Raw genomic sequence first — 57,671 nt, 5'->3', positions numbered from 1 at the left:
TGGGCGAACCGCCGCTCCGCCGACGATCCGCCGATCTTGTTGGAGCGCTTCCAGAACCCCAGGGCCTCGGCGCCCTGGAACAGTCTTTCCCGGAAGTCGGGATGGGCGATGCCGATGATGCGCTCGGCGCGTTCCCAGACGGACCGCCCGGCCAGCTCGGCCACGCCCCATTCCGTGACCAGGCAGTGCACTTCCGAGCGCGGGTCCGTGACCACGGCGCTCTGCGGCAGGGCCAGCCTGATGCGGGAATGGACCTGGCCCCTGCCGTCCTTGTAGGCGGACGGGCAGCACACGAAGCTCTGGCCCCCGGGCGAGAGGAACCCGCCGCTCACGAAGTCCAGCTGTCCGCCCGTGCCGCTGATCTGGCGGCTGCCCGAGGTCTCGGCCGTGACTTGGCCCAGCACATCGCATTCCACGCAGGAGTTGATGCTCACCATGTGGGGGTGGCGGCCGATGACCAGCGGGTCGTTGGTGTAGTCCACGGGGTGGCTGGCCAGGGTGTCGTTGTCCCGCACCCAGTCGTAGAGCTCCCGGCTGCCCGCGCAGAAGGTGAACACGCCGAGGCCCCTGTCCACGGCCTTGCGGGAGTTGTTCAGCTTGCCCGCCCGGGCCATGGCCAGGTAGCCGTCCACCAGCATCTCCGTGTGCATGCCCAGGTTGCGCAGGTCCGAGTCCGCGATGAGCCCGCCCACGGCGTTGGGCAGGGCGCCCACGCCCAGCTGGATGGTGGCGCCGTCGCGGATGCGCTCCAGGATTTGCAGGGCGATCTTCTCGTCCAGCAAGGTGGGGCGGGCGGGCAGGACCTCGGGCAGCTCGTCGTCCGGGCCCTCGACCACGTGGGTCACCTCGCTGATGTGCACGCGGTGGGCGCTGCCCCGGACCACGGGGGGCAGGTTTTCGTTGACCTCCACGATGACGGTCCCGGCCCGCTCCACCACGGCCCGCGCGGCCGAGTTGGTCAGGGACAGGTTGAAGTAGCCGTCGTCGTCCATGGGGCTGGCGCGGAACATGGCCACGTCCACGTGCAGGTGCCCCCGGTAGAGCCGGGGCATGTTGCGGTAGACCATGGGGATGTGGGTGATGAGCCCCTGGTCGCAGAGCCGGCGCTCCAGGGCCGAGAGGTGCCAGCTGGCGTAGGAGAAATGCGACCCCGCGCCTCTGTCCGCCTCGATGACCTTCAGGGGCGCGAGGCGCATGCCCCCGCGGATGGCCACGGAATGCAGCTCGTCCCTGCGCGCGGCCAGGGCTTCGTCCAGGGCCACGGGCTGCGCGTGGCAGAACCCGTAGTCCACCCAGTGGCCCGACTTCACGGCCTGCACGGCCCTGTTCGCCGAGGTCAGCTTGCCCGCATACATGCTTCGAATGCTCATGGTCCGCCTCCTGTGAGAGTGCATGGTGCACCAGGAGGCGGGGCGGCGCATCCGCACGATTGACGGAAAACGCCCAGGATATTGCGCGGATGCGGGGAAGGCGGGGCGCGAGGGAAGAAATCTTGCGCCGGGGTATGGAAATCTTGCGCGGACGCCGGGGCCTAGCCGCCCGGGAGCAGGCTCTTGCGGAACTGCGAGGGGGACGCTCCCGTGAGCTTCTTGAAGCTCTCGCTGAAGTAGGCGGCGCTTTCGAAGCCCGTGTTCACGGCCACCTCGGTGATGGACAGGGATGCGTCGGCGAGCAGTTCCTTGGCCCTGGCGATGCGCCGCTCGCGCACGTAGCTCATGAGCGGCCTGCCCGTGTGGCGGGTGAACAGGCGGCTGAGGTGGTAGGGGCTGCAGCAGGCCGCCTCGGCCAGGGCCTCCAGAGTCAGCTTCTCGTCCAGGTGCCCGGCCGCGTATTCGGCCGCGGCCCGCACGGGCTGCGGCCAGGAACGTCTGGCCGCGTCCGGGGCCTCCCCGGGCTCCGGGGCCCGGGCGGCCTCGCGCCCGGCCTCGTACACCTCGCGGATATGTTTGGCCACGTCCGCCGGGCGCACGGGCTTGAGCAGGTAGTCCGTGGCCCCCGCGCGCAGGGCTTTGCGCGCGTATTCGAAGTCGTCGTAGGCCGAGAGGATCACGATGCGCGCCCGGGGCGCGCAGCCCCTGATGCGTTCGGCGGCCTCCAGCCCGTTCAGGCCGGGCATGCGGATGTCCAGGAGCACGAGGTCCGGCTGGTGGGCGCGGGCCGCCTCCACCGCCTCCAGCCCGTTGCGGGCCTGGAGCAGGGGGGACACGGGCAGGCCTTCCTCCTCCACCAGTTGCCGGATGAAGGAGCGGACGATGATTTCGTCGTCGGCCACGAGCAGGGTGATGGTCTCCATGGCGCGTTCTCCTAGCCTTGCGGCGAATCCGCCTGATGCTCGTCTGCGGGCAGGACGATGACGATGCGCGTGCCCGCTCCGGGGCTGGACCGGATGTCCATGCTCCCCGCGTCGCCGAAATAGTGCTCCAGCCGGGACTGGGTGCTGCGCAGGCCGATCCTCCTGGGGCCGTCCCCCAGGCCGAGGGGCTCGAATCCGGCCCCGTCGTCCTCCAGCACGGCGCACAGCCCGCCCCCGTGGCGCGAGATGGACAGGGACACGGAGCCCGTGGAGTTCAGCTCCCCGAATCCGTGGACGATGGCGTTCTCCACCAGGGGCTGGAAGAGCAGGCTGGGCACCAGGGCCTGCATGCAGTCCTCGTCCGCGTCGATGGCGAACGCGATCCGGTCGCCGAAGCGTTCCTTCTGGATATGGATATAGCAGCGCACCAGGTTGATCTCCTCGTGCAGGGGGATGAGCTCCTCGGTCTTGCGCAGGGTGGCGCGCAACAGGTCCGCGAGGCTCCAGGTCAGCTTGGTGGCGCGCTTGGCCCCCTCGGCGTAGGCCGCCAGGGCGATGGTGTTCAGGGTGTTGAACAGGAAATGCGGGGCGACCTGGGACTGCAGCAGCTTGAGGTCCGCCTCGCGCAGGGATTTCTCCAGGCGCGTCGTGGCCAGCTGCTCCTGGGCCAGGGACAGGCGGCTGGTGTCCAGCTCTTTCTGGCGGCGGGCCGAGACGGCCATGACGGCCACGGCGCTGGTCATGGCGAAGGTGGCCTCGGCCGCGGAATACAGGCGGCTCTTGGGCTCCACCGGGATGGCCCCGGCGGCGCGGAGCAGGGCCTCGCGGTCCATACAGTAGGCGTCCGCCGTTCCCGGGATGTCCGCCAACAGCGCCTCCTTGTCCTCGTTGCCCAGGAATATCTCGCCGCATTTGATGTAGGCCTGCACGCGGCCCGCGATGACCACCGGGAAGATGGTGCTGGCGATGGAGTGGCAGCAGCTGAACACGTGGGGCTTGCCCAGTTCCTCCCGGGTCAGGCCGTCCAGGGAGCGGAAGACCTTTTTCAGGTGGAAGCTGCAATGCTCCCCCCCGGTCTGGTCGGCCAGGAGGCGGCACAGGGTGGGGTGGTTCTGCGAGCGCACGATGCGCCTGCCATCGGTGTCCACCATGCACAGGGACAGGCCCAGCGCGCGGGACAGGCGCTCCATGGCCGCCAGGATGACGTCCTTGGTGTCCTCGTCGAACAGGGCTCGCTGGCCGAGGTCCGTTTCGTCGTCCAGGGACGGCGGCCCGGCCGTGCCCACGGGGGTGAGGGGCTCGTCGGGCAGGGTGGGCGGAAAGGGCGTCTTGCCCAGGTTGCCCTGCAACAGCGATTGCAGGCGCGACGGGCTGTAGACCAGGAGCAGGCGCAGCTCCTCCTTGTCGGATTCGTTGCTGATGCCGTGTTCGGTGTAGGGGGGCAGGGCGAAGGAGTCGCCGGGGCGCATGCGCGTGGTGCGGCCGTCGACCGTGTGCAGGCCCGTGCCCGAGAGCACGTGCATGACCTGCTCCTCCCGGTAATGGGAATGCATGTCCTGCTTCTTTCCGGGAAAGAAGGTGATTTCCGCGACACTCAGGCGCTGCGATTCCAGGTCGTTGGGCTCGATGGTCCAGCGGATGACGCCCCAGTCGAAGGTCTGAACGTTGGTGCCGCGAGTCGTGTCCGTCATGTGTCACCCTGTGTTCGGCATATCCCTTCGGGCGGTGCGAATGTACCAAAAAAGATTCCGGCGCGCAGCAGCCATTTGCCCCCCGGTTTCCCCGCCCGGGCGGGTGCGGGGCATTCCGGTTTTACGAAAAATCGTATCATATTGTTTTTCTGGAGATTGTTTTTTGCCGTCGCCACGGCCCCGGCCCTGGCGGCGCAAGATATCCGGTTTTTTGCGCAAGGGATCCCAAAACTGAAATCGCATCCGCACATTGCACAAGAAAACAAGAAAATCGTGCAACGCATCGCTAACGCATGCACGCAATGGCCGCATACCGTGCCGCTAACTCAGACAATGCACTCTTTTGACTGGGTTCGACAGACCAACAACCAACCCAAGTTCCGTCAGGAGGACCACATGTTCAGCGACAAGGTTGCAAAAGGCTCCAAACGAGCCGGGCATCGTTCCCTGCTTTTCGCCCTCGGCTTCACTCCCGAAGACATGGAGCGGCCGGTCATCGGGATCGTGAACGCCTTCAGCGAGATAAATCCCGGGCACGCGCACCTGAACGAGATCTGCCAGGCCGCCAAGCTGGGGGTCTCGGCCGCCGGCGGCACGCCCGTGGAGTTCCCGGCCATCGGCGTCTGCGACGGCATAGCCATGGGCCACGCGGGCATGCGCTATTCCCTGCCCAGCCGCGAACTGGTGGCGGACTCCGTGGAGGCCATGGCCGTGGGCCACGGCTTCGACGGCATGGTGTTGGTGCCCAACTGCGACAAGATCGTGCCCGGCATGCTCATGGCCGCTGCGCGCATCAACATCCCCGCCATCGTGGTCAGCGGCGGGGCCATGCTGGCCGGCCGCTACCAGGGCCGGGACATCAGCCTGAGCACCATGTTCGAGGGCTCGGGCGCCTATGAGGCGGGCAGGATCAGCGCCGAGGAGCTGCGCGAGATGGAGATGGCGGCCTGCCCGGGCTGCGGCTCCTGTTCCGGGCTGTTCACGGCCAACTCCATGAACTGCCTGACCGAGGCCCTGGGCATGGGCCTGCCGGGCAACGGCACCATCCCCGCCGCGCTGAGCGGCAAGCGCAAGATGCTGGCCAAGCAGGCCGGACGCATCATCATGGAACTGGTGAAGAAGGACGTCAGGCCCCGCGACATCATGACCCTGGACGCCTTCAGGAACGCCATCGCCGTGGACATGGCCATCGGCGGTTCCTCCAACACCGTGCTGCATCTGCCCGCCATCGCCCACGAGGCCGGGGTGGAGCTGCCCCTGGAGCTGTTCGACGCCATCAGCGCCAAGACCCCCTACCTGACCAAGCTCAGCCCCGGCGGCACCCTGCACATGCAGGACCTCAACGAGGCGGGCGGCATCTCCGCCGTGATGCACGAACTGGCGGGCATCGGGACCATCGACCCGGACCTGCCCACCGTCAGCGGCACCGTGGGCGAGCGCATCGCGGGCGCGTCCATCAAGGTGCCGGAGGTCATCCGCACCGCCGCGAACCCGCACCGGCCCACGGGCGGCATCGCCATCCTCACGGGCAACCTCGCCCCGGACGGCGGGGTGGTGAAGGAGAGCGCGGTCAACCCGGAGATGCGCGTGTTCAAGGGCCCGGCCGTGGTGCGCGACTCCGAGGAGCAGGCCGTGGAGGCCATTTCCTCCGGCCAGGTCAAGGACGGCGACGTGCTCGTGATCCGCTGCGAAGGCCCCCAGGGCGGCCCGGGCATGCGCGAGATGCTCGCCCCCACGTCGCTGATCACCGGCATGGGCCTGCGCGTGGCGCTGATCACCGATGGCCGCTTCAGCGGGGCCACCCAGGGCGCGTGCATCGGCCACGTGGGCCCCGAGGCCATGAAGGGCGGGCCCATCGGGCTCATCCGGGACGGGGACGTCATCGAGATTGACATTCCCGCCCGGAAGTTGAACGTGGTGCTTTCCGAGGACGAACTCGCCGCGCGCAAAGCCGCCTGGAAAGCCCCCGAGCCCAAAGTGACCCAAGGGTACCTCGCCCGCTACGCCAGACTCGTCTCAGACGCCAAATACGGCGCCGTACTTCGATAACAGGAGGTCCTCATGCAGTCGTTCGTCAAGCTGGTCAACAAGCTGTTCCCCGTTCTCGTGCTCGTGGCCGCGGCCATCGCCTACCTGATGCCCGAGCCCATCAAGCCCGCGGGCAAGTACATCGCCTATCTGCTGGGCATCGTGATGATGGGCATGGGCCTGACCATGACCCCCGGGGACTTCAAGCTCATCGTCAAGCGCCCCAAGGACGTGCTCCTGGGCGTGGTGCTGCGCACGGTGATCATGCCCACGGTGGCCTTCTGCATCGCCAAGCTGCTCAGTCTGCCCCCGTACCTGGCGGCGGGCCTGATCCTGGTGGGCTGTTGCCCCAGCGGCACCTCGTCCAACGTGATGACCTTCATCTCCAAGGGCGATACGCCTCTGTCCATTACCCTCACGGCCGTGATCACGCTGCTCGCGCCCATCACCACACCGTACATCTTCCTGCTCCTGGCGGGGACCTTCATTCCCATCAACGCCTACGCCATGTTCAAGAGCATCCTCATCGTGGTGCTCTTTCCCGTGGCCGCGGGCATCTTCATCCGGGTGGTGGCCGCCAGGTTCGTGGAGAAGGTCATGCCCATCGTGCCGCTGATCTCCATCACGGCCATCATCATCATCGTGGCCGCCGTGGTGGCGGGCAGCGCCAACCGTCTGGCCTCCGTGGCCCTGGTGGCCTTCGTGGCCGTGGCCCTGCACAACGGCCTGGGCTACTTCCTGGGCTACATGGTCAGCCGGTTCGTGAAGCTGTCCCCCAGGAAGGCCAAGGCCATCACCTTCGAGGTGGGCATGGAGAACTCCGGCCTGGCCGTGGCCCTGGCCATGGCGCACCTGAACCCCATGGCCGCCATCCCCGGGGCCATCTTCAGCGTCTGGCACAACTTCACGGGCTCCGTGCTGGCCGGGTACTGGAGCAACAGGGAGGACGCCGAGGAAGCCGCACCCGAGCAGGCGGTCGGAGCCGAAGCCAGCTGATCCTTCCGGGAACCAGCGGAGCATCGACGAGCCCCGGTCCGGCCCCCGCCGGGCCGGGGCCTTTTTCGAAGCGCCGCCCGCCGGGGAAACGCGCCGCGCCGCGGAACAGGCCGCCGGGCTTGCGGTTTTGGCCCAAACGCGGCTATATGTACCCGCAGCCGTGCGGGGGCCAAGCCCCGCGCAGGCCACGCAGGAACCGATGCCGCACGTACGCCCCACAGCCTCCCCCCGCCTTCTGGCCGTCCTTCTCGCGGTCCTTGTTCTGGCGCTGACCCCGGCCTCCCCGGCCCGGGCGGGGCAGCAGGCCCTCTTCGACAAGGCCCTGGAGGGCTTTTCCTTTGTCCAGGCCAAGGAGAGCCGCTCGGGCCGCCGCGACCTCTGGCTGCAGGTCCACGACCGCTTCGAGGCCGTGCTCAAGGCCGGGCCGGACACGGGCTACGCGCCCAAGGCCCTGTACTACATGGGCCGCTGCTACGAGGAGCTGGCCGAGCGCTCCTATCTGCGCAGCGACGCCCACCGGGCCGCGGACTATTTCCAGCGCGCGGTGGCGCGTTTCGCCCCCGGGCATTCCTGGATCGACGACTGCCTGTACCGCAAGGCCGAGATCACCCTCACGCGCCTGAACGACGCCGGGAGCGCGGCCGCGGACCTGCGCACCATCCGCAGCCTGTATTCCAGGGGCGACCAGGCCGCCAAGGCCGCCAAGCTCCTGGCCCGCATAGAGGGCCGCAGGGACGAGGCCGCCGCGCCCGCCCCCAAGGCTTCGCGGGCCCCGGCCGCCAAGGCCGCGGCGCCGGAACGGTCCGCCGACCCGGGCTACGGGGCCACGGTGCGCGCCTTCAAGGCCCTGCGCGCCGACTCCGGGGCCACTCGCGAACAGTTCCAGAGGATCGCCCGGCGCTTCGAGGACCTCTCCAAGACCACCTCCGACGGCACCTACGCCGCGCGCGCCGCCTATTTCGCGGGCTTCGCCTGGGACGAGCTGGGCCGCCGCTCCGGGCGCGAGGAGGACTTCCGGGCCGCCGCCGGTCAGTACGAGCGCGCCGTGGAGATGTTCAAGGATTCCGACTCCTGGCGGGACGACGCTCTGTTCCGCAAGGGCTACGTGGAATACAAGTATCTCGAGGACGAGGACCAGGCCTACGCGGACCTGCTCCTGGTGGTGCGCGACTACGCGGGCGGGGACCAGGCCGTCGAGGCCAAGGCCCTGCTCAGGGCCATGGACGAGGCCCGCGCGGGCCAGATGCCCGACACGGCTGGCCCGGCCGACGCCCCCGCGCCCATCGCCCCGGAAGTGCGCCCGGCCTCGGCGGGGTCGGCGGCCTCGGCCTCCTTCGGCGGCGGCACGGGCTCCGCGACCCTCTCGGACATCCGCCACTTCACGGGCGACGACTTCACCCGCGTGGTCCTGGACCTGGACAATGCCGTGAAGTTCAAGGAGCGCTCCCTCCCGGCCGCTCCCGGCCAGGGCAAGCCGCCGCGCATGTTCGTGGACCTGGAGAAGACCCGCATCGGCCCGCAGGTCCGGGGCAGCACCGATGTGGGGGGCGGGTTCCTGCGCTGCGTGCGCGCCGCCCAGAACACCCCGGACACAGTGCGCGTGGTCCTGGATTTCAAGGACGAGCAGGAATACCACATCCTGACCCTGGAGAATCCCTACCGCATCGTCATCGACGTCTTCGCCCAGGACACCGTGGAGGCCAAGGCGCCCGTGGCCGCCGCCCCGCTGTCCGCCCCGGCCGCCCCGCGCAAGCCGGGCAAGGCCCAGCGCGACACGGCCAAGGACGTGCTGGCCCAGCTGGGCATGACCATCGGCACGGTGATGATCGACGCCGGGCACGGGGGGCGCGACCCCGGGGCCCTGGAGTACGTGCGCGACAAGAAGGGCCGCAGGAAGATCCGCACCAAGGAAAAGGACGTGACCCTGCGCCTGTCCAGGATCCTGGGCGACCAGCTGGAGGCCAAGGGCTACCGGGTGCTCTATTCGCGGCCCGAGGACAAGAAGGTGGCCCTGGAGGACCGGGTGCTCAAGGCCAACATGCAGAAGGCCGACCTGTTCATCTCCCTGCACTGCAACGCCAACCGCTCCGGCAAGGTGCGCGGCTTCGAGACGTATTTCCTGGGCAAGGCCAAGAACAACATCGTGCTGCGTCTGGCGGCCAAGGAAAACGACGTCGACCCCGTGAAGATCAGCGACACCCAGAAGATCGTCCTCGACCTGGTGCACAGCTTCAAGATCGAGGAGTCCAAGGTCCTGGCCCGCCACGTGCAGGACAACTGCGTGGGCGCCCTGCGGGGCAAGTTCAAGGGCATCAAGGACCACGGGGCCCGTTCCGCGCCGTTCTTCGTGCTCATCGGGGCCAAGATGCCCGCCGTGCTCGTGGAGGCGGGCTATCTCAGCAACTCCACCGAGGCCAAGCTGTTGCGCAACGACGTCTATCTCGAATCCGTGGCCCGGGGCATCGTCGCTGGCATCGAGGCCTACAAGAAGGAGTTGCGCACGGCCGCGCTTTAGCCCGGTCCCGGGACGGCTGGCGGGCGATGGGGCACATTTCCCTTCACTTCGTTTCACGAACATGCCATAAAACAGGCAGCGTCCCGCAATATTTCCCAGGCAAAACAGAGCCGTACGTGACGGCGGGCCGCGCAGGGCCCGTGTTCGCCAAGGAGCCGCACGCAATGGTAGAATCAAGCGCAGCAAGAATCCTGATAATCGAAGACAGCCACGTCCAGGCCAAGATCATCTGCCGTCATATCGAAGGACTCTCCAACTTCCAGACGGTGAGCGCCCATACCATGGAGGAGGCCCGCGAGGTCCTGGAGACCCGGCGCGACGAGCTGCTCGCCGCCGTGGTGGACCTGAACCTGCCCGACGCGCCGGACGGGGAGGCCGTGGATCTGGTGCAGGGCTTCGGGCTGGCGGCCATCGTGCTCACGGCCACCTTCCACGACGAGGTGCGCGACACCCTGCTGCGCAAGAACGTGGCCGACTACGTGCTCAAGTCCAGCATGATCGTGCTCGACGACGTGGTCACCGTGGTCTCCCGGCTGTACAAGAACCAGTTCGTCAAGGCCCTGGTGGTGGACGACTCCCGCGCCGCCCGCACCCTGGTACGTTCGCTCCTGGAGTTGCAGAACTACACGGTGCTGGAGGCCGAGGACGGGCGCCAGGCCCTGGACGTCCTGGAGTCCGAGCCCGACATTTCCCTGGTGGTCACGGATTACGAGATGCCGGTCATGGACGGGTTCGAGTTCTGCGCCGAGGCGCGCAAGACCCGCAAGAAGGATTCCCTGGCCATCGTGGGCGTGTCCGGCGCCAACGAACCGTCCATGACGGCCAAGTTCCTCAAGAACGGGGCCAACGATTTCCTGACCAAGCCCTTCGAGCCCGAGGCCTTCTGCTGGCGCGTGAACCAGACCATGGAGATGCTGGAGATCGCCCGCGACCTCAACGAGTGCCTGGGCAGCCTGAATCAGGACTGAGACGGGGTGCGTCGGCCCGCTTTCGGCGGGCCCTGAAGCCGGTCGCCGCCGCGCGGGGCGGATTCGTTCTTTACCTGACCGCGATTTCCGATTAACAGACCTGTCTTTCGTGATATCCCGCGCCGCGTGGAGAGCCGGGCCAGCATCCCTCCGCGAGGCTCCGGCCGTGCCTTCCCGGCGCCAAGGCCCGGAAATCCGGGCGCGGCCTTGCCCGCGGCCACGCGGTTTGGTAGGAAGGACGGGCTCCACCACGGAGCCGCAAGCGAACGATCCGGAGGCGGTCTTGATCACGTTTCGCCGCGTCAACAAATGGTATGGCGACCTGCACGTGCTGCAGGACATCAATCTGGAGATCACCGAGGGCGAGGTGGTGGTGGTCTGCGGCCCTTCGGGCTCGGGAAAAAGCACCCTGATCCGCTGCATCAACCGCCTGGAGCCCATTCAGAAGGGCTCGATCATCGTGGACGGCCACGACATCAACGACGCCAAAACCAATCTCACCCTGCTGCGGGCCGAGGTTGGTTTTGTTTTTCAGCAGTTCAACCTCTACCCGCACATGACCGTGTTGGAGAACATCACCCTGGCTCCGGTGCTGGTGCGGGGCATGGACAAGGGCGAGGCCGAGGACCTGGGCATGGAGCTGTTGGCCAAGGTCGATATCCCGGACCAGGCGGGCAAGTATCCCTGCCAGCTCTCGGGCGGCCAGCAGCAGCGCGTGGCCATCGCGCGCGGCCTGGCCATGCGCCCCAAGATCATGCTTTTCGACGAACCCACCTCCGCCCTGGACCCCGAGATGATCAACGAGGTCCTGGACGTGATGAAGAACCTGGCCCGCGAAGGCATGACCATGGTCTGCGTGACCCACGAGATGGGCTTCGCCCGCGAGGTGGCGGACCGCATCATTTTCATGGACGGGGGGCAGATGATCGAGGAGAACACTCCCCACGAGTTCTTCCAGAACCCCAAGAGCGAGCGGACCAAGGATTTCCTCAGCAAGATTCTGACCCACTAGCCCCTGCGGGCTGCCCGGGTGGGCGGGTCGGATTTGCGATTTGTTTGACACACCCAAGCATTTCAGGAGGATGGCTATGAAACTTTGGAAGATCGCTGCCGCGGCCTGCGCGGTCGTGATGGTGATGGCCACCGTGGCCATGGCCGGCCCGGCCTACGACAACGTCATGAAAACCAAGGTGCTGCGCGCCGGCATCATGACCGACTCCATTCCCGGAGCCTTCTACAACGCGAAGAACGAGTGGGTCGGCATGGACGTGGACGTCGCCGAGGAGATCGCCAAGCGCATGGGCTGCACCCTGGAGCGCGTGGCCGTGAACAACAAGACCCGCATCGCCTTCGTGCAGCAGGGCCGCATCGACATTTCCGTGGCCAACATGACCCACAAGCGTGAGCGCGACAAGTCCATCGACTTCTCCATCACCTATTTCTTCGACGGCCAGAAGCTGCTCGCCAAGAAGGGCGAATACAAGGTCGCCAAGGACTTCGTGGGCAAGAAGATCGCCACCATGCAGGGCACCACCTCCGAGATCAACATCAAGAACCTGCTCAAGGATCTGGGCGATCCCGACTTCGAGAAGAACGTCATCTCCTTCCAGAAGGAATCCGAGTGCTACCAGGCCCTGAAGATGGGCCGCGTGGCCGCCTGGAGCACCGACTCCACCATCCTCCTCGGCTACGCCGCCAAGGATCCGGGCAAGTTCGAGCTGGTGGGCGACTTCATCTCCGACGAGCCCTACGGCATCGGCCTGCCCGAGGACGATTCCAAGCTGCGCGACGCCGTGAACTTCGCCCTGCAGGACATGTGGAAGGACGGCGCCTACATGAAGATCTACAACAAGTGGTACGGCCCCGACACCCCGTACTACTTCCCCATGACCGAAAAGATCGAGATGTGGCCGTAGGCCCCACGCCGATCCAGACATAAACCTCAAACGCATGAGCCCGGAACCCTCCGGGCTCATGCTTATACCACCCTGGCGCGATGATCAGATTCTGGATGGAAAAGAAGTGGGTACAGCTCTCCACGCTGGCGGCCCTGTTGGTCCTGGCCGTGTACTATTGGGGCTGGGCCTTCGACTTCGGCTACAAGTTCGACTGGAGCGTGCTGTTCACGGTCAACGAGACCTACGGCGAGCACTACGGCCTGCTCATGCTCAAGGGCGTGTGCTGGACCGTGGTCCTGTCCCTGGTCAGCGCCTTCCTGTCCCTGGGCCTGGGCGTGATGGCGGGGCTGGGCCGGGTCTCCGTGTTCAAGCCCGTGTACTGGCTGTCCACGGCCTACGTGGAGCTGTTCCGCAACACGCCGCTCTTGGTGCAACTCCTGTTCTGGTATTTCGCCTTCCCCCAGGCCCTGCCCGAGGCGGGCCGGGAGTGGATATTCGGCCTGGGCTTCGGGTTCCAGGACCTGATGCCCGGGTGGATGGCCTTCATGCTGCCGCCCTGGCTGAAGGAGATGAACTTCGGCTTCGAGTTCCTGACTGCGGTCATCAGCCTGTCCACCTACACGGGCTCCTTCATGGCCGAGGTCATCCGCGCGGGCCTGCAGTCCATCCCCAAGGGCCTCCTGGAGGCCGCGTATTCCAGCGGCCTGACCTACGCCCAGGTGCTCTCGCGCATCATCCTGCCCATTTCCTTCAGGGCCATCATCCCGCCGCTGGGCAGCGAGTTCCTGAACAACATGAAGAACTCGTCCCTGGCCATATTCGTGGGCGTGGCCGAGCTGACCTGGTCCTCCCAGCAGGTGGAGTCCATGACCTTCCGGGGCTTCGAGGCCGCCACCGCCGCCTCGGTCCTGTACCTGACCCTGTCCCTGGGCATCTCGGCGCTCCTGAACACCGTGAACATCCGCCTGCGCATCGGCGGGGGCAACCGGGGCCTGGGCGAACGCATGGTCAACGGGGTGCTGGACCCCGTGAGCCGCACCTGCCGCACGGCCACGCGCCCGGCCCGCCGCGCCCTGCGCCGCGCCTCGGCCCGACGCCGCCAGCGCCGGGCCATGAGCTATTCCCCGGCCCGGGCCGCCTTGAACAAGGCCGTGGCCCTGGCCGTGAAGTCCGTGATCCTGGGGATCAAGGCCCTGTTCGTGCTCAGCCTGGCCTACGTGGCCTACCGGGCCGTGATGGGCGTCATCGGCTTCAACTGGGACGTGATCCTCGACAATTTCAAGCTCATGCTCTACTGGCGCTTCCCGTCCGACGACCCCAGCGACGTGCTGGCCGGCGTGGGCGGGCTGTCAATGGCCGTGCTCATGGCGGTCATCGCCATCACCTGCAGCTTTCCCCTGGGCCTGCTCGCCGGCCTGGGCCGCACCTCCCGCAACCTACTCTGGAAGGTGCCCAGCGTGGTCTACATCGAGGTCATCCGCGGCAACCCGCTGATCATGGTCATCTTCTGGGTCTACTTCTTCATTCCCGTGCTCACGGGTGCCTATCTGCACGTGTTCTGGAGCGCCACCATCGCGCTGACCGTGTTCACGGGCGCGTACCTGGGAGAGATCGTGCGCGCGGGCATCGAGAACCTGCCCCCGGGCCAGTTCGAGGCCGCCTATTCCACGGGCCTGTCCTACTGCCAGACCATGCGCCGCGTGATCCTGCCCCAGGCGCTGAAGCAGATGATCCCGCCCATCGTGGGGCAGTTCATCGCCATCTTCAAGGACACCTCCCTGGCCTACGTGCTGGGCGTCATGGAGCTGACCAACGTGACCATGGTCCTCAACAACCGGATCATGATCTATCCCATCGAGCTCTACACGGCCGCGGCCTTCCTGTACTTCGTGTGCTGCTACGCCATGAGCGGCTACGCCAGGCATCTGGAAAACCGCCTGTCGCCGGAAAAAGCCCGGCTGGCCATGTAAGGAGGGCCCATGCCCGCGATCCGCATTCTCGTCACCGGCGGCACCCTGGACAAGGAATACAACCAGCTGGACGGCGAACTGGTCTTCACCGAGACGCATCTGGCGGAAATCCTGGCCCAGGCCAAGTGCACCGTGCCCGTGGAGATCGAGACCGTGATGCTCAAGGACAGCCTGCACTTCGTGGAGGAGGACCGGCGGCTGGTGCTCGAACGCTGCCGGGCCGCGTCCGAGGAGCGCATCGTCGTCACCCACGGCACGGACACCATGGACCGCACCGCGCACCTCCTGGGCCGCGAGCTCGCGGGCAAGACCGCGGTGCTTCTCGGGGCCATGGTCCCGTACTCCTTCGTCAAGTCCGACGCCCTGTTCAACCTGGGCTGCGCCTTCAGCGCGGTGCAGCTCCTGCCCCCGGGCGTGTACATCACCATGAACGGCAAGATCTTCGCCTGGGACAACGTGCGCAAGAACAAGGCCAAGGGCGAGTTCGAGACCCTGGGCTGAGCCCCGTGGCGGGCGCGTTTTCCCACGGATGAATCCCGCATAGGTCCGCGCCCCAATCCGGGCTCGGCCGGGGCTGTCTTCGCGGCCGCGTCCGCTCCGGTGTTACGGGATCGTTTCGCGACCGCCATATTATTCTGTAAAATCTCCTGCCATTTCAGCGTTCTGAATCCTGTCCTGCAAATGTCACCCATTCTCATTCCCCCTGTCACCGACCTGTAACAGGGCGTTTCTATACCCCTCGTCAGCGCCGCTTGAGCGTCGCAGATTTCCGAAACCCATTTGGAGGAAGATGATGAGGATCAAAAACGTATTTCTGGCCGCCGTCATGGTTCTGGCCTTCGCCCTGACCGCCCAGGCCTCTAGCCTGACCGTCAAGGGTTCCACCACCGTGCTGCCCATCATGCAGAAGGCCGTGGAGGCCTACATGAAGGCCAACCCCGACATGTCCATCTCCGTGTCCGGCGGCGGTTCCGGCAACGGCATCAAGGCCATCATCGACGGCTCCACCGACATTGCCATGGCCTCCCGCTTCATGAAGGACAAGGAAGTGAAGCTGGCCATGGAGCGCGGCGTGTACCCCGTGCCCTTCGCCGTGGGCATCGACGCCCTGGTGCCCATCGTGCATCCTTCCAACTCCGTGTCCGGCCTGACCAGCGCCCAGCTCAAGGACATCTACATGGGCAAGGTCACCAACTGGAAGGAAGTGGGCGGCCCCGACAAGCAGATCGTCGTGGTCTCCCGCGACACCTCCTCGGGCACCTACGAGACCTGGGAAGGCAAGATCATGAAGAAGGAGCGCGTGTACGCCGGCGCCCTGCTGCAGGCCTCCAACGGCGCCGTGGTGCAGGTCGTGTCCAAGAACAAGTACGCCATCGGCTACATCGGCTACGGCTATCTGGACGCCAGCACCAAGGCCCTGAGCGTGGACGGCATCGAGGGCAACCCCGACACCGCCGCCTCCGGCAAGTACCCCATTTCCCGCTTCCTCTACATCTTCACCAACGGCTGGCCCAAGGGCGACCTAGCCAAGTTCGTGATGTACCTGATCAACCCCAAGCAGGGCCAGGTGCACGCCAAGGAAGCCGGCTACGTGCCGCTGTACTAGGCTGACGGCTGCGACCGCCCACGCGGCGGATGACTGAAGCGACCCCGCCGTCCGCCCCGCGCGGGCGGCGGGTCCAACGCGTCTTTCGCGGCCCCAGGGGCCGCAACGGAGAAACCATCCACATGCTCGACAGAAAAAACAAGGAACGGTTGATCAAGACGGCATTCCTGGTCACGGCCGGGACGTCCATCCTGATTCTCTTCCTGATCATGGTCTTCCTGTTCATGGAGGGCCTGCCCATCTTCGAGAAGTACCCGGTGCTGCGCTTTTTGTTCGGCAACGACTGGTACCCCACGGCCGAGCCGCCGGATTTCGGCATCTTCCCCCTGCTTATGGGCTCGGTGGCCGTCACGGCCCTGTCATCGTTCATCGCCATCCCCCTGGGCGTGATGACGGCCATCTACCTGGCCGAGATAGCCAAGCCCCGCGTGCGCAGCTGGGTCAAGCCCGTGGTCGAGCTGCTGGCGGCCCTGCCCTCGGTGGTCATCGGCTTCTTCGGCATGGTGGTGGTGGCCCCGTTCCTCCAGGAGACCTTCGACCTGGCCACGGGCCTGAACCTCTTGAACGCCTCGCTGATGCTGGCCTTCATGTCCGTGCCCACCATCTGCTCCATCTCCGAGGACGCCATCTTCAGCGTGCCCGGCGAGCTCAAGGAGGCCTCCCTGGCCCTGGGCGCCACCCACTGGGAGACCATCTTCAAGGTCATCCTGCCGGCCAGTCTGTCGGGCATCTCCACGGGCGTGATCCTGGGCATGTCCCGGGCCATCGGCGAGACCATGGTGGTGCTCATGGTGGCGGGCGGCGCGGCCATGATTCCGGGGTCCATCTTCGCCCCGGTGCGGCCCATGCCCGCGTCCATCGCAGCGGAGATGGCCGAGGCCCCGTTCAGGGGCGACCATTACTACGCCCTGTTCGCCACGGGCATGGTCCTGTTCGTCTTCACCATGCTCTTCAACATCCTGGCCGACCACGTGGCCGAGAAGCACAAGCAGGTGGGCGCGGCCACCCTGTAGCCGCACCGCCTGGAGCGTCACCATGAACACCATCGGAGAAACCACCATGGACGGGGCTCAAGCCACCATGAGCATAGTCGAGGACACGCGCACCCAGAGCACTCTGGGCAACCGGGGCGCCGTGGAAAAGGTCATGTTCGGCCTGTTCCGGGCGGCCTCGGGCGTCAACGGCCTGGCCCTGGCCGTGATCTGCATCTTCCTGTTCTACAACGGCCTGCCCGCCATCAGCTGGGAATTCCTGACCCAGGCCCCGCGCGACTCCATGACCGCGGGCGGCATCTGGCCCTGCATCGCGGGCACTTTCCTCTTGTCCTTCGGGGCCATGCTCGTGGCCTTCCCTTTGGGCGTGGCCTCGGCCATCTACCTCAACGAATACGCCACCAACCCCAAGCTCGTGCGCATCATCCGCCTGGGCATCAACAACCTGGCGGGCGTGCCCTCGGTGGTCTTCGGCCTGTTCGGCCTGGCCTTTTTCGTGACCTTCCTGCACATGGGCGTGTCCATCCTGGCGGGCATCCTGACCCTGGGGGCCCTGACCCTGCCGGTGATCATCGGCACGGCCGAGGAGGCCCTCAGAAGCGTCCCGGACACCTACCGCGAGGCTTCCCTGGGCCTGGGGGCCACCAAGTGGCAGACCGTGCAGCGCGTGGTCCTGCCCGCTGCCATGCCCGGCATGCTCACCGGCGCCATCCTGGGCCTGTCCCGGGCCGCCGGGGAGACCGCGGCCATCATGTTCACGGCCGCCGTGTTCTTCACGCCCAAGATGCCCGACTCCATCTTCAGCGACGTCATGGCCCTGCCGTACCACATCTACGTGCTGGCCACGGCGGGCACGGAAATCGAGGCCACTAGGCCCCTGCAGTACGGCACCGCCCTGGTGCTCATCGCCCTGGTCCTGGGCATGAACATCGTGGCCATCTGGCTGCGCGCCAGGCTCCAGAAGAAGCTCTAGCCGCTTCGAAAACATGGATTTTGTTCCGGCCCGGGACGCGCAGCGCGTCCCGGGCCGCGTTGCGTCCGGGGGAGGGCGTGACGGCCAGGTTACGGCTCTATAGATTTTCTAGAAAAAATCATCGCATTCGTTTACAGGCAGGGGGATTTTACCTATGCTTCGGACGAACCCTGGGCCAGATCACCCCCCGGGCACGCTCCAGGTTGGAGCCGGCAGTTCCCAGTCCCCGCCAACGTCCAATACAAGGGAAGCCGCCAATCGATGACCCAGATACGCAAGAATTATGTCGTCGATACCAATGTCCTCATCGAAAACCCCAACAGCATCCTGAGTCTCAAGAACGGCAACGACAACAACATCTACATCCCCTACCACGTCCTCATCGAACTCAATACGCTGAAGACGAACCCGCGCCTGAGGCACATCGTGGCCAAGGTCATCGACGTGCTCCTGGAGAACCGGGAAAACATCCATTTCATCCGCAACGATTCCAGCATCTCCAAGTTCACCGAGGAGATAGTCGACAACTTCATCCTCAAGGAAATCCAGGCCAGCGCGGACATCAGCGACCCCATCCTGGTGACCAACGACCGCATCCTGCAGCTGCAGGCGTCCCTGGCCAACATCTCCAGCGAGGAGTTCAAGGACTCCAGGCCCTTCGAGTCCGAATCCCAGCAGTACACGGGGTTCTGCGAGAACGGTGCCGAGCCCATGCCCAACAGCTTCGCCTGGCTGGACGGCAAGCCCGTGATCCACGGGCCGGACGGGCCGCGAATGGTCTCCTACACCCATACCCCCTGGGGCATCCGGCCCCGCACCGTATACCAGAACCTGGCCCTGGAGCTGATGAACAGCCCGGGGGTGGACATCGTGTCCGTGCAGAGCGAGGCCGGGTTCGGCAAGACCTTCCTGGCCCTGGCCACGGCCTTCTACCAGACCCTGGAGAAGCACAACTTCCAGAAGATCTACGTGGTCAAGCCGACCATCGAGCTGGGCGCCAAGATGGGCTACCTGCCCGGGGCCATCGAGGAGAAGATGGAGCCCTACGTGCGCTACATCCTGGACCTGGTGCTCAAACTGCATTCCCAGCGCCCGGCCAACAAGCTCTTCGTGGACCCCGAGGCCCACGCGCCCAAGTACAACAACAAGAAGCTGGAGATCCTGCCCCTGGCCTTCATCCGGGGCATGAACATCGAGAACGCCTTCGTCATCGTGGACGAATGCCAGAACCTTTCGCGCAACGAGGTGCGCAGCCTGCTCACGCGCATGGGCGAGGGGGTCAAGTGCGTCTGCCTGGGCGACACCAGGCAGGTGGACAACCCCTATCTCAACGAATCCAACAACGGGTTGAACTGGATCGTGCGCAAGTTCAAGGGCCAGTCCAACTACGCCCACATCGTGCTCAAGGGCGACCGTTCGCGCGGGCCCATCACCGACCTGGTGTTGAAGACCAAATTGTAGTCCTCCTCATGCCTTGGGGGCTGCGGCCCCCTCCCGGACAGGGGCGTCGGCCGGGCCGGCGCCCCTGTTCCCGTCATTCCCATCGCCGCGAATATCGTATAGGGTCCGGTTCCGGGCCGGCCGTCACAGAATTGTAACCTAGTTGTAATATTGCACCCGGGCGCGTGCCCGTGGCCGCGGCCTCAGCCTTGTCAATCCGGTTCTTTCGGCTCCTGCAAGGACACAACGCATGGATTTGTTCGATCTGTTTTTTTTCCTGTCCCTGGGGGCGGGATTTCTCATGGCCTTCAACCTGGGGGCCAACGACGTGGCCAACTCCATGGCCTCGGCCGTGGGGGCCCGCGCCATCACCGTCAAGCAGGCGGTGTTCATCGCGGGTAGCCTGAATTTCGTGGGCGCGGTGTTTCTGGGCTCCCACGTCACGGCCACGGTGAGCAAGGGCATCATCAATCCCGACATGATCGCGGATCCGCAGATCATCCTGCTGGGCATGTTCGCCTCGCTCATGGCCGCGTCGTGCTGGGTGCTGGTGGCGACGCTCACGGCCCTTCCCGTGTCCAGCACCCATTCCATAGTGGGCGCCATCCTCGGCTTCGGCATCGTGGCGGGCGGGCCCTCGGTGGTCAACTGGATGAAGCTCGGGGGCGTGGTCCTGTCCTGGTTCATCTCGCCGTTCCTGGCCGCGGGCATCGCCTTCGTGATCTTCACGCAGATCAGGCGCAACATCTTTTTGCAGAGCAATTTTCTTGAGCAGGCCAGGAAGTGGGGACCGCGCTGGATCGCCCTGACCATGGTCCTGGTGGGCTTCTCGTTCCTGTTCAAGACTCCGGTGGGCAAGCAGCTGTCGCTTGCCTGGTACGAGACCCTGGCCCTCATCGGGCTGTTGGCGGCGGGCGCCTGGGTGGTGGGCGCGCGCATGACCTACGGCCTGTCCATGCGGGTGGAGGAGAGCGCCGAGGGCGTGGAGGCCATCTTCCGCAAGATGCAGATCTTCACGTCCTGCTACGTGGCCCTGTCCCAGGGGGCCAACGATGTGGCCAACGCCATCGGCCCCATCGCGGCCATCTACGTGCTGGCCAAGCAGGGGGCCTTCCTGGCCAAGGCCGAGGTGCCCATTTGGCTCCTGGCCCTGGGCGGGGCGGGCATCGCCCTGGGCATCTGCCTTCTGGGGCACAAGGTCATGCGGACCGTGGGCGAGAAGATCACGACCCTGACCAATACGCGAGGGTTCGCCGTGGACTTCGCGGCGGCCACCACGGTGCTCGTGGCCTCCAAACTGGGATTGCCGGTCTCCACGACCCATGCCGCCGTGGGAGCGGTCACGGGCGTGGGCCTGGCGCGCGGTTTCAAGGCGGTGGATTTCACAGTGTTGGGGCATATCGTGGTCTACTGGTTGTTGACCGTGCCCATAGCGGCGTTGACGTCCATTGTGTTCTTCAAGATTTTGACGTGGACAATCGGGTAACATTGGTGGATTCTGCGGGTGGAAAAGGAGAGACAGCATGAGGTTGCCCTTTTTTGGTATTTTGGCTGACCGGAGCCCCCTCGACGGGCTGGTGGAGCATTACACGAAGATCAACGAGTGCGTTGACGTGATCAGGGAGAGCCTGGAGTGCTATGTGGCGGGCGGGGCCTGCCGCGATTTCGTCGAGCTCGTGAAACAGGTGGACGAGATCGAGAACCAGGCCGACCTCATCAAGCGGCGCATCCGCAACCATCTTCCGCGCGGGCTGTTCATGCCCGTGGATAAGAACCTGTTCCTGCAATACACCAAGGCGCAGGACAACGTGCTGGACGAGGCCCAGGAGGCCATGCAGTGGCTGGCCATGCGCGCCGTGGAGGTGCCCGCCGAGTTCCAGAAGACCATCATCGCCATGCTGGAGGAGGTGGACACCATCTCCGAGATGCTGGGCGAGGCCTTGAAGGCCACCCTGGGGCTGGTGAATATCGAGCACCTGGACCGGCGCGGCACCAAGGACAAGTTCTGGTCCATCCGCCGCAAGCGTAGCCGGATCTTCAAGATGAAGAACCAGTTGTGCAGCGACATCTACAAGACGGACATGGACTTCAAGGACATCTACCAGCTCATCCACTTCGTGGAGAAGCTGGACGGCATGGCCCACAACACCGAGAACTGCGCGGACATCCTGCGCTCCATGATCGCGCGCTGACCCGCGCCGCACAGGACGAACGAACGCCCCCCGCCGCAAGGCCGGGGGGCGTTTTTTTATCGGTTCCGCGTGCGTGGGGATCAGCCCGCCGGGGCCTCGGCCGCCATTTCGAGCAGTTCGCCGAGGATGGATTCGGCCGTGGCCATGAGCCCGGGGCAGATGGTCTTGGCGGCGTCGCGCTTGGCCGCGATCTTGTCCTCGCGGGTCAGGGCCAGGTCCTGGCCCGTGAGCGCGGAGCACTGGATGGAGCCGTGGCGGGCCGCGAACTCGTCCGTGAAGCGGCGCACCAGGGTGTACGTCGCGCGCCTGGCCTTCTGGTCGAAGGGGTCCTCGGGGGCGTGCGCCAGGCCGATGACCGCGACGGCCCCCGTGACCGCACCGCAGGGGCCGCCCATGCCGCCGATGCCGCCGCCGAAGCAGCTCATGGCGCGGCGCAGCTCGGCCGTGGGCAGGCCCAGGCGTTCGGCGAACAGCGTGGCCACGGCCTCGGAGCAGGACATGCCCTTGAGCAGGCGGGCGGCGGATTCACAGGGAGCGGGGACGTGATTCATTGGAAGTTCTCCTGAATGAGTGGGGTAGAGGATCAGCCGAAGAGTCGAATGAGCATGATGTCCAGGGTGTCGTGTATGTGGTCCCAGCCTTCGTCGGAGCGCAGGTCCGCGCCGCCCATGCTGCCGCGGCGCATGGAGGCCACCAGCAGGTGGTTTACGGCCCCGGCCACGAGGGTCAGGACCATGGCCGCGTCCAGGGAGTGGGGCGCGCTCCGGCCCAGGCGGTCAAGAAGCTCCAGGGCCATGCGCTCGCGCCGCGCGTTGACGATGTCCGTGAGCTCGTTGCGTTCCACCATCTCCCAGGCCAGGATTTCGATGGACTGGGGCCGGGCCAGGATGGCCCTGGTGAAGTTGCGGAAATACCGGGACAGGAGCTTGGCCGGTGGGCAGGGGGAGGGCAGGTCCCCGGTGCCCTGGAGGAGTTCCTCCACCGGGGGCCAGAACTCCTCGCTGCGGGCGTAGGCGCTGACCAGCTCCTGCAGCCCGCCGAAATATCTGTAGATGAGGACCTTGTCCACGCCCGCGTCGCGGGCGATGTTGTTCACGCCGAGCGCCCGGAAGCCCTCGCTGGCCAGGATGCGGCCCACCGAGGCCACGAGCCTGCGTTCGGTTTCCTTCCTGTTGTTACATCGCGCCTTGGTGGCCATCGCTCCTCCCGTGCTTTCCGTCACTGGTTGGTGACACAAGCCCGGGTGGCTGTCAATGCCCCGGCGGAACAAAGAAAACGGGGCCTGCGGCGCGCGCCGCGGGCCCCGTGGGGGAATGCGGTCTAGAAGCGTTCGTAGTTGTGCTTCACGCTCACGCCTTCGGCGATGAAGATGGCGGTCTCGGCCACGTTGGTGGACAGGTCGCCCACGCGCTCCAGGCAGCGGGTGGCCAGGATGGTGTTCACCGCGCGGCGCACGCCCGTGACCTCGGTGACCATGTCGTCCATGGTCTTCTTGAGGATGCGCACGTTGAGGTCGTCGGCCTTGTGGTCCATGCGGCAGACCTCGGCGGCCTTGTCCGGATCCTCCTCCTTGAGGGCCTCCAGGGACAGGCGCAGCATGTCCTGGGCCACCTGCACCATCTCCTCCAGCATGGGGCTCACGGGAACCTCGGGCAGCTTGGAGAGGAAGATGGTCTTCTCCGCGATGTTCACGGCCTCGTCGCCGATGCGCTCCAGGTCGATGACCACCCGGCGCGCGCCGGTGATGAAGCGCAGGTCGCGGGCCACGGGCTGCTCGCGGGCGAGCAGCAGCAGGCTGTACTCGTCGATCTCAAGCTCGATGCGGTTGACCTCGACGTCCTTCTCGATGACCTGTTCGGCCAGGTCCACGTCCTTGGTGAGCAGGGCCTTGCAGGCGTCCTGCACGGCGCGCTCCGCATAGGCCGCCATGTGCAGGACCTTCATCCTCAGTTCTTCGATTTGTTTGTGAAACTGCCTTTCCATGATGGTCTCCTACCCGAAACGGCCGGTAATATAGTCCTCGGTCTGCCTGTTCTTCGGCCGAGTGAAAAGGGTCTCCGTGGCGTCCGCCTCCACGAGTTCGCCCATGTAGAAGAAGGCCGTGACGTCGGACACGCGCGCGGCCTGCTGCATGTTGTGGGTCACGATGATGATGGTCAGCGCGTCCTTGAGCTCGTGGATCAGCTCCTCGATCTTCTGCGTGGCGATGGGGTCCAGGGCGCTGGCGGGCTCGTCCATGAGCAGCACTTCGGGCTGCACGGCCAGGGCCCGCGCGATGCACAGGCGCTGCTGCTGGCCGCCGGACAGGCCCAGGGCGGACTCGTGCAGCCGGTCCTTGACCTCGTCGAACAGGGCGCCCTGCCTGAGGCTCTCCTCCACGCGCTCGGCGATGGCGGTCTTGTCCCGCCAGCCGTTGACGCGCAGGCCGTAGGCCACGTTCTCGAAGATGGTCTTGGGGAAGGGGTTGGGCTTCTGGAAGACCATGCCCACGCGCCGGCGCAGGTCCACCACGTCCAGCTTGGGGGAATAGATGTCCTCGGTGTCCAGGCTGACCTTGCCCTCCACACGGGTCCCGGCGATGAGGTCGTTCATGCGGTTCAGGCACCGCAGGAAGGTGCTCTTGCCGCAGCCCGACGGGCCGATGAGGGCCGTGACCTTGCATTCCTCGAAGGCTAGGCTGATGCCCTTCAAGGCCTTGAAGTCCCCGTAGAAGAAGTCGAGGTGCTCAGCCGACATTTTGTGTGCGTGCATGTCGTCGTCCGTATCTTTGCCTGACGGGCCGGAGCCCGTGGTTGAGGGACCGCGCCGCGCGTGACCGCGATGCGACCCGTTGTGCAACCGCCCGGTGCGGGGCCCTAGAGGTTCGTGGGCACGTCGCCCCCGGCGCCCGCCGAGGGCATGGTGAACTGGAAGATGGACCCCGTGTCCGCGTCGTGCCTGTTCTCGGCCCAGATGCGGCCGCCCAGGCGCTCGACGATGTGCTTGCAGATGGCCAGGCCCAGGCCCGTGGAGCCCGAGGACCCGCTGCGCGTGCGGTGTTTCTCCACGCGGTAGAAGCGTTCGAATATCCTCGTGGCGTCCTCCTTGGGGATGCCCGGGCCCTGGTCGCTGACGGCGAAGGTGGCCGTTCCCTGGTCCAGGCGGTAGTCCACGGACACGTCCGAATTCTCGGGACCGTACTTCACGGCGTTTTCGATCAGGTTACGAAAGACCTGCACCAGGCGGTCGAAATCCGCCATCACGGGCACCCCTTCCTCGGGCAGGGTGGAGGACAGGGCGATGCCCTTGGCCTCGGCCAGGGGCTCGCAGGCCCGGAAGGCCTCCATGAGCGCCTCGGCCGCGTTGATGCGGGTCGGGGAGAACTGCTGGGCCCCGCTCTCCAGGCGCGACAGGGACAGGAGGTCCTCCACCATCTTGGTCATGTGGTCCGCGTTCTTGAGGATGATCTCCAGGAATTTGAGGCTGGCCTGCGGGTCCAGCTCCTGGTTGGTGATCAGCGTCTCGGAGTAGCCCTTGATGGTGGTCAGCGGCGTGCGCAGCTCGTGGGACACGTTGGCCACGAAGTCCCGGCGGATGCGCTCCAGGCGCTTGAGCTCGCTGATGTCGTGGAACACGATGATGGCGCCCAGGGACGAGTCCGAGGCGTCCAGGCGCACGATGGTCACGTCGTAGATGCGGTTGGGCTCGGGCTCGATCTGCAGGGCCCAGATGGTGCGCTCGGGCTCCTCGGCCGGGGACAGGGCCAGGTCGCAGGTGTCCTGCAGCTCGGGCGAGAGCACGATCTCCAGGGGCCTGCGGCCGGTGTACTGTGTGGCGTCGGGGAAGATGCGGGCCAGGGCGGAGTTGACCTTCACGATGTGGCCCTTGTCGTCCAGGACCATCAGGCCCTCGCGCATGCCGTTCAGGATGCCCTCCACCTCGCCGGCCTGCTCGGAGATGGTGGCGATCTGCGAGGCGATGGACGCGGCCATGTTGTTGATGGCCTTGGCCAGGGGTTCGAATTCCGTGCCCGGATAGAAGCGCAGGCGCTTCTTGTAGTCGCCCTCGCCGATGGCCTTGGCCACGGCGCTCATCTCGGCCATGGAGCGGCTTACGCTGCGCGAGAGGATCACCGAGAGCACGAAGGCCAGACCCAGGGCCAGGCCGAAGACCAGGAGAAAATTGTTCTGCAGCCGCTCAAGGCGGCTCTTGATGTCCGAGGAGGGCAGGGACAGGCGCAGGAACCCCTTGGGCACGCCCGCCAGGCTGTCCACTCGCGTGGCCGCGTAGATCAGCTCCTTGCCCAGGGTGGCGCTGTAGCGGATGCTGATGCCGTATTCCCCTTCCTCGGCCTGGAGGATCTCGGGGCGCTGGCCGTGGTTGTCCAGGTCCGGCACGCGGGCGTAGGACACGTGGGAGTCCGCCAGGACCCTGCCGCCCGTGTTGACGTAGGTGATGCGCGCATCCAGGCGGCTGCCCAGGATCGTGAGCCAGTTCTGTAGGTCCCGTTCGTTCTCGAAGGAACCGTGTTCGGCGATGAGCAGGGAGGCCAGGCGCAGTTCGCGCACGGCCCCGGCCTCGGCGTCGTCCAGGATCTCGTCCCGGAACAGCTGCCGGGCGTAGAAGGTCGGCAGGAGCAGCGCCAGGCCGATGACTACGACGAAGGCCAGCAGAAGCCGTGTCCTGAAGGTCATGAACGAGGGCATGGTTATTCCTTGAACCGGTAGCCGACGCCGCGCACGGTCTCCACGAGCTGGGCGTGGTCGCCGAGCTTCTGGCGCAGCCTTCTGACGTGGGTGTCCACGGTGCGGGCGTAGCCCTCGAACTCGTAGCCCCAGACCGTGGTCAGGAGCTGGTCGCGGGTGCGCACCCGGGGGCTGGACTTGATGAGTTCGGCCAGGAGCTTGAACTCCGTGGCCGTGAGCACGATCTCCTCCTCGTCGGCGAAGACCTTGTGGGCCTCCAGGTCGATGCTCAGGCCGTCGCGCTGCAGGGTGGAGCGCACGGGGGCGGGCCCGCCGGCGCGGCGCAGCACCGCGCGCACCCTGAGCATCAGTTCGCGGAAGCTGAAGGGTTTGACCACGTAGTCGTCGGCGCCCAGTTCCAGGCCCACGATGCGGTCAACCTCCTCGCTGCGCGCCGTGAGCATGATCACGGGGGTCTGCGCGGTCTCGGCGTCCCTTTTCAGTTCCTTGCAGATATCGAATCCGTCCATGCCCGGCAGCATCAGGTCCAGGAGGACCAGGTCCGGGCGCAGTCGCCTGGCCATGGCCAGGCCTTCCAGCCCGTTCATGGAGGTGTGGACCTCGAACCCGGCGGACTCGAAATTGAATTGCAGCAGTTGCAGGATGTCTTCGTCGTCTTCGACGATCAGGATGCTTTCCTTGCTCATGTCTTCTCCATGGCGACCGCCTTGGCCCGTCGCGTTTGTGCCGTGCTATACACACCTGCCCTGTGACGGGAGTATTGTTGCCGGGTTACAACTGGGTGACATTTCTCAAGAGCAAGGACAACCACCTTGAATGGTTGACTTTGCCAGGTTCATCAAATTGTAAAGAACAGCGGGCGGGCTCAGGCCGAGAGCAGTTCCCGGGCCAGGGCCTCGCCCTGCGGGCCGCCTCCGGCCATGCGCGAGAGCTCGGCGAACACGTCGCTTTCTTCCAGGCGCGCGCAGTTCACGGAGGTGGCCTCGCCGGCCACGTCCTTGCGGATCTGGAAATGGCGGTCCGCCAGGGCCGCGAGTTGCGGCCAATGGGTGATGAGCACCACCTGCTGCCGGGAGGAGAGGTCCGTGACGCGGCGGCCCACGGCGGTGAGCGTCAGGCCGCCGATGCCCGCGTCCACCTCGTCGAAGATCAGGGTGGGCAGCGACTCGCGGGTCATGAGCCCCACCAGGGCCAGGAGAAAACGTGACAATTCGCCGCCGGACGCGATCTTGTCCAGGGGCTGGGGCGGCTGGCCCGGGTTGGGCACCCAGAGCATGCGCGCCCGGTCCTCGAACAGCCCCGGGTGCACCTCCTGGGGCGTGAACTCGAAGCGCATCTGCACGGACTTGTCGAAGCCAAGGCCCTTGAGGTCCCCGGCCAGGCTTTCGGCGAGCCGGCCGGCGGCCTCGCGCCGGGCCGCGCCCAGGGCCGAGAGCAGCGAGTCGAGCTCGGCGGCCAACTCCTCCTCGCGGCGGGCCAGGCGCTTTTCGTCCAGGGCGCAGGAATCCAGGAAGGACAGGTTTTCCTCGATCTCCGCGCGGAAATCCACGATCTCGCCCAGGGAGCGGTTCAGCTTGCGCCGGAGTTGGGCCAGCTCGTACAGCCGCGCCTCGACCTTCTCGGGGTCGTAGCCGCCCCCGGCGTCGGACTCGGCCGAGCGCAGACGCCTGTCCAGTTCGCCCAGGCGCAGGCGGAACTCCTCCCAGGCCTCGGCCTCGGCGGCCCAGTCCTCGTCCAGGGAGGCCAGGGCCTCCAGGGCGCGCACCAGGGCGACGGAGCGGTCCAGGAGCCCCTCGCCCTGGCCGTGCAGGGCCTCCAGGGCGTCGGCGGCGGCCTCCTGGGCCCGGGCGGCGTCCTTGTGGGCCTTGCGGGCCTCCATGAGGCGCTCCTCCTCCCCGGCCTGGGGGTCCACCTTGGCGATTTCCTTGGCCTGGTATTCCAGATACTCGCGCCGGGCCGTGAGGTCGCGGATCTTGTCCGCCAGCTCGCCGCGCTCGGCGGCCACGGCGCGCAGGTCCGCGAGCAGGGATTCGCGGCGCTCCAGGAGCGCCGGGTCGGGCAGGAAGCGGTCCAGGATGCGGGCCTGGTAGGCCGGGGATAGCAGGCGCTGCTGCCCGTGCTGGCTGGTGTGCCAGATCAGGCGCTGGCGCAGGTCCTGCACCGCGTTCTGGGAACTCAGGGAATCGTTGACGAACAGGCGGCTGCGGCCCGTGTCTCCGGCCAGTTCGCGGCGGATGACCAGCTCCTCGCCGTCCTGCACGAAGAGGCCCTCCACCACGGCCTTGCCCGTGGGGTCGCGGACCATGGAGGATTCCAGCTTGTCGCCGAGCAGGAAATTCAGGGAGCGCAGGATGAAGCTCTTGCCCGCGCCGGTCTCGCCCGTGAGCACGTTCAGGCCCGGGGCCAGCTCCAGTTCCAGATCCTCGATGAGGGCGAGGTTGCGTATCCTGAGCAGTTCCAGCATGGCCGGACTCTAGCCCAGCCCCAGGACCGACGCAAGCAACCCTCGCAACGCGCTGAAAACGGCCCGTCTGCTTCGTTGCTTCGGCTGGAACGGACCCTCATGTATTGGGATACGCATCGGTCCCGTTCCAGCCTTGCGCCTCGCATCCGAACGGTTTTGAGCGCTTTGCGAGGGCCAGGGTGGGGTCCGGGCATGAGGATAGCCCCCTCCTCGTCGGGTGGATGAGGAGAGGTCCGGTTCGTTTCGGTTTCGGCCTTGCAGACGGGGCCTTTTCAGCGCTTTGCGAAGGCCAGGCTGAGGCCCAGGGCCATGAGCACCGATCCGCCCACGCGGTTCAGGGTCCGGCCCGCCCCGGGCCGCCGGCGCAGGCGCGCGGCCAGAACCCCGGCGGTGAGGCCCACCAGGGAGAAGCAGATCCAGGTCAGGACGATGAAGGTCGCGCCGAGCACCGCCATCTGCACGGCCGGGTGCGCGCCGCCCTGGCGGATGAACTGCGGGAAAAAGGCCAGGAAGAAGATGGCCACCTTGGGGTTCAGGATGTTGGCCAACACGGACTGGCGGAACACGGCCCGGGCGGGCTTGCCCGCGTCCGCGCCGTCCTGCGCACCCTGGTCCGGCGCGGGCGCGCGGAACATGCACAGGCCCAGGTAGAGCAGGTAGGCCGCGCCCGCGTACTTGACCACGGCGAAGGCCGTGGCCGAGGAGGCCACCAGGGCCGAGACCCCGAGGATGGCCGCGGTCACGTGCACGATGTTGCCCAGGCTGAAGCCCGCGGCGGCGGCCAGGGCCGCCCCGCGCCCCTGGGCCGCGCCCCGGGTCATGACGTAGATGATGTCCGGCCCTGGCGCGAAGATCAGGGCCAGGGACGCGCCGCAGAACACGAGCATCTGCTCCGGGCTCATGCCGCGCCTCCGGCGGCCAGCAGGGCGATCCTGGCCAGGGTGTCCAGTTCCTCGGAAAAGGCCGCCGCCTCCAGGGGCGCGGCCCCGCGCACCACCAGGCCGTGGTTGCCCATGAACACGGCGCGGTGCGTCGCCGCCGCCCGGCCCACGGCTTGGGCCAATTCCTCGCCGCCCGGGGGCAGGGCCTCGATCTCCGTGAGCTCGGCCTGGTACATGGCCGCCTCGAACAGGGGCAGGTCCACCCGCGCCTTACCGCTGCGCAGGGCGTGGGCCAACAGGTGCGGCGGGTGGGTGTGCACCACGGCCCGGGCCTCGGGCGCGTTGCGGTAGACCTCCAGATGCGCCCCGGCCTCGGTGGAGGGGCGGTCCAGGCCCAGCACCCGGCCCGTGGCGATGTCCATGAGCGTCAGGTCCCCGGGGGCCAGGAAGCCCTTGGCCGCGCCCGAGCGGGTGATGACCATGGTCTCGCCCAGGCGCACGGACACGTTGCCGTTGAACCCGGAAAACAGGCCGCGTCGCCAGCCCATGGCGCAGGCCTCGCGGATCTCCTCGGCCACGGAGGCGGGGATGTCCCGGCCCCAGTCCCGGGCGCGGGGGCATTCGTTGCCAGCGGACTTGATGTCCACCACCGGGGTGCCGTCCAGGACCTCCAGGTGGTCCACTCCCAGGCGCGTGCCGTCCACGAAGGTCAGGCGGCAGCGGTGCAGGCCGATGGGATTGGGCCGGTCCGGGGAGCGGGTGTTGAACACGCCCCGCTTGGGGATGTTCTCGTCCCCCCTGGGATGCACCTGCATGTAATGGCGTCCGGCCTCGTGCAGCCAGGTGAAGAGCAGCACGTCCTGGCCGGGGGTGAGCGTGTGCATGGCCTCGGCGAACGCCGGGTCGATCTCCACCACGGCCTCGGGCGCGCCCTCGCTGTACTGCTTGGGGCACTGCTCGCGACTGGTGAGGGGCGAGCGCACGCGGCCCAGGATGGTCAGTTCCCTGTTCACGGCTGTTTCTCCTTGGCGCGGAAATGGTCGAAACCCGCGTCCGGTGCGGGTTCGTTGTTCAGGATCAGGCCCGGGCGGTCCGTGACCGCGCCGATGACGAGGGTCTCCGGCAGCGCGCTGGCGAGGGCGTCCGCGGCCTCGGGGGGCGCGGCGGCCAGGAGGGCGTAGTCCTCGCCGCCCAGATAGGCGAAGCGCGCCGGGTCCTGCCCGGTCTCGGCGCACCAGACCGGGATTTCGGGGTCCAGGGCCTGTTCGGCAATCTCCAGCCGGGCCCCCAGGCCCGGGCCCAGCAGCCGGGGCAGGTCCTGGGCCAGCCCGTCGGACACGTCCATGCAGCCCGTGGCGCCCGCTTCGGCCAGACGCAGTCCCTCGGCCACCCTGGGCCGGGGCCTGAGGTGCGCGGCCGCGCAGCGCGGCAGGCGGCGCGCCGCCGCGGGGCCAATGCCCTCCAGGGCCTGGAGTCCGGCGCGGGCCTGGCCCAGCCCGCCTACCGCGAGCAGGGCGTCGCCCGGGCGCGCCGTGCGCGTGAGCACTCGGCCCGTGGGCCCGGGCTCGCCCCAGATGGTCAGGCACAGGCCCAGCATGGGCGCCTTGGACAGGTCCCCGCCCGTGAGGGCCAGACCGTGTTCCCGGGCTAGCGCGGCCATGCCCGCGAACAGGCCGTCCCAGAACGTTTCGTCCTGGCCCGCGCCGCCTGGCGGGACCATCAGCCCCAGGCTGAAGCCCAGGGGGCGGCAGCCCATGGCCGCGATGTCCGAGACGTTCACGGCCAGGGCCTTGTGGCCGATGGCCTCGGCCGGGAAGTAGGACCGGCGGAAATGCACGTCCTCCAGGAACAGGTCCGTGGACAGGACCAGGTTTCCGGAGCAGGCTAGGCGCGCGCAGTCGTCGCCCCGGGACAGGGGCGTGTGCGGGTGCGCCAGGGGGAAGTGGCGGTCCACGAGGCGCAGGAATTCCTGCTCCGAGGCCGGGGAACGGGTGGGCATGCGGTCTCCTTGCTGTTGGCCGGGCGCGGCCAAGGGCACGGTAAACGATATCCCCGGGGAAGAAAACCGTCCGCCAAGGAGCAGGAACCGGAGGGTCACACGATCGCCACGCCCCCGGGATAGTTTGCCGTTTTAGCGGCCGGTTCCGAGGCGTTTAGCCGAATATCCTTGAATGGCGGGCATGATGCGTTGCACGCGGGCCGCCGCTGTGGCAAAGTGTCCGATGAGGGGACAAGGCAGCAATGCCGGAGACGGAAAGAGAGGAACGCCGAACATGGCAGTGAAGAACGCGGTGAAGAGCCGCCTGTACGAAAAGACCATCGTCGACTACGCGGCCAAGGACAACGGCTTTTTCATCGCCCTGAGCCACGACCAGCACTTCCTGAAGATGCTCCGCCAGGTCCTGAACAAGGATCTCTTCGTGGGCACGGACCGCATCCGCACCGCCCAGGAGGAGAACGGCCTGCTCAAGGAGCTCAAGGCCTTCGACCAGCGGACCAAGGGCCAGGGCCGTCCCCTGGTGCTCATCGAGCGCGTGCTGCACAACCGCAGCACCCTGCCCTTCATCAAGAACCTGAAGACCCTGTACCCGGACCTGCACGTGGTGGTCTTGACCGCCGAGGTGGAGCGCCAGGTGCTCATCCTGCTGCACGAGATCGGGGTCAGCAATTTCATCACCAAGCCCGTGAGCGTGAACACGCTCATCGAAAAGCTGGCCTTCACCATCAAGCCCCAGGGCAAGATCGGCCAGTACCTGGACCGGGCCAAGGACCATCTGGCCAAGGGCCTCTGGGACGAGGCCGAGGCCCTGGCCGCCAAGGTTCTGGAGCTCAAGCCCGGCAGCCCGGCGGCCCTCATGGTCCGGGGTGACGCGGAAAAGGGCAAGGGCGAGGTGCAGGCCGCCGAGGCCGCGTACCTGGAGGCCCACAAGGGCGCGTCCCTGTACCTGGAGCCCCTGAAGAAGCTGGCCAGCCTCTACGAGGACGAGGGGGACCTGGAAAAGCAACTCTCCTACCTCAAGAAGCTGGACCGCCTCTCGCCCCTGAACGTGGAGCGCAAGATCAACATGGGCGAGATCCACATGGAGTTCGGCGACGTGGAGGCGGCCGAGCAGTGCTTCGAGCAGGCCGTGGCCAACGCGCGCAAGGAAGCCCAGCTGATGATGGAGGAGATTCGCCGCTCCATCGCCGAGAAGTGTATGGACAAGGCCCCGGCCATGGCCGAGAAGTTTTTCCGCTCCATCATCGAGTCCAAGGCCGGCGCCCTGCGCGAGGCGGACATCGAGACCTTCAACCGCCTGGGTATCGCCCTGCGCCGCCAGGGCCGCTGGCAGGACGCCGTGTCCGAGTACGACCAGGCCCTGGGCATCTGCCCGGACGACGAGAACCTGCACTTCAACCGCGCCGTGGCCCTGTCCGAGGGCGGCAGGCACCGCGAGGCCCATTCCGCCCTGCAGCGGGTCCTGGACCTCGTGCCCGACTTCGGCCAGGAGAGCGCGGTGCTGTCCTTCAACATCGGCATCATGTTCGCCAACGTGCGCAAATCCGAGGATGCGGGCAGATACTTCCGCCACACCCTGGACCTGGACCCCGGGCACCAGGGCGCGCGCAAGATGCTCCAGGGCCTCTAGGCCCCGTCACGTCGCGTCTGGACTTGGACGCCGCGCCGGGCTAGCATGCCATGTGCTGAATAGTCCGCAATCCCCGGAGGCCGCATCATGCAGCGCAAGGGTGGCGTCGTCCACGGCGTGAGCCTGCTCACCGACCACGACATCTACCTCTTCAAGGAGGGTCGCCACTTCCGGCTTTACGAGAAGCTGGGGGCGCATCCCATGGAGGTCGACAGGAGTTCCGGGACCTTGTTCGCGGTCTGGGCGCCCAACGCGCGCTCGGTGTGCGTGTGCGGGGACTTCAACTATTGGGACCGCGCGAACCACGCCCTGGCCCCGCGCCCGGACGGCTCGGGCATCTGGGAGGGCTTCCTCCCCGGGGTGGGGCGCGGCACCCAGTACAAATACCACATCGTGTCCCGCGAGGGCGGCCACGAGGCGGACAAGGGCGACCCCTTCGCCTTTCTCTGGGAGGGCGCCCCGGGCACTGCCTCGGTGGTCTGGGACCTGGACTATTCCTGGGGCGACGGGGAGTGGATGGCCTCGCGCGGGGCGCGCAACGCCCTGGACGCCCCCTGGAGCGTGTACGAGGTGCACGCGGGCTCCTGGCGGCGGGACCACGGCGACGGGTTCCGCTCCCTGCACTGGGGCCAACTGGCCGAGCAGCTGCCCGGGTACGCGGCGGACATGGGCTTCACCCACGTGGAGCTGTTGCCCGTCATGGAGCATCCCTTTTTCGGGTCCTGGGGCTACCAGACCGTGGGCTATTTCGCGCCCACCAGCCGTCTGGGCCCGCCCCAGGATTTCATGCGCCTGGTGGACGCCCTGCACCGGGCGGGGGTGGGCGTGATCCTGGACTGGGTGCCCTCGCATTTCCCCCTGGATGGGCACGGCCTGGCCTTTTTCGACGGCACCCACCTCTTCGAGCACGAGGACCCCAGGCGCGGCTACCATCCGGACTGGCATTCGGCCATCTTCAACCACGGCCGCTACGAGGTGCGCTCGTTCCTCATCTCCAGCGCCCTGTTCTGGCTGGACCGCTACCACGCCGACGGCCTGCGCGTGGACGCCGTGGCCTCCATGCTCTACCTGGACTATTCCCGCAAGGACGGGGAGTGGGAGCCCAACGCCTTCGGCGGGCGCGAGAACCTGGAGGCAATCGAGTTCCTGCGCAGCCTGAACCGCGCGGTGTACGCGGACCATCCCGACGTGCAGACCGTGGCCGAGGAGTCCACGGCCTGGCCCATGGTCAGCCGCCCGGTGCACATCGGCGGCCTGGGCTTCGGCATGAAGTGGAACATGGGCTGGATGCACGACGCCCTGGAGTATTTCTCCAAGGCCCCGGTGTTCCGCCGCTTCCACCAGAACCTCTTGACCTTCGGCATCTGGTACGCCTTCAGCGAGAATTTCATGCTGCCCCTGTCCCACGACGAGGTGGTGCATGGCAAGGGCTCCCTGTACGGCCGCATGCCCGGGGACCAGTGGGCCAAATGCGCGGGCCTGCGCGCCCTGTACGGGTTCATGTACGCCCACCCGGGCAAGAAGCTCCTGTTCATGGGCGCGGAGCTGGGCCAGGTGCCCGAGTGGAACCACGACCAGGAGCTGGAATGGCATCTCCTGGATGTGCCCGCCCACCGGGGGGTGCGGGACTTCCTGCGCGACCTGAACCGCGTGTACCGCGCCGAGCCCGCCCTGCACGCCGTGGATTTCTCGGCCGAGGGCTTCGAGTGGGTGGACTTCCACGACGCCGACGCCGGGGTGGTCTCCTTCGTGCGCAAGGCCCCGGGCGCGGCCCCGGTGCTCTGCGCGTGCAACTTCACCCCCGTGGCGCGCGACGGCTATCTGGTGGGCGCGCCGCGCCCGGGCTTCTGGCGCGAGCTCCTCAACTCCGACGCCGAGGCCTACGGCGGCTCGGGCCGGGGCAACCTGGGCGGGTGCGCGACCCGGCCCGTGAAGGCCCAGGGGCGGGACCAGAGCCTGGCCCTCTGCCTGCCGCCCCTGTCCGTGGCCTATTTCCGCTGGGAGGAGGGCGGCGAATGATAGCCGCCCTGGCGCGCCGCTCCTCGGGCCTGCTCATGCACGTCTCCAGCCTGCCCTCGCGCTACGGCGTGGGGGACATGGGCTCCGGGGCCCGGCGCTTCGTGAACTTCCTGGCCCGCGCCGGGCAGCGCTTCTGGCAGATCCTGCCCCTGAACCCCACCTCGCCGTTTCTGGGCAATTCGCCGTATTCCAGCCACAGCCTGTTCGCGGGCAACCCCCTGTTCATCAGCCCGGAACGCCTGGCCGCCGACGGCTGGCTGCGCCTGGCGGACATCCAGCGGGGCCTGCCCCCCGGGGGGCGCGGCGTGGATTTCGAGGCCGCGGAGGCCTACAAGCGCGGGCTCCTGGCCATGGCCTGGGAGCGCGGGCGGGAGAGGCTGGCGGACCACGAGGGCTTCGCGGCCTTTCGCGCCGAACACGACGCGGCCTGGCTGGACGACTTCGCCTGCTTCAGCGTGCTCAAAGAGCGCTTTTGCGGCGCGGCCTGGGACACCTGGCCAGAGGAATTCCGCCGCCGCGAGCCCGGGGCCATGGAACGCCTGCGCCGCGACGAGGCCGAGGGGCTGGAGCGGGCCCGGTTCACGCAATACCTGTTCTTTTCCCAATGGGCGGACGTGAAGGCCTACGCCAACGGGCGCGGGATATCCCTCATCGGCGACCTGCCCTTCTACCCGACCTTCGACAGCGCGGACGTCTGGGCCCACCCCGGGGCCTTCCAGCTGGATGGGGAGGGCCGGGCCCTGGTGGTGGCCGGAGTGCCGCCGGACTATTTCAGCGAGACGGGCCAGCGCTGGGGCAACCCGGTCTACGACTGGGAGGCCCAGGCCGGGGACGGGTATTCCTGGTGGGTCTCGCGCATCGCCCAGAACCTGCTCTGGGCCGACCTGATTCGTCTGGACCATTTCCGGGGCTTCGCGGCCTACTGGGTGGTGCCGCCCCACGAGGACACGGCCATGAACGGCTGGTGGGTGCCCGGGCCGGGCAGGGCGTTCTTCGACGCCGTGCGCGCTCGCTTTCCGGAACTGCCCGTCATCGCCGAGGACCTGGGGCTGATCACCGACGACGTGGTGGAACTGCGCGAGGGCTGCGGCCTGCCCGGGATGCGGGTGCTGCAGTTCTCCTTCGGCCCGGACGTGGGCGAGAGCGCCAACTCTCTGCACAACCACGAGCCGCACAGCGTGGCCTACCCCGGGACCCACGACAACAACACCGCCGCCGGGTGGTACGCCCGGGACCTGGGCGATGAGGGCCGCAGGCGGCTCAACGACTACCTGGGCCGCGACGTGACGCCCAGGGACGCGGCCTGGACGCTGATGCGCCTGGCCCTGGTTTCCTGTTCGCGCCTTGCCGTGATACCCATGCAGGACGTGCTGGGCCTGGGCGGCGAGGCGCGCATGAACGTTCCGTCCCTGGCCAAGGGCAATTGGTCCTGGCAGTGCGGACCAGAGGATTTGCGCCCGGCACTGGCGGACAGGCTGCGGCGGCTGTGCGCCCTGTACGGGAGGGTCTGAGGAAACCGTTTCAAACGTATGGGCGCGGTTGACTTCGCGCCGCATTTAGGGTTTTACAGTGGCGGCGCGCCTCGGGCGCGCGGCGCAGCAGCGCTCTCAAAGACGAAACCCAAGGATAGAACCATGTCGAACATCAAGTCCGCCGTAGCGGCCCTGGCCCTGGCCGTGAGCCTGGCCTGCTTGGCAACCCCCGCTTCGGCCACCACCGTATACGACCTGGAGCAGGCCGTGCAGCGCGCCCTGGAGGCCAACCCCAGCATGGAGGCCGCGCGCCACCAGTATCTGGGCGCGGAAGAGGGCCGCAAGGCCGCCCGCGGGGCGTTCCTGCCCTCGGCCACCGTGACCTACGGATACACCCGCTACCAGCGCAAGACCACCAACTCCTTCGGCAACTACAGCCGGGACAACGACGTCTGGGCCGCGACCTTCAACATCCACCAGCCCCTGTTCGCGGGCTTCAACATCCTCTCCAACTACCAGAAGGCGGAGCTGACCAAGGAGAACGCCGAGGCCAACGTGCGCAACGCCGAGCTGTCCCTGACCACCTCGGTGCAGCAGAATTTCCTGGGCCTGCTCAAGGCCCGCGAGGACGTGCGCAGCGCCGAGGACTCCGTGACCCGCTTGAAGGAGCAGCTCAAGGTCACCCAGGCCTTCTATGACGTGGGCCTCAAGCCGCGCCTGGACGTGCTCCAGGCCGAGGTGGACCTGGCCAGGGCCGAGGACACCCTCATCGCCGCCCAGAACGACGTGGCCACCCAGACCGTGCGCCTGAACACGCTCCTCAACCTGGACCTGGACGCGGACGTGGACTACCAGGGTGACCTCAACTACCAGCCCTTCACCATGGAGATCGACGAGGCCCTGGAGACGGCCTACAAGGATCGTCCGGACCTGTACATGGCCGCCAAGAGCGTTGATATCGCCGTCAAGGACAAGAAGATCACGGACAGCGCCTTCTACCCCCAGGTGGGCTTCGACTACGACTGGTCCACCTACGGCAACAGGCCCATCGCCCACGGCGACCAGTACCGCGACACCGACGTCAGCGAGTATTCCCTCGGGGTCACGGCTTCCTGGAAGTTCTGGGAGTGGGGCGCGACCTACTACGCCAGCCGCCAGGCCGGGGAGAACGTGAGCGCCCTGCTGCGCACGGCGGACAACACCCGCCAGGAGGCCACCTACGAGGTCAAGGTCAACCATCTGGCCATCCGCAAGGCCGCCGAGAGCATCCGCGTGAACAAGAAGGCCCTGGAGGCCGCGCAGGAGAGCTACCGCATGGCCAAGGCCCGCTACCAGGCCCAGGTGGGCACCAACACCGACGTGCTGGACGCCCAGGAGCGCCTGACCGTCGCCGAGGCCTCTTTGACAGCGGCCCTTGCGGATTACAAGATCGCCCTGTCCAAGCTCTATGCCTCCATCGGCAAGGAGAACCCCTCGCTGCTCAGCCAGTAGGGCGGGCGGCGCCAACGGACTTCGCGGCGGGGCCTTCGGGCCCCGCTTTTTTTTGCCCGGCGAGATTTTTCTGCGCCCGGCCCCCCCTTGAATGCTGCCAAAACAGCCGCTTTGTGCTATTTTTCTGGTGTGCGGGCCTTTTCATACTAAAACACTAGGATTATATCCCTTGGGTCGGCGGCGCATGCCGCCGCCGACCGGGAACATGCCCAAGGAGGTTCATCAATGTGGGAATATACTGACAAGGTTCGGGAATTGTTCCTGAACCCAAAGAACGCTGGGGAGCTCGAGGATGCCAACGCCGTGGGCGAGGTGGGAAGCCTGGCCTGCGGAGACGCCCTGAAGCTTTTCCTGAAGATCAACGACCAGGGCGTCATCGAGGACGCCCGTTTCCAGACCTTCGGCTGCGCCAGCGCCATAGCCTCGTCCTCGGCCCTCACGGAGATGCTCAAGGGCAAGACCGTGCAAGAGGCCGAGGGCATCACCAACAGGGACATCGCCGCGTTTTTGGGCGGCCTGCCCAAGGAGAAGATGCACTGCTCGGTCATGGGCCAGGAGGCCCTGGAGGCCTGCATCCGGAACTGGCGCGGCGAGGCCGAGCCGGACAAGATCACCGAGGGCGAGATAGTCTGCCACTGCTTCGGCGTCACCGACGTGGCCATCCGCCGGGCCATCCAGGAGAACGGCCTGGAGACCGTGGAGGACGTCACGTCCTTCACCAAGGCCGGGGGCGGCTGCGGCGATTGCCACGGCAGGATCCAGGAGATCCTGGACGAGGTGAAGGGCGTTGCGCGCCCCGAGGCGCCCGCGGCCGCGAAGCCCCTGACCAACCTCCAGCGCGTGCAGATGGTGACCCGGGCCATCGAGGAGATCGTCCGCCCGGGGCTGGCCCGCGACGGCGGCGACATCGAGCTGGTGGACGTGGACGGCAAGGACGTCGTCGTGGCCCTGCGCGGGGCGTGCGGCACCTGCCCCATGAGCCGTCAGACCCTTAGGGACTTCGTGGAACGGACCCTGCGCGAGCGGGTGGAGCCTGGCATCCGGGTCAAGGAGGCGGCGTCATGAGCGTGATCTATCTGGACAACAACGCCACCACCAGGGTGGACCCCGAGGTCCTGGGCGAAATGCTGCCCTTCTTCTCGGAACGGTACGGCAACCCGTCGAGCATGTACGCCTTCGGCGGCCTGGTGGGCGGGAGCCTGGCCCAGGCCCGCGAGCGCGTGGCCCAGGGCCTGGACTGCTCCCCGGAGGAGATCGTGTTCACGGCCTGCGGCACCGAGAGCGACAACGCGGCCTTCCACGCCGCCGTGAGCAAACAGCCGGACAAGCGCCACGTCGTGACCACCAAGGTGGAGCATCCCGCCGTGCTCAACGTGGCCGAGCGTCTGGAGAAGAACGGCTACGACGTGACCTGGCTCGGCGTGGACCACAAGGGCCGCCTTGACCTGGACGAACTGCGCGGCTCCCTGCGCGAGGACACGGCCCTGGTGTCCGTGATGTACGCCAACAACGAGACCGGCAACATCCATCCCCTGCCCGAGATCGCGGATATCGTGAAGGAGCGCGGCATCCTGCTGCACACCGACGCGGTGCAGGCCGTGGGCAAGGTGCCCTTCTCCCTCAGGGATCTGCCCGTGGACTATCTGGCCCTGTCCGGCCACAAGCTGCACGCGCCCAAGGGCGTGGGCGTGCTCTTCGTGCGCAAGGGGGCCCCCTTCGCGCCCTTCATGCTCGGCGGGCACCAGGAGCGCGGCCGCCGCGCGGGCACGGAGAACACCGCGGGCATCGTGGCTCTGGGCAAGGCCGTGGAGCTGGCCACCGCGCACATCGACGAGGAGCGCATCCGGGTCAAGGCCTTGCGCGACCGCCTGGAGCGCGGCCTGCTGGAGGCCATTCCCGACGTGCGGGTCAACGGCGACCCCGCGTCGCGCCTGCCCAACACCGTGAACCTGTCCTTCCGCAACGTGGAGGGCGAGGCCATCCTGCTGATGATGGACCAGCACGGCATCTGCGCCAGCTCGGGCTCGGCCTGCACCTCGGGCAGCCTGGAGCCGTCCCACGTGCTGCGGGCCATGGACGTGCCCTTCGACTTCGCCCACGGCTCCGTCCGTTTCTCCCTGTCGCGCTTCAATGGCGACGCGGACGTGGACACGGTGCTTGAGACGCTGCCCGGAATCATCGCCAGGCTGCGGGAGCTGTCGCCCTTCAAGGGCGGTGCCTGCTCCGGCTGACGGCGTCCCCCGGGCGGAGCCGGGGCGGCGCGCATCCTTCCAACGCATTACCGGGAGGTTCCCATGCGCATCGCGCGCGACATGTGCGAATTGGTGGGCCGTACGCCCATGGTTTTCCTGAACCGCCTGGCCGAGGGCTGCGCGGCACGGGTGGCCCTGAAGCTGGAGAGTTTCAATCCCTGCGGCTCCGTGAAGGACCGCCCGGGCCTGAACATGGTCCTGCGCGCCGAGGAGCAGGGCCTGCTCGGGCCCGGCGCGCGCCTGGTGGAGCCCACCAGCGGCAACACGGGCATCGCCCTGGCCTTTGTCTGCGCGGTCAGGGGCTACCGGCTGACCCTGACCATGCCCGAGAGCTTCAGCCTGGAGCGGCGCACGCTCCTGGCCGGGCTGGGCGCGGAGCTGGTGCTGACCCCGGCGGGGGAGGGCATGCCCGGGGCCATCGCCCGGGCCGAGGCCATCGCCCGCGAGACCGGGGCCTTCATGCCCAGGCAGTTCGACAACCCCGCCAACCCCGAGGTCCACAGCCTGACCACGGCCCAGGAGATATGGGAGGACACCGACGGGCTGGTGGACGTCGTCGTGGCGGGGGTGGGCACGGGCGGCACACTCACGGGCACGGCCCGGGCCCTCAAGGGGAAGAAGCCCGGCCTGCTGGCAGTGGCCGTGGAGCCCGAGGATTCCCCGGTGCTCTCGGGCGGCGCGGCCGGGCCCCACGGCATCCAGGGCATCGGCGCGGGCTTCGTGCCCGGCAACGCCGATGTCTCCCTGTACGACGAGATCGTGCGCATGCCCACGGCCGAGGCCCTGGCCACGGCCAGGCGGCTGATGCGCGTGGAGGGGGTGCTCTGCGGCATCTCATCCGGGGCCAACGTGGCCGCCGCCCTGCACGTGGCACGCAGGCCCGTGAACCAGGGCAAGCTCGTGGTGGCCGTGGTCTGCGACACGGGCGAGCGCTATCTGTCCACGGCCCTGTTCCAGGAACCGGGCGGTGAAACCGGAGGACCAAAGGCATGAAGACCCTGAACCACGTGGCCGACGAACTCTGCGATCCCGCCTCCTACGAGGTCGTGTACCACAGCCACCGCCGCCACGCGCCCATGCCCTCCAGCGAGATCACCAAGGATATCGTGGCGCGCCTGCGGGCGGTGCTTTTCCCGGGATATTTCGGATACTCCGACGTGGACTCCGAGAACATGCGCTCCCATGTGGGCGCGAACCTGGACAAGGTCTACCGGCTGGTGGCGGAGCAGATCCGGCGCGGCCGCTGCTTCACCTGCGCGCTCACGGACGGGGATTGCTCCGGCTGCGAGGAGGAGGCCCAGGACCTGTCCCGGCGGTTCATCGCCCGCCTGCCCGAGGTGCGGCGGCTGCTGTCCACGGACGTGCTGGCGGCCTATGAGGGCGATCCCGCGGCCAAGAGCCCGGGGGAGGCCATCTTCTGCTATCCCAGCATCCAGGCCATGACCAACTACCGCATCGCCCACGAACTGCACAACCTGGGCGTGGAGCTCATCCCGCGCATCATCACGGAGCAGGCCCACTCCCGCACGGGCATCGACATCCACCCCGGCGCGAAGATCGGCGAGCGTTTCTTCATCGACCACGGCACGGGCGTGGTCATCGGCGAGACCTGCGTCATCGGCGAGAACGTGCGCCTGTACCAGGGCGTGACCCTGGGGGCCAAGTCCTTCCCCAGGGACGAGAACGGCGCGTTCATCAAGGGCATCCCCCGGCATCCCGTGGTGGAGGACGACGTGATCATCTACTCCGGGGCGACCATCCTGGGGCGCGTGACCATCGGCAAGGGCTCGGTCATCGGCGGCAACGTCTGGCTGCTCACGGACGTCCTGCCGGGCACCAAGGTCATCCAGGTCCCGGCGGGAGGGGCTCAGGACCAGAGCGGCAACCTGTTGGGGAATCCGGAAGAGTAGCCCGCGCGTCCAAGTGGGGCTTCTTTACGGCCAACCAGCGGAGCGTGGGCCGGGGCATTCCAAAACGTCTGCTCACGCCTTGCGCCACTGAAGGCAGTTGAGCATTCCGTTCCAGAGGTACGAGATGCGAGGCGCAAGAAAACAGCACGACCGACGCGTATCTCAATACGCGAGGTTGTGCCGTTTTCGCAGCAACGAAGCAGATTGTGCCTCTGGGACGGAATGCTAGTGCGCCAGGTCCTGGAAGGCCTGGATCACATAGCGGGCCAGGCTGTGGGTCAGGGCGTCGTCGGGGTCCTGGCCGCCGTGCAGGGTCACTGTGGTGGAGGGCAAAAGGGGCAGGCCCTCGGCCTCGCCCAGCACGCGGCAGTCCGGGAAGTAGGCGCTGGCCGCGATGGGGGCCACGGCCAGGCCCGAGCGCACCGCCGCGACGATGCCCGCCGTGCTGGGGCTGCAATAGGCGATGCGGAAGGGCCGCCCGAGCTTGTGCAGGGCCGCCAGGGCCCAGCCCCGCTGCACGCAGCCCTCGTGGAACAGGGCCAGGGGCAGGGGCGTTTCCTCCTCGGGCCGGGCGTGGGCCGAGGCCACCCAGAGCACGCGCTCGCGGTGGATGGCGCGGCCGCCGTCGGGCGTGTCCCCGCACACGCACAGGGCCAGGTCGAGGTTGCCGGCCCGCATTTCCTGCACCAGGACCCGGCTGGTGTCGCAGATCAGGTCCACGCGCACCTTGGGATGCTCCCGGGAAAAGGCCGCCAGGATGCGCGGCAGATGCTGGCTGGCGTAGCTCTCGGAGGCCCCGAAACGCACCATGCCGCCGATGTCCGGCCTGCTGAACGCGGCCAGGGCCTCGTCGTGCAGGCTGAGGATGCGCCGGGCGTAGTCCAGCAGTTCCTGGCCCTGTCCGGTGAGGGCCATGCCGCGCCCCTGGCGCGTGAACAGGCGGGCGTCCATGTCCTCCTCCAGACGCTTCATCTGCATGCTCACGGCGGATTGCGTGCGGTGCACGCGCTCCCCGGCGCGGGTGAAGTTGCCGCTTTCCGCGGCAGCCACAAAGGTTCTCAGGACGTCGATGGGCAATTGCCCCTGGGTGATTTCATCAGGCATGCTTATGTCTACGCTGAATGCAATTCGCTTGTCTAATGTTTTTGCGGGACGTATGGTGCGCGGGAACCGGAACCTCAACCAGGAACAGCGACCATGTCCAAGAACGGGGAATTCATCGAAGACCAGCCGGCCCTGCGGGCGCGCACCCGCGTCCTGGCCCGCAAGTACGCCGACGAGCTGCAGGCCGAGGTGGGCCAGCGCCTCGACGCCCTCACCACCGAGATATACGCATCCAAGGCCTTGGATTCCAAGACCAAGCGCCTCATGGCCCTGGCCATCGCCGTGACCCACGGCACCCGGGGCTGCACCCTGGCCCAGACGGACCACTGCCTGAACAACGGGGCCACGGTGCAGGAGATCATGGAGGCCTGTTCCGTGGCCGTGTCCATGGGCGGCACCATGTCCCAGGCCAACACCACGCGCGTGGTGGACTATCTGGAACAGCTGGAACTGATCTGACGGCCTGATCGGCCGGAGCGGGCGCCTTGCCTGCCCCGCCTGATGTCCTGCGGGGCAAACAATCAGGTGAGCTTATGTTCATGATGAATTTAATTCGTTTGCTTCATGTTTCTCTCCGGGGGTAGGCTGCGCCCATACATGAACCCGCAACCCCGGAGGACGACATGTTCAAGGAAGACCAGCTCGCCGTGAGGGCGCGCACCAAGGAATTGTTTCTGCGTTTCAAGAACGAGCTGCGGCCCGAGGTGGGCGGCCCCCTGGGCACCCTCACCGAGGCCGTGTACGCGGGCGGCGCGCTGGACACCAAGACCAAGCGGCTCATGGCCCTGGCCGTGGCCCTGACCCACGGCTGCCGTGGTTGCATCCTGGCCCAGCTGGAGTACGCCCTGGCCGCCGGGGCCAGCGCGCAGGAGGTCCTGGAGGCCTGCTCCGTGGCCATCTCCATGGGCGGCACCATGTCCTGCGCCGAAACCACCCGCGTGGTGGAGTATCTGGAACAGGCTGGAAAAATCTAGCAGGCCGCTCCCAAAACAGCGATCTGCGGCCTTGTTGCGCCGCTTCGCCGCTACGGAAAATTCAAGCCCTCGCGTATGTTCTGCGCGAGGGTTTGTTTTTTGTGCGGCAGTGAAGGTTCCCTTCCGCGAAGCATGTGGCCTCCCTTCCCCATCCCGTTTGCCTGCTTATGAGGTAGCGCCAGCATTCCGTTCCAGAGTTACGGAATGCGAGGCGCAAGAACGATGCAAGGCCGACGACCGACTAGCTGTTAGGCGAATCTTCGAGCCTTACAGATATCGAGAGCAGAGCTGTACTCCCCGTACGCGAGGGTTTGCATCGTTCGCAGCAACGAAGCAGATCGTGCCTCTGGAACGGAATGCTAGATGGAGCCGACTGAATTGCCGGGGATATTGTCGAAATTCAGGGCGGCCTGGGCGTAGGCCTGCAGGGCCTTGGCGCGGGTCAGGCGGCTGGTGTCGGGCTCGGCGGGGGCGGTGTCCTTGACGGGTGAGGATTCACTGGCGGCGTAGAGGATCTGGGCGGCTTCCAGGTCCGCGTCGAACCCTTCCCGGCCCAGGGAGGGGGACTGCCCGGCAATCTGCCGGTAATCCAGCTCCACGTCGTGGGCAGTGAAGTCCAGCCCGAACTTGCCCAGGGAGATGCCGATGCTGCGCTTGCGCACGCGCGCCGCGTCGGAGATCGAGGCGGCGGCCTTGATGGCCCGCTCGGCGCGCGCCTGCTCGCCGCGCTCCTCGTCCATGCGCGTATAGGCCTGGTAGGCCTGTGCGGATTGGGTGACGCCTGTGACGGGCATCGCAGCTTCCCCGGCGGCTCCATGCGGGCCACCCGCTCCCTTGGGGGAGGGACCTTGCGGCGGGCGCGCCGTTCCTGGGCGGGCCGCCGCGCCGTGGCTTCCGTCCTGGAAGCTGCGCGGATAAAGAAAGGCAAAGAAACCATAAGGCGTGGATGAATTTTTGACAACCCTCAGCGGAGACGCGGGCCGCCGCTTCTCCGCTACGCCGCTTCGCTATTTGCCCTTGCCGTCCAGGAAATGGATCTCCGCGCGCGCGGTTTCCTCGTCCAGGGGCTTGATCTTGACCTCCACCCGCTGGTCGAAGAACGCGGCAGCGCCGTTCAAGATGCCCTCGAAATAATCGAACAGGGCGCGCGGGGACGTGTAATTCATGAACAGCACGTCGCCCTTGTCCTCGAAAGTGAACTTGGGCGGGCGCGCGCCGGGCATGTCCTTGGTGACCTGGGCATGCACGTCGTTCATGGTCATGTAGAATTCCTTCAGGGTCTTGGCGCGGAAGTAGCGCTTGTAGAGCCGATGGAAACCCTCAACCGTGACCAGGCCGAACTTGTAGAAGATCTTGCGCCGGGAGTCGCCGCTGGTGGCTTGCACAAGTTCGGCCATCTGCACCAGCACGGCGTCGGGATAGCTCTCCGACGGCAGGAAGGTGGGGTCGCCCATTTCCTCCTGCATGGCCTCGAAGACCTCGTCGCCGTATTCGTCGCGCACGAAGCGCTGCATCAGCTCCGGGAGCACGCCCCTCATCTGCTGCCCCGAAGCCTGCAGCTTGGGCCCTTCGCCGCCTCCGGACAGGCTCTGGGAGAGGCGCAGCAGCTCGGCGGAGAGCTGGGCGATGTCCTTGGTGGCGTATGCCTGCTGGGTGGCGCCCTCGTCCGAGTCCCGGGCGATGGAGGCGATCTCCTCCACGCTGCCCGAGATATCCTCGGCCGCCGAGGACTGCTCCTCCGCCGCCGAGGCGATCTGGCGCACCCGGCCCACCATGCCCTCGATGTGCTCCATGACCTGTTCCAGGGACTGGCCCGCGCTGTTGGACAGCTCCGTGGATTCCTCCACCTGCTGGCCAGTGCGGTGCATGGAGTCCATGGCCTGCTTGGAGGAATGCTGGATGCTGCGCACTGCGGCCTCCACGTCGCCGGTGGCCTGCATGGTCTTCTCGGCCAGCTTGCGCACTTCGTCGGCCACCACGGCGAAGCCGCGCCCCGCGTCGCCCGCGCGCGCGGCCTCGATGGCCGCGTTCAGCGCCAGGAGGTTGGTCTGATCCGCGATGTCGCTGATCACGCCGATGATGCGTCCGATCTCTCCGGCCTGGTTGTCCAGCCCGCCCAGCTCCTCGGCCAGTTCCCGGGCCGAGGCCGCCAGGCTGTTGATGCCGTTCACGGCCCGATGCACCAAGTCCGCGCCCTCGCGGGCCACGCCCCGGGCCTCGTCCGCCGCGTCGGAGGTGGCCGAGGCGTTGGACGCCACGTCCATGACCGCGCGCATCATCTTCTCCATGGTCGCGGCCACGGCTTCGGTCTGTTCCTTCTGGCGGTTGGCGCCCGTGGCCTGCTCGTCGGCGTAGGCGCTCATCAGCTCTGAGGACCCGGCCAGGCGCTGGGCCAGTTCGTTCACGCCGTACGTGGCCTCCTGGAAGGCGGCCAGGCGCTTGTCCGCCTCGGCGGCGCATTTCAGATCCCCGGCGCGGGGCACGGCCAGGGCCGTCAGGCCTCCGCCGGGCAGGGACGCGCAGTATATGCGCACGGGCTCCCCGGAGGCCATGGCCGCGTCCGCGCCGTCGGCTTGGTCCTTGGCCCGGACCATGGCCTGGGCGGCTTCCGCGCCGAGGATCTGCTCCGGGTCCCGCCCCAGGAGGGCGCTTTCCGGGTTGTTCGTCAGCCGCGCGAAGCTTGTGCTGGCCGCCGTCAGCCGCCGCCCCGAATCGAACACCGCCAGGGGCAGGGGGGACGCGCTCACGGCCTGGGACAGATTCGTGGCCGCCGCCCAGGAGTCCCTGGCCTCCTTGCGGGCCTGCTCCAGGTCCCCGACCATGTCCAGGCACTGGTTGCGCGCCCGGCCGGCCACATAGGCGCAGAGCACCAGAGCCAGGGCCGATCCTCCGCCGGCGATCCACCACGAGCCCGTGGCCGCGGACGCAGCGGCCACGGCCGCGCACACGGCGAAGATGATCCAGATGCCGGTGACGGATACCGAGGGGGGCATTTTATTGAGCTCTGCCATGAGGGTCCTCGCTTGCTTGGCGGCCGGGCGGATTGAGTACGTATAGCCAACACAATAGCTTCCTTGTTCCTTTTCGGCAACCAGTGCGGCCGGATTTGTCGCGCGGCCGCCCCGGTGCGGGGCGGGCTGCGCTTTATGACCCCGCCTGCGGATGGCGCTTCAAAAACGCGGTTCTTTCGTGTATCACCGACATGTTGCGGACCGGAAACTCGTTCACGGCCGCGAGAGGGAGGCTTATGGCTGATTCCGTCCAGAATATCTTGAAATACCTGAAGCGCGCCAACGCGGCATTCCTCAAGGGCGAAACCCTGCGGCCCATGGTTTCCGTGGCCGAGGCCCTGAAGCTGATCCTGTCGTCCAAGCTGCATTCCATGGACCAGCAGAAGGTCACGTCCCTGCTGCGCGAGAGCCTGCAGAACTTATCCAAGCTGGAGGCGGTCAAGCAGTTCCGCGCCGAGCCCCTGGCGCTGGGCAAGGGCGGGGAGAAACAGGTCCTGGCCCAGCTGGTGCCGCTGATCAAGAAGATCCACGCCGAGCGCAAGCGCGAGTCCATGGAGGCCGTGCGCGAGCGCAAGCTGAACATCGACCGGGCCATCATCCACGGGCGCAACGCCCTGGCAGGGGGCAAGGTGGACGAGGCCAGGGAGTATTTCCGCCAGGCCACCAACCTGCACGTGGACGAGGACGCCATGTACCTGATCATCGCCGACGCCCTGCATCAGGCCGAGGCGTTCAAGGAGTCCTTCGAATACCTGCGCCTGGCGCTGATGCAGAATCCCGGGGACCGCAAGGCCTGCGAGATGCTGGTGGAGGCCTGCAAGAAGACCGGCAAGGCCGAGCGGGGCATGCTGCTCCTGAAGAAGATCCAGGAGAAGAAGGAACAGACCGCGCAGGCCGGGCTGGCCCTGGCCAAGCTCCTGGCGCAGAAGCGGCAGTACAAGGAGGCCGAGGGCCAGGCGCAGGCCAGCCTGGCCCTGGATCCGGAGCTCCTGGACGCCAAGAAGTTCCTGCGCAGCGTCCAGTCCAAGGCCGCCAAGGCCTGAGTGCCGCAGCCGCCCGGGCCCCGGCCTTGACAGGCCCCGGGGCAATCCCTACGTTCCTGCCTCAACCCAGACCCAAGGAGAAAACCCATGGCATACGATATCCGCCTGGTGAAGCTCATCAACGGCGAAATGGTCATAGGCAAGTTCGAGGAGCGCGACGGCGGGCAGGTCCTCAAGGACACGGCCGTGCTGCAGACCGTTCCCACCCAGCAGGGCGTGCAGATGATGCTGTTGCCCTTCGGCTATCCCTTCGACAATGAGATCGACGCCGAGATCGACTACAAGCACGTGCTGTACACGTACAAGAAGGTCCCCGCGGACCTGGAGAAGAAGTACATCGAGGCCGCCAGCGGCCTGGCCATGGCCGGGGCGGGCGATCTCGCCGGCCTGGGCGGCGGCGCCGGGGCCGACTTTTCCCAGCTCCTGAAGAAGTAGCCACCGGCGGCTCGGCCGCCGCCTAGGGATATGAGGGCGGCCTTCCGGGCCGCCCGTCCATTTGGGGCATACGCCCGAAGGACCCGATGAAGAAGCTTCTGCCGCTGTTCACCGGCCCCAGCCGCTATCTGGGGACCGAGCCCGGCACCGTGCGCAAGGACCCGGACGCCGTGCGCGCGCGCCTGGCCCTGGCCTTTCCGGACCTCTACGAGGTGGGCATGTCCTACCTCGGCCAGAAAATCCTCTACGCGGCGGTCAACGCCCGCGAGGACCTCTGGGCCGAGCGGGTCTTCGCGCCGGACCACGACGTGGCCCGGGTGCTCTCCGAGCGCGGCGAGCCCCTTTGCACCCTGGAGTCGGACACCCCGCTTTCGGCCATGCACGCCGTGGCCTTCCACATCACCCACGAGCTCTGCTACACCAATATCCTCTATATGCTGGATCTGGGGGGCATCCCCCTGGAGTCGGCCGCGCGCGGCGAGCACGACCCCATCGTCATGGCCGGGGGCGGCTGCACCTTCAACGCCGAGCCCGTGGCCCCGTTCCTGGACCTGATGGTCCTGGGCGACGGCGAGGAGATCCTGCCCGAGGTCATGGGGCGCATCGCCGACGGCCGCGAGGCCGGGACGCCGCGCGCCGAGCTGGTGGCCTCGTTGCGCGACATCCCGGGCGTGTACGTGCCCGCGCTGTTCGCGCCCGTGGACGGAGCGACCCCGACGCCGCTGGTGCCCGGCTACGAGCGGGTGGAGAAGCGCATCGTGGCCGACCTGGACGCCTGCGACTTTCCCACGCGCCACATCACGCCCTTCGCGGGGGCGGTGCACGACCGCCTGGCCGTGGAGATCGCGCGCGGCTGCACCCGGGGCTGCCGCTTCTGCCAGGCCGGGATCATCTACCGCCCGGCCCGCGAGCGCAGCCCCGAGACCCTGGACCGGATCATCGAGCGGGGCCTGGCCGAGACGGGCTACGAGGACCTGTCTTTCCTGTCCCTGTCCACGGGCGACTACTCCGGGCTGGAGGAGCTGTTCACCAGGAGCTTCGAGCGCTGCAGCGCCGAGCAGGTGGCCATCAGCCTGCCGTCGCTGCGCGTGGGCTCGGTGTCCGAGCGCATCATGGGGCTGATGGCCTCCATCCGCCGCACGGGAGCGACCCTGGCCCCGGAGGCCGGGAGCCAGCGCCTGCGCGACGTGATCAACAAGGGCATCACCGAAGAGGCCCTGGTGGAACACGTCCAGAAGCTTTTCGCTCACGGCTGGCAACAGGTGAAGCTGTATTTCATGCTCGGCCTGCCCACGGAGACCGACGCGGACATGGAGGCCATCCTGGACCTCTGCCTCAAGGTGCGCGACTGCGCCGGGCCGGGGATCAAGCGCCTGCAGGTCACGGCGGCGGTGTCGCCCTTCGTGCCCAAGCCGCACACCCCGTTCCAGTGGGAGCGCCAGCTGGGCATGGACGAGGTGCGCGCCCGGGTGGACCTGCTGCGCGAGCTGTTCCGGCCCTACAAGCGCCTCAAGCTGCGCTGGCACATGCCCGAGATGAGCTGGCTGGAGGGGGTTTTTTCGCGCGGGGACCGCAGGCTGGCCCCGGTGGTGCGCCGGGCCTACGAGAAGGGCGCGCTGTTCGCCAGCTGGAAGGACCATCTGGACCTCGCGCCCTGGCGGGAGGCCCTGGCCGAGGAGGGCATCGACCCCGAGCCGTTTTTGGGCGCGCGGGACCCGGAGGGCTCCCTGCCCTGGGACCACCTGTCCTCGGGCGTGACCAAGCGCTTCCTGCTCACCGAGCGTTCCCGCGCCCTGGACGCCAAGCTCACGGACGACTGCCGCTACAACGCCTGCCGCAACTGCGGGGTCTGCAATTTCGACGGCCGCGCCTCCGAGCTTTCCCGCCAGGCCGGGACCCTGGACATCCGCCCCCGCGTGGCCCGCGAGACCCGCGACCAGGCCGACGCCACGGGCGGCAGCGGCCACCAGACGGCCGCGGAACTCCCGGCCGCTCCCGCGGCCCCCGCGCCCCAGGCCCCCGCGAAGTCCCAGGGCGGCCGCCCCAAGCCCCCGGACATCGGGGAGCTGTCGGACAAGGCCGGGCATTTCCGCGTCTGGCACACCAAGGTCGGGGAGCTGCGTTTCCTGTCCCAGATCGAGCTCCAGAGCCTCCTGGAGCGCATCATGCGCCGGGCGCGCATCCCGGTGAGTTTTTCCGCGGGCTTCCATCCCCTGCCGCGCGTGTCCTTCGGCCGGGCCCTGCCCGTGGGCGTGGCCAGCGAGGCCGAGTGGTTCAACCTCTTCGTGCGCAAGCCCATGGACCCGCTGGAGCTGGGCCGCGCCCTGGACCCGCATCTGCCCCTGGGCTTCGGCCTGCTGCGCGTCGAGACCCTGCCCCTGGGCAAGAAGCAGCCCCAGGCCGTGGCCGAGGATTTCCGCCTGGAATACCTGGACGGGCCCGACGAGGCCGCCCGGCGCATGGAGCAGTGGCGCGCCGCCCTGGCCCTCGAAACCATGCCCTGGACGCGCATGACCAAGAAGGGCGAGCGCACCACGGATGTGCGGCCCATGCTGGCCTCGGCGGAGCCCCAGGGCGACGCGGCCGCAGCCCTGCGCCTGGACTGGGGCGCGCAGTACGTCTCGCCCCTGCGCCTGGTGGAGCTGGTGCATCCGGGCCTGGGCCCGGAGCGTTTCCTGCTGACCAAGGTCCGGCAATGGATGGAATCGCCGGAAGAGGCGGACTGACCGGGTTTCGGCCCCAAAACGCGGCACAAATTTGTGAATTGCGTACGCGACATTGACTTCGCTCCTGTTTTTCTGAATCAATAGCTCCTTCGCCGTTCATTCGATTGTCGACAGCGAAAGCGGCGAAGTCGGCGATGGCCGTCGCAAGTGCGCAACGAAGCGTGGATGGATATTCAGGACCCCGGGAAGGGGCCGCCGTGTTGTTCGAAACCTGACTGATTCGGAGGACTCATCATGAAACTGAAGAGCATCGTAGCCGCCATCATGGCGGTCCTGTTCGTGGCGTCCGCCGCGTGCGCGGGCATTTTGGACGACGTCAAGGCCAAGGGCCACGTCACCGTGGGCGTCAGCGGCAAGGTCCCGGGCTTCTCCGCTCCGGACAAGGACGGCGTGTGGCGCGGGTTCGATGTGGACTTCGGCCGCGCCGTGGCCGCCGCCGTGTTCGACGATCCCACCAAGGTCAAGTTCGTGCCCGTGACCACCAAGGAACGCTTCACGGCCCTGCAGACCGGCGAGATCGACGTGCTGTCGCGCAACACCACCTGGACGTTCTCCCGCGACGTGAAGCAGGGCATCGATTTTTGCGGCATCCTGTTCTACGACGGCCAGGGCTTCATGGTCCCCAGGAAGCTCGGCGTGACCAGCGCCACCCAGCTTGACGGCGCCAGCGTCTGCATTCAGATCGGCACCACCACGGAGATGAACGTCTCCGACTACTTCGCGGCCCACAAGATGACCTACAAGCCCGTGGTCTACGAAAGCGCCGACGACGCCACCGTGATCTACGACACCGGCCGCGCCGACGTGTACACCTCGGACATCTCCGGCCTGGCCGCGCGCCGCACGGCCCTGACCAACCCCGCGGACCACGTGATCCTGCCCGAGGCCATTTCCAAGGAGCCCCTGGGCCCGGCCGTGCGCCAGGGCGACCAACAGTGGAGCGACATCGTGCGCTGGACCCTGTTCGCGCTGATCAACGCCGAGGAGATGGGCGTGACCTCGCAGAACGTGGACGAGATGCTCAAGTCCGAGAAGCCCGACGTCAAGCGCCTGCTGGGCGTGGACGGGGCCTACGGCGAGATGTTCGGCCTGAGCAACGACTGGGTCTACCGCATCGTCAAGCACGTGGGCAACTATGGCGAGATGTACGAGCGCAACGTGGGCCCCAAGACCGCCCTGGGCATCGAGCGCGGCATCAACGCCCTGTGGAAGGACGGCGGCCTGATCTACGCCCCCCCCATCCGCTAGCGGCTAACTGGCGACAACGCGGTCCCGGGGCCACGGGCTCCGGGACCGTTTTCCGTATTGCAAACCGGACGAACAATGGCCGACACCACCGACACGGGCGCGGACGCAGCGCGCGCCGACAAGGAACGCGGACTCCAGCGCCTGCTGCATGACCGCCGCACCCGGGCCCTGGTCATCCAGGCCGCGGTCTTCCTCCTCATCGCCTCGGGCCTGGCCTTCGCCGCCCTGAACACCGCCAGCAACCTGCACAAGGCGGGCATCGCCTCGGGCTTCGGGTTCCTGGGCCAGACCGCGGGCTTCGACATCAGCCAGACCCTGGTGGAGTATTCCCGGGCCAGCACCTACGCCCGGGCCTTCCTGGTGGGCCTCTTGAACACCCTGGTGGTCTCGGTGGTGGCCATCGCGGCCTCCACGGTGCTCGGGTTCTTCCTGGGCGTGGCCCGGCTGTCGCCCAACTGGATCGTCTCGCACATGGCCGCGGTGTGGATCGACATCGTGCGCAACGTGCCCCTGCTCCTGCAGGTCTTTTTCTGGTACATCGCCATCCTGAACCCGCTTCCCGGGCCCCGGCAGGCCCTGTCCCTGGGCGACGCCCTGTTCCTCTGCAACCGGGGGGTGATCATGCCCGGCCCGGTGTGGGGCCAGGGCAGCTGGGCGGTGGGGGCGGCCTTTGTCCTGGCGCTCGGCGGCGTTTTCTGGCTGCGGCGCTACGCCAGGCGGCGGCACAAGGCCACGGGCAGGCGTTTGCCCGTGTTCAGCCTGTCCCTGGGGCTGCTGGTGCTCCTGCCCCTGGCGGCCATGGCCCTGGCGGGCTTCCCCGTGGGCCTGGACATGCCCGCGATGAGCGGCTTCAATTTCAAGGGCGGCATGACCATCATCCCCGAGTTCATCGCCCTGTGCCTGTCCCTGAGCCTGTACGCCTCGGCCTTCATCGCCGAGAACGTGCGCGCGGGCATCATGGCCGTGCGCAAAGGCCAGCGCGAGGCGGCCCTGGCCCTGGGCCTGCGCCCCGGCCTGACCATGCGCCTGGTGGTCATCCCCCAGGCCATGCGCATCATCATCCCGCCGCTGACCAGTCAGCACCTGACCACGGTGAAGAACTCCTCCCTGGCCGTGGTCATCGGCTATCCGGACCTGATCTCCGTGTTCGCGGGCACCACCCTGAACCAGACCGGGCAGGCCGTGGAGGTCATCGCCCTGACCATGCTCGTGTATCTGGCCGTGTCCCTGGCCATTTCCCTGGCCATGAACTGGTACGACGCCAAGATGGCCATCACGGAGAGATAAGCGTGTACGTGAAGACAGAGCGCCATCCGGACCTGCCGCCGCCGCCCCTGGAAACCGGCCTGGGAGGCTGGCTGCGCAAGAACCTCTTTTCCTCGCCCCTGAACACGGCGCTGACCGCGCTGGGGCTGTGGCTGTTCTGGGTCACGGTGCCGCCCTTCGTGCGCTGGGCCGTGGTGGACGCCCAGTGGGGCGGCTGGACCCGCGAGGCCTGCGAGGTGCTGCCGGGGGTGGACGCCGGGGCCTGCTGGGTGTTCATCAAGGTCCGCCTGGGCGTCCTCATGTACGGGTTCTACCCGCCGGACGAGCGCTGGCGCGTGACCATGGCCGCGCTGATGCTCTTCGCCAGCATAGGCCCCCTGGTGGCCGCGTCCCTGATCCGCGAATCCCGCGATTTCTCCGAGCGGCTGCAGCTCCTGCTCCCGGCGGCCGGGACCGTGGCCTGCCTCATCCTCTGCGGCCTGGGGCCCGGGGTCCTGGCCGGGGTCTTTTTGTTCGCGCCGTCGTTCCTCTGCCACGTGAACTTCCGGCACCTGACGCGCCCGCTGCCCGGGGGCGCGGGCCTGCGCCTGGGCATCGTGGCCCTGGTCTTCGCCGTGGCGCGCGTCGCGGCGGGCAGCGGCAACCCCGACGAGGCCAACGCCCTGGCCCTGGCCGCCGCCGTGGCGGCCTGCCTGCCCCTGTTCATGGGCCGGTCCACGGAGACCCGCTGGCGCTTCGTGCTCCTGTTCTGCGTGTTCCCGTTTTTCGGCTACTGGCTGTTCTCGGGCGGGGCCTTCGGCTTGGCCGCCGTGCCCACGGACCGCTGGGGCGGGCTGTCCCTGACCCTGCTCATGGCCAGCGTGGGCATGAGCGTGTCCCTGCCCATGGGCATCCTCCTGGCGCTGGGGCGGCGCAGCGACATGCCCGTGATCCGCTCCCTGTCCATCGCCTACATCGAGTTCATCCGCGGGGTGCCGCTCATCTCCGTCTTGTTCATGGCCTCGGTGATGCTGCCCCTGACCCTGCCGCCGGGCACGCATTTCGACAAGCTGCTGCGGGCTTTGGTGGGCATTTCCTTCTTCTACGCGGCCTACATGGCCGAGGTGGTGCGCGGCGGGCTGCAGTCCATCAGCAAGGGCCAGTACGAGGCCGCCGGGGCCCTGGGCTTCCGCTACTGGCGGTCCATGCGCCTGATCATCCTGCCCCAGGCCCTGCGCGTGGTCATTCCCGGCATCACCAACACGTTCCTGGGCCTGTTCAAGGACACAACCCTGGTGGCCGTCATCAACCTCATGGACATCCTGGGCATCGTGAAGAGCGCCCTGGCGGACTCGGACTGGCTGGGCTTCACCAAGGAGGCCTACGTCTTCGCCGGGTTCGCATTCTGGATATTCTGCTTCTCCATTTCCCGCTATTCCATGCGGTTGGAGAAGAGATTGGAAGTCAAACGCTAAGCGAGGAGGGCCCATGCCCGCCAACGAAGAAAAACCGGCCGTCCGCATCGAGGGCCTGCACAAGTGGTACGGCGAGTTCCATGTCCTGAAGGACATCAACCTCACCGTGGCCCACGGCGAACGCCTGGTGATCTGCGGCCCCTCGGGGTCGGGCAAGTCCACCATGATCCGCTGCATCAACCGCCTGGAGGGCTTCCAGAAGGGGGCCGTCATCGTGGACGGCATCGAGCTCACCGATGACTTGAAGCGCATCGACCGCGTGCGCCGCGAGGTGGGCATGCTGTTCCAGGATTTCAACCTCTTCCCGCATCTGACGGTCATGGAGAACTGCACCCTGGCTCCCATCTGGGTCAAGAACATGCCCCAGAAGGAGGCCGAGGGCCTGGCCATGCACTTCCTGGAGCGCGTGCGCATCCCGGACCAGGCGGACAAGTACCCGGGCCAGCTTTCGGGCGGCCAGCAGCAGCGCGTGGCCATCGCCCGCAGCCTGTGCATGAGCCCCCGGATCATGCTCTTCGACGAGCCCACCAGCGCCCTGGACCCGGAGATGATCAAGGAAGTCCTGGACGTGATGATCGACCTGGCCGAGACGGGCATGACCATGCTCTGCGTGACCCACGAGATGGGCTTCGCGCGCACCGTGGCCGACCGGGTCATCTTCATGGACCGGGGCGAGATCATCGAGATGAACGAACCCGAAGAATTCTTCCGCAACCCGCAGAGCGACAGGGCCAAGGAATTTCTCGGCCAGATATTGTCCCACGGCATGGCCGAGGCCTGAACCACCATCGGGCGCCATCGCCGCGCCCAGGAGAACAACCAATGAAGATCGGTATAGCGCGCGAGATCAAGCCCCAGGAGGGGCGCGTCGCGTTTCTGCCCGCCCAGGTGCGCGAGCTCGCCACGGCCGGGCACGAGGTGTATGTCGAGAAGGGCGCCGGGGCCCTGTCCCGCGTCTCGGACGAGGACTACGCGGCCGCCGGGGCCAAACTCCTCGGCTCGGGCGAGGAAATCTTCGCCACGGCCACCATGGTGGTCAAGGTCAAGGAGATCCTGCCTCCGGAGTTCGGCTACCTGCGCCCGGAGCACATCATCTTCACCAACATCCATTCGGCCCTGGACCGTCCGCAGCTGGACGCGCTCCTCGAAGCCAAGGTCGCGGCGGCCATCGCCGCCGAGAACACCCACCAGTTCGGCTCTCCCAACTGCGCCCTGGCCGGCGAGGTCGGGGCCCTGGAGGCCGTGCGCCTGACCCTGGCCCCCCACGGGGGCACGGGCCGCCATTTCATGAGCCATTTCGGCGCGGCCGCGGCCAAGGCCGTGGTCCTGGGCCTGGGCAACGTGGGGCGCGGCGCCCTGCGCACCCTGGTGGGCCTGGGCGTGAGCGTCGCGGGCCTGGACGTCTGGGAAGGCGCGCGCAAGGCCGTGAAGATGGACTACTACAACCGCGACGTGGTGGTGGACGACATCAGCGCCCTGGAGAACTACCTCTACGACGCGGACATGATCGTGAACTGCGTGCTCTGGCCCAAGGAGCGCGAGGACCATCTCATTTCCCGCGCGATGCTGCGCCGTTTGAAGCCCGGGGCGGTCATCGTGGACATCTCCTGCGACACCCACGGGGCCATCGAGACCAGCCGGGCCACGTGCTGGGCCGACCCGGTGTACGAGGAGGAGGGCGTGCGCCACTTCTGCGTGGACAACATCCCCGGGGCCGTGCCCGTGACCGCGTCCGCCGGATACGGCGAGGCCATCCTGCCCAAGGTTGCGCTCATCGCCGAGGTCGGCGTGGCGGAGGCCTGCCGCCGCGAGCCCTGGATCGCCCGGGGCCTGACCTGCGCCCACGGCGAGCTGATCCTGGCCGAGGCCGGGCGCTTCCAGAAGCGCGAGTTCACCCCCGTCAACGATTGGTTGGCGCGGCAGAAATAGGTTTTACATTGCAGAAGAAAAGGCCCCGTACGGGGCTTTTTGTGCTGAGATGGTTATCACCTGACAGTAGGCCATGAAATGAGCGTGGTCATGCCGCCCTTGGTTGGGGTACGGCT

At 67.3% G+C, this 57,671-nt stretch carries 48 protein-coding genes (1 of these 48 running past the window's edge); 32 read left to right on the top strand and 16 right to left on the bottom strand.

What is annotated here, in order from left to right; genetic code table 11:
* The 3 genes from ACYYG1_RS14415 to ACYYG1_RS14405 form a co-directional block, all read right to left on the bottom strand.
* A protein-coding gene (locus ACYYG1_RS14415; protein ID WP_461211030.1) for an acetyl-CoA hydrolase/transferase family protein crosses the window boundary here: on the bottom strand, window positions 1-1,370 show its 5' portion. The gene continues 46 nt to the left of window position 1, outside the view; only the first 1,370 of its 1,416 coding nucleotides appear in the window; the start codon lies at window positions 1,368-1,370; its stop codon lies off the left edge, out of view.
* 161 nt (window positions 1,371-1,531) lie between these two features.
* Window positions 1,532-2,293 (bottom strand): response regulator transcription factor, encoded by a 762-nt coding sequence (locus tag ACYYG1_RS14410; protein ID WP_461211029.1) that lies wholly within the window; start codon window positions 2,291-2,293, stop codon window positions 1,532-1,534.
* Between the two features lie 11 nt (window positions 2,294-2,304).
* Window positions 2,305-3,984: a histidine kinase gene (locus ACYYG1_RS14405; protein ID WP_461211028.1), complete on the bottom strand. Its 1,680-nt coding sequence runs from the start codon at window positions 3,982-3,984 to the stop codon at window positions 2,305-2,307.
* A gap of 396 nt (window positions 3,985-4,380) precedes the next feature.
* On the opposite strand from ACYYG1_RS14405, the gene ilvD reads away from it, so the two are divergent.
* The 14 genes from ilvD (at window position 4,381) to ACYYG1_RS14335 (ending at window position 21,562) form a co-directional block, all read left to right on the top strand.
* Entirely contained in the window at window positions 4,381-6,033 is a 1,653-nt protein-coding gene (ilvD, locus tag ACYYG1_RS14400; RefSeq protein WP_461211027.1) for a dihydroxy-acid dehydratase, read from the top strand.
* Between the two features lie 12 nt (window positions 6,034-6,045).
* Complete coding sequence (locus tag ACYYG1_RS14395; protein WP_461211026.1) at window positions 6,046-7,008, top strand: bile acid:sodium symporter family protein; 963 nt, start codon at window positions 6,046-6,048, stop codon at window positions 7,006-7,008.
* A gap of 199 nt (window positions 7,009-7,207) precedes the next feature.
* Complete coding sequence (locus ACYYG1_RS14390; protein ID WP_461211025.1) at window positions 7,208-9,523, top strand: N-acetylmuramoyl-L-alanine amidase; 2,316 nt, start codon at window positions 7,208-7,210, stop codon at window positions 9,521-9,523.
* A 164-nt stretch (window positions 9,524-9,687) separates the two neighbouring features.
* Entirely contained in the window at window positions 9,688-10,491 is an 804-nt protein-coding gene (locus tag ACYYG1_RS14385; protein ID WP_461211024.1) for a response regulator, read from the top strand.
* A 283-nt stretch (window positions 10,492-10,774) separates the two neighbouring features.
* The gene (locus ACYYG1_RS14380) at window positions 10,775-11,503 is read left to right on the top strand and encodes an amino acid ABC transporter ATP-binding protein (RefSeq protein WP_461211023.1); all 729 of its coding nucleotides are present in this window, start codon (window positions 10,775-10,777) and stop codon (window positions 11,501-11,503) included.
* 76 nt (window positions 11,504-11,579) lie between these two features.
* Window positions 11,580-12,407 carry a transporter substrate-binding domain-containing protein gene (locus ACYYG1_RS14375; RefSeq protein ID WP_461211022.1) on the top strand — a complete coding sequence of 276 codons (828 nt, stop codon included), beginning with the start codon at window positions 11,580-11,582 and terminating at the stop codon, window positions 12,405-12,407.
* Between the two features lie 80 nt (window positions 12,408-12,487).
* Window positions 12,488-14,359, top strand: a complete 1,872-nt coding sequence (locus ACYYG1_RS14370) for an amino acid ABC transporter permease (protein ID WP_461211021.1) — start codon at window positions 12,488-12,490, stop codon at window positions 14,357-14,359.
* Between the two features lie 9 nt (window positions 14,360-14,368).
* Window positions 14,369-14,860, top strand: a complete 492-nt coding sequence (locus ACYYG1_RS14365; protein ID WP_461211020.1) for an asparaginase domain-containing protein — start codon at window positions 14,369-14,371, stop codon at window positions 14,858-14,860.
* Window positions 14,861-15,149: 289 nt separating this feature from the next.
* Window positions 15,150-15,965, top strand: coding sequence for a PstS family phosphate ABC transporter substrate-binding protein (locus tag ACYYG1_RS14360; RefSeq protein ID WP_461211019.1), 816 nt, complete (start codon window positions 15,150-15,152; stop codon window positions 15,963-15,965).
* Window positions 15,966-16,087: 122 nt separating this feature from the next.
* On the top strand, window positions 16,088-16,978 hold the full coding sequence (gene pstC, locus ACYYG1_RS14355; RefSeq protein WP_461211018.1) for a phosphate ABC transporter permease subunit PstC: 891 nt from the start codon (window positions 16,088-16,090) through the stop codon (window positions 16,976-16,978).
* 133 nt (window positions 16,979-17,111) lie between these two features.
* Window positions 17,112-17,930 carry a phosphate ABC transporter permease PstA gene (gene pstA, locus ACYYG1_RS14350; protein WP_461211031.1) on the top strand — a complete coding sequence of 273 codons (819 nt, stop codon included), beginning with the start codon at window positions 17,112-17,114 and terminating at the stop codon, window positions 17,928-17,930.
* Between the two features lie 261 nt (window positions 17,931-18,191).
* Entirely contained in the window at window positions 18,192-19,391 is a 1,200-nt protein-coding gene (locus ACYYG1_RS14345; RefSeq protein WP_461211017.1) for a PhoH family protein, read from the top strand.
* A 229-nt stretch (window positions 19,392-19,620) separates the two neighbouring features.
* Window positions 19,621-20,856 (top strand): inorganic phosphate transporter, encoded by a 1,236-nt coding sequence (locus ACYYG1_RS14340; protein ID WP_461211016.1) that lies wholly within the window; start codon window positions 19,621-19,623, stop codon window positions 20,854-20,856.
* A 37-nt stretch (window positions 20,857-20,893) separates the two neighbouring features.
* The gene (locus ACYYG1_RS14335; RefSeq protein WP_461211015.1) at window positions 20,894-21,562 is read left to right on the top strand and encodes a DUF47 domain-containing protein; all 669 of its coding nucleotides are present in this window, start codon (window positions 20,894-20,896) and stop codon (window positions 21,560-21,562) included.
* A gap of 80 nt (window positions 21,563-21,642) precedes the next feature.
* Here the strand turns inward: ACYYG1_RS14335 and ACYYG1_RS14330 are convergent, their stop codons facing one another.
* The 10 genes from ACYYG1_RS14330 to thiL form a co-directional block, all read right to left on the bottom strand.
* Window positions 21,643-22,113 carry a C-GCAxxG-C-C family protein gene (locus ACYYG1_RS14330; protein ID WP_461211014.1) on the bottom strand — a complete coding sequence of 157 codons (471 nt, stop codon included), beginning with the start codon at window positions 22,111-22,113 and terminating at the stop codon, window positions 21,643-21,645.
* A 32-nt stretch (window positions 22,114-22,145) separates the two neighbouring features.
* Window positions 22,146-22,760 (bottom strand): TetR/AcrR family transcriptional regulator, encoded by a 615-nt coding sequence (locus ACYYG1_RS14325; RefSeq protein WP_461211013.1) that lies wholly within the window; start codon window positions 22,758-22,760, stop codon window positions 22,146-22,148.
* A 122-nt stretch (window positions 22,761-22,882) separates the two neighbouring features.
* Window positions 22,883-23,545, bottom strand: coding sequence for a phosphate signaling complex protein PhoU (gene phoU / locus ACYYG1_RS14320; protein WP_461211012.1), 663 nt, complete (start codon window positions 23,543-23,545; stop codon window positions 22,883-22,885).
* A gap of 9 nt (window positions 23,546-23,554) precedes the next feature.
* Window positions 23,555-24,313 carry a phosphate ABC transporter ATP-binding protein PstB gene (gene pstB, locus ACYYG1_RS14315; RefSeq protein WP_461211011.1) on the bottom strand — a complete coding sequence of 253 codons (759 nt, stop codon included), beginning with the start codon at window positions 24,311-24,313 and terminating at the stop codon, window positions 23,555-23,557.
* A 104-nt stretch (window positions 24,314-24,417) separates the two neighbouring features.
* Entirely contained in the window at window positions 24,418-26,247 is a 1,830-nt protein-coding gene (locus tag ACYYG1_RS14310; RefSeq protein WP_461211010.1) for an ATP-binding protein, read from the bottom strand.
* A 2-nt stretch (window positions 26,248-26,249) separates the two neighbouring features.
* On the bottom strand, window positions 26,250-26,933 hold the full coding sequence (locus ACYYG1_RS14305; protein ID WP_461211009.1) for a response regulator: 684 nt from the start codon (window positions 26,931-26,933) through the stop codon (window positions 26,250-26,252).
* Window positions 26,934-27,112: 179 nt separating this feature from the next.
* Complete coding sequence (locus ACYYG1_RS14300; RefSeq protein WP_461211008.1) at window positions 27,113-28,711, bottom strand: DNA repair protein RecN; 1,599 nt, start codon at window positions 28,709-28,711, stop codon at window positions 27,113-27,115.
* A gap of 272 nt (window positions 28,712-28,983) precedes the next feature.
* Window positions 28,984-29,613 carry a LysE family translocator gene (locus ACYYG1_RS14295; protein ID WP_461211007.1) on the bottom strand — a complete coding sequence of 210 codons (630 nt, stop codon included), beginning with the start codon at window positions 29,611-29,613 and terminating at the stop codon, window positions 28,984-28,986.
* A complete protein-coding gene (gene tsaA, locus ACYYG1_RS14290; RefSeq protein ID WP_461211006.1) occupies window positions 29,610-30,605 on the bottom strand; it encodes a tRNA (N6-threonylcarbamoyladenosine(37)-N6)-methyltransferase TrmO in 996 nt (331 codons plus the stop codon). Before tsaA ends, ACYYG1_RS14295 begins: the two co-directional genes overlap by 4 nt.
* On the bottom strand, window positions 30,602-31,591 hold the full coding sequence (thiL, locus tag ACYYG1_RS14285) for a thiamine-phosphate kinase (protein WP_461211005.1): 990 nt from the start codon (window positions 31,589-31,591) through the stop codon (window positions 30,602-30,604). The genes tsaA and thiL overlap by 4 nt, the downstream gene beginning before the upstream one ends.
* A 274-nt stretch (window positions 31,592-31,865) precedes the next feature.
* Here thiL and ACYYG1_RS14280 point away from each other — a divergent pair, with 274 nt between their 5' ends.
* The 8 genes from ACYYG1_RS14280 to epsC all read left to right on the top strand — a co-directional run bounded on the left by ACYYG1_RS14280 (window position 31,866) and on the right by epsC (window position 42,365).
* A complete protein-coding gene (locus tag ACYYG1_RS14280) occupies window positions 31,866-33,221 on the top strand; it encodes a tetratricopeptide repeat protein (protein WP_461211004.1) in 1,356 nt (451 codons plus the stop codon).
* Window positions 33,222-33,308: 87 nt separating this feature from the next.
* Entirely contained in the window at window positions 33,309-35,240 is a 1,932-nt protein-coding gene (gene glgB, locus ACYYG1_RS14275) for a 1,4-alpha-glucan branching protein GlgB (RefSeq protein WP_461211003.1), read from the top strand.
* A complete protein-coding gene (malQ, locus tag ACYYG1_RS14270; RefSeq protein ID WP_461211002.1) occupies window positions 35,237-36,751 on the top strand; it encodes a 4-alpha-glucanotransferase in 1,515 nt (504 codons plus the stop codon). The genes glgB and malQ overlap by 4 nt, the downstream gene beginning before the upstream one ends.
* 123 nt (window positions 36,752-36,874) lie before the next feature.
* The gene (locus ACYYG1_RS14265) at window positions 36,875-38,203 is read left to right on the top strand and encodes a TolC family protein (RefSeq protein WP_461211001.1); all 1,329 of its coding nucleotides are present in this window, start codon (window positions 36,875-36,877) and stop codon (window positions 38,201-38,203) included.
* A 225-nt stretch (window positions 38,204-38,428) separates the two neighbouring features.
* Complete coding sequence (nifU, locus tag ACYYG1_RS14260; RefSeq protein ID WP_461211000.1) at window positions 38,429-39,268, top strand: Fe-S cluster assembly protein NifU; 840 nt, start codon at window positions 38,429-38,431, stop codon at window positions 39,266-39,268.
* Window positions 39,265-40,434 (top strand): cysteine desulfurase NifS, encoded by a 1,170-nt coding sequence (gene nifS / locus ACYYG1_RS14255; protein ID WP_461210999.1) that lies wholly within the window; start codon window positions 39,265-39,267, stop codon window positions 40,432-40,434. The genes nifU and nifS overlap by 4 nt, the downstream gene beginning before the upstream one ends.
* Window positions 40,435-40,497: 63 nt before the next feature.
* A complete protein-coding gene (gene cysK / locus ACYYG1_RS14250) occupies window positions 40,498-41,448 on the top strand; it encodes a cysteine synthase A (RefSeq protein ID WP_461210998.1) in 951 nt (316 codons plus the stop codon).
* Window positions 41,445-42,365: a serine O-acetyltransferase EpsC gene (epsC, locus tag ACYYG1_RS14245; protein WP_461210997.1), complete on the top strand. Its 921-nt coding sequence runs from the start codon at window positions 41,445-41,447 to the stop codon at window positions 42,363-42,365. Before cysK ends, epsC begins: the two co-directional genes overlap by 4 nt.
* 225 nt (window positions 42,366-42,590) lie before the next feature.
* Here epsC and ACYYG1_RS14240 read toward each other — a convergent pair whose 3' ends face one another.
* A complete protein-coding gene (locus tag ACYYG1_RS14240; protein ID WP_461210996.1) occupies window positions 42,591-43,469 on the bottom strand; it encodes a LysR substrate-binding domain-containing protein in 879 nt (292 codons plus the stop codon).
* 93 nt (window positions 43,470-43,562) lie between these two features.
* Between ACYYG1_RS14240 and ACYYG1_RS14235 the strand changes: the two genes are divergently transcribed.
* Together ACYYG1_RS14235 and ACYYG1_RS14230 are read left to right on the top strand one after the other, a co-directional pair.
* On the top strand, window positions 43,563-43,928 hold the full coding sequence (locus tag ACYYG1_RS14235; RefSeq protein WP_461210995.1) for a carboxymuconolactone decarboxylase family protein: 366 nt from the start codon (window positions 43,563-43,565) through the stop codon (window positions 43,926-43,928).
* Between the two features lie 164 nt (window positions 43,929-44,092).
* Window positions 44,093-44,443 carry a carboxymuconolactone decarboxylase family protein gene (locus ACYYG1_RS14230; protein ID WP_461210994.1) on the top strand — a complete coding sequence of 117 codons (351 nt, stop codon included), beginning with the start codon at window positions 44,093-44,095 and terminating at the stop codon, window positions 44,441-44,443.
* A 359-nt stretch (window positions 44,444-44,802) separates the two neighbouring features.
* Here the strand turns inward: ACYYG1_RS14230 and ACYYG1_RS14225 are convergent, their stop codons facing one another.
* Window positions 44,803-45,237, bottom strand: coding sequence for a hypothetical protein (locus ACYYG1_RS14225; RefSeq protein WP_461210993.1), 435 nt, complete (start codon window positions 45,235-45,237; stop codon window positions 44,803-44,805).
* Between the two features lie 213 nt (window positions 45,238-45,450).
* Window positions 45,451-47,454, bottom strand: coding sequence for a methyl-accepting chemotaxis protein (locus ACYYG1_RS14220; protein WP_461210992.1), 2,004 nt, complete (start codon window positions 47,452-47,454; stop codon window positions 45,451-45,453).
* Between the two features lie 236 nt (window positions 47,455-47,690).
* Here ACYYG1_RS14220 and ACYYG1_RS14215 point away from each other — a divergent pair, with 236 nt between their 5' ends.
* The 8 genes from ACYYG1_RS14215 (at window position 47,691) to ACYYG1_RS14180 (ending at window position 57,555) form a co-directional block, all read left to right on the top strand.
* Window positions 47,691-48,497 (top strand): tetratricopeptide repeat protein, encoded by an 807-nt coding sequence (locus tag ACYYG1_RS14215; protein WP_461210991.1) that lies wholly within the window; start codon window positions 47,691-47,693, stop codon window positions 48,495-48,497.
* Window positions 48,498-48,584: 87 nt separating this feature from the next.
* A complete protein-coding gene (locus ACYYG1_RS14210) occupies window positions 48,585-48,932 on the top strand; it encodes a hypothetical protein (protein WP_461210990.1) in 348 nt (115 codons plus the stop codon).
* Window positions 48,933-49,018: 86 nt separating this feature from the next.
* Window positions 49,019-51,658 (top strand): TIGR03960 family B12-binding radical SAM protein, encoded by a 2,640-nt coding sequence (locus ACYYG1_RS14205; RefSeq protein ID WP_461210989.1) that lies wholly within the window; start codon window positions 49,019-49,021, stop codon window positions 51,656-51,658.
* 234 nt (window positions 51,659-51,892) lie between these two features.
* Window positions 51,893-52,906 (top strand): amino acid ABC transporter substrate-binding protein, encoded by a 1,014-nt coding sequence (locus ACYYG1_RS14200; RefSeq protein WP_461210988.1) that lies wholly within the window; start codon window positions 51,893-51,895, stop codon window positions 52,904-52,906.
* Between the two features lie 75 nt (window positions 52,907-52,981).
* Window positions 52,982-54,193 carry an amino acid ABC transporter permease gene (locus ACYYG1_RS14195; RefSeq protein WP_461210987.1) on the top strand — a complete coding sequence of 404 codons (1,212 nt, stop codon included), beginning with the start codon at window positions 52,982-52,984 and terminating at the stop codon, window positions 54,191-54,193.
* A 2-nt stretch (window positions 54,194-54,195) separates the two neighbouring features.
* Window positions 54,196-55,626, top strand: coding sequence for an amino acid ABC transporter permease (locus tag ACYYG1_RS14190; protein ID WP_461210986.1), 1,431 nt, complete (start codon window positions 54,196-54,198; stop codon window positions 55,624-55,626).
* Between the two features lie 13 nt (window positions 55,627-55,639).
* Window positions 55,640-56,407, top strand: coding sequence for an amino acid ABC transporter ATP-binding protein (locus tag ACYYG1_RS14185; protein ID WP_461210985.1), 768 nt, complete (start codon window positions 55,640-55,642; stop codon window positions 56,405-56,407).
* A gap of 41 nt (window positions 56,408-56,448) precedes the next feature.
* Window positions 56,449-57,555 (top strand): alanine dehydrogenase, encoded by a 1,107-nt coding sequence (locus ACYYG1_RS14180; RefSeq protein WP_461210984.1) that lies wholly within the window; start codon window positions 56,449-56,451, stop codon window positions 57,553-57,555.
* Window positions 57,556-57,671 lie beyond the last annotated feature (116 nt).

It is taken from the genome of Desulfocurvus sp. DL1XJH-121 (assembly GCF_054819825.1).
The sequence above is the reverse complement of the archived record's forward strand: the minus strand, read 5'-3'. Positions and strand labels throughout refer to the sequence as shown.

Coding starts and splice junctions, on each gene's coding strand:
- ACYYG1_RS14305 (WP_461211009.1), bottom strand. CDS start 26,933: ATGAGCAAGGAAAGCATCCTGATCGTCGAAGACGACGAAGACATCCTG.
- ACYYG1_RS14340 (WP_461211016.1), top strand. CDS start 19,621: ATGGATTTGTTCGATCTGTTTTTTTTCCTGTCCCTGGGGGCGGGATTT.
- ACYYG1_RS14220 (WP_461210992.1), bottom strand. CDS start 47,454: ATGGCAGAGCTCAATAAAATGCCCCCCTCGGTATCCGTCACCGGCATC.
- ACYYG1_RS14300 (WP_461211008.1), bottom strand. CDS start 28,711: ATGCTGGAACTGCTCAGGATACGCAACCTCGCCCTCATCGAGGATCTG.
- ACYYG1_RS14335 (WP_461211015.1), top strand. CDS start 20,894: ATGAGGTTGCCCTTTTTTGGTATTTTGGCTGACCGGAGCCCCCTCGAC.
- ACYYG1_RS14230 (WP_461210994.1), top strand. CDS start 44,093: ATGTTCAAGGAAGACCAGCTCGCCGTGAGGGCGCGCACCAAGGAATTG.
- ACYYG1_RS14240 (WP_461210996.1), bottom strand. CDS start 43,469: ATGCCTGATGAAATCACCCAGGGGCAATTGCCCATCGACGTCCTGAGA.
- ACYYG1_RS14180 (WP_461210984.1), top strand. CDS start 56,449: ATGAAGATCGGTATAGCGCGCGAGATCAAGCCCCAGGAGGGGCGCGTC.
- ACYYG1_RS14225 (WP_461210993.1), bottom strand. CDS start 45,237: ATGCCCGTCACAGGCGTCACCCAATCCGCACAGGCCTACCAGGCCTAT.
- ACYYG1_RS14200 (WP_461210988.1), top strand. CDS start 51,893: ATGAAACTGAAGAGCATCGTAGCCGCCATCATGGCGGTCCTGTTCGTG.
- ACYYG1_RS14365 (WP_461211020.1), top strand. CDS start 14,369: ATGCCCGCGATCCGCATTCTCGTCACCGGCGGCACCCTGGACAAGGAA.
- ACYYG1_RS14205 (WP_461210989.1), top strand. CDS start 49,019: ATGAAGAAGCTTCTGCCGCTGTTCACCGGCCCCAGCCGCTATCTGGGG.
- ilvD (WP_461211027.1), top strand. CDS start 4,381: ATGTTCAGCGACAAGGTTGCAAAAGGCTCCAAACGAGCCGGGCATCGT.
- ACYYG1_RS14325 (WP_461211013.1), bottom strand. CDS start 22,760: ATGGCCACCAAGGCGCGATGTAACAACAGGAAGGAAACCGAACGCAGG.
- nifU (WP_461211000.1), top strand. CDS start 38,429: ATGTGGGAATATACTGACAAGGTTCGGGAATTGTTCCTGAACCCAAAG.
- ACYYG1_RS14360 (WP_461211019.1), top strand. CDS start 15,150: ATGATGAGGATCAAAAACGTATTTCTGGCCGCCGTCATGGTTCTGGCC.
- ACYYG1_RS14235 (WP_461210995.1), top strand. CDS start 43,563: ATGTCCAAGAACGGGGAATTCATCGAAGACCAGCCGGCCCTGCGGGCG.
- ACYYG1_RS14410 (WP_461211029.1), bottom strand. CDS start 2,293: ATGGAGACCATCACCCTGCTCGTGGCCGACGACGAAATCATCGTCCGC.
- ACYYG1_RS14385 (WP_461211024.1), top strand. CDS start 9,688: ATGGTAGAATCAAGCGCAGCAAGAATCCTGATAATCGAAGACAGCCAC.
- ACYYG1_RS14370 (WP_461211021.1), top strand. CDS start 12,488: ATGATCAGATTCTGGATGGAAAAGAAGTGGGTACAGCTCTCCACGCTG.
- ACYYG1_RS14375 (WP_461211022.1), top strand. CDS start 11,580: ATGAAACTTTGGAAGATCGCTGCCGCGGCCTGCGCGGTCGTGATGGTG.
- ACYYG1_RS14390 (WP_461211025.1), top strand. CDS start 7,208: ATGCCGCACGTACGCCCCACAGCCTCCCCCCGCCTTCTGGCCGTCCTT.
- cysK (WP_461210998.1), top strand. CDS start 40,498: ATGCGCATCGCGCGCGACATGTGCGAATTGGTGGGCCGTACGCCCATG.
- ACYYG1_RS14215 (WP_461210991.1), top strand. CDS start 47,691: ATGGCTGATTCCGTCCAGAATATCTTGAAATACCTGAAGCGCGCCAAC.
- ACYYG1_RS14295 (WP_461211007.1), bottom strand. CDS start 29,613: ATGAGCCCGGAGCAGATGCTCGTGTTCTGCGGCGCGTCCCTGGCCCTG.
- ACYYG1_RS14195 (WP_461210987.1), top strand. CDS start 52,982: ATGGCCGACACCACCGACACGGGCGCGGACGCAGCGCGCGCCGACAAG.
- ACYYG1_RS14405 (WP_461211028.1), bottom strand. CDS start 3,984: ATGACGGACACGACTCGCGGCACCAACGTTCAGACCTTCGACTGGGGC.
- ACYYG1_RS14210 (WP_461210990.1), top strand. CDS start 48,585: ATGGCATACGATATCCGCCTGGTGAAGCTCATCAACGGCGAAATGGTC.
- phoU (WP_461211012.1), bottom strand. CDS start 23,545: ATGGAAAGGCAGTTTCACAAACAAATCGAAGAACTGAGGATGAAGGTC.
- malQ (WP_461211002.1), top strand. CDS start 35,237: ATGATAGCCGCCCTGGCGCGCCGCTCCTCGGGCCTGCTCATGCACGTC.
- nifS (WP_461210999.1), top strand. CDS start 39,265: ATGAGCGTGATCTATCTGGACAACAACGCCACCACCAGGGTGGACCCC.
- epsC (WP_461210997.1), top strand. CDS start 41,445: ATGAAGACCCTGAACCACGTGGCCGACGAACTCTGCGATCCCGCCTCC.
- ACYYG1_RS14185 (WP_461210985.1), top strand. CDS start 55,640: ATGCCCGCCAACGAAGAAAAACCGGCCGTCCGCATCGAGGGCCTGCAC.
- ACYYG1_RS14330 (WP_461211014.1), bottom strand. CDS start 22,113: ATGAATCACGTCCCCGCTCCCTGTGAATCCGCCGCCCGCCTGCTCAAG.
- ACYYG1_RS14395 (WP_461211026.1), top strand. CDS start 6,046: ATGCAGTCGTTCGTCAAGCTGGTCAACAAGCTGTTCCCCGTTCTCGTG.
- thiL (WP_461211005.1), bottom strand. CDS start 31,591: ATGCCCACCCGTTCCCCGGCCTCGGAGCAGGAATTCCTGCGCCTCGTG.
- pstB (WP_461211011.1), bottom strand. CDS start 24,313: ATGCACGCACACAAAATGTCGGCTGAGCACCTCGACTTCTTCTACGGG.
- ACYYG1_RS14265 (WP_461211001.1), top strand. CDS start 36,875: ATGTCGAACATCAAGTCCGCCGTAGCGGCCCTGGCCCTGGCCGTGAGC.
- pstA (WP_461211031.1), top strand. CDS start 17,112: ATGTTCGGCCTGTTCCGGGCGGCCTCGGGCGTCAACGGCCTGGCCCTG.
- ACYYG1_RS14310 (WP_461211010.1), bottom strand. CDS start 26,247: ATGCCCTCGTTCATGACCTTCAGGACACGGCTTCTGCTGGCCTTCGTC.
- ACYYG1_RS14345 (WP_461211017.1), top strand. CDS start 18,192: ATGACCCAGATACGCAAGAATTATGTCGTCGATACCAATGTCCTCATC.
- ACYYG1_RS14280 (WP_461211004.1), top strand. CDS start 31,866: ATGGCAGTGAAGAACGCGGTGAAGAGCCGCCTGTACGAAAAGACCATC.
- pstC (WP_461211018.1), top strand. CDS start 16,088: ATGCTCGACAGAAAAAACAAGGAACGGTTGATCAAGACGGCATTCCTG.
- glgB (WP_461211003.1), top strand. CDS start 33,309: ATGCAGCGCAAGGGTGGCGTCGTCCACGGCGTGAGCCTGCTCACCGAC.